Source organism: Pseudomonas sp. URIL14HWK12:I6, from assembly GCF_000514195.1.
GTDB lineage: Bacteria > Pseudomonadota > Gammaproteobacteria > Pseudomonadales > Pseudomonadaceae > Aquipseudomonas > Aquipseudomonas putida_A.
The window spans coordinates 1-57,671 of sequence record NZ_AZVL01000004.1 but is presented as its reverse complement, the minus strand read 5'-3'; the positions used below and the strand labels follow the sequence as shown (position 1 = coordinate 57,671).

Here is a 57,671-nt window from a genome sequence, read left to right as displayed (position 1 = left end):
TTGGCTGCTGGTGCCGGTTGGCCGAAATCATAGCTGTGCGCGGGTGCGGCCCAGACAGGTGAACTCAGCGCCAGCACACAGGCGGCGACGGCCAGAGGGTTGCGCAAAAACATAGTCATACTCCAACAAGATAAGGTTCAGCCTGTGGGAAACTCTAGCCCGCCTGCGCTGGCAGCTACCTGACAGGCAGATTACAACTTTGTCAGGTTGGCGTGCGTCGCCTGCTCCCACGGTATAACGCTTTTGTTCCTACAACCCGAGTCGCCCATGAAACTGCTGATCGTCGAAGACCAACCGAAAACCGGCCACTACCTGCGCCAGGGCCTGACCGAGGCCGGTTTCAACACAGAACTGGTGGCCGACGGCGTCAGCGGTCAGCAACTGGCGTTGAGCGGAGATTATGCGCTGTTGATTCTCGACGTGATGCTGCCCGGGCGCAGTGGCTGGCAGATTCTGCAGGCGGTGCGTAGTGCCGGCCTCGACACGCCAGTGCTGTTTCTGACCGCCAAAGATGCAGTCGAAGATCGGGTTCACGGCCTCGAACTCGGCGCCGACGATTATCTGGTCAAACCGTTCGCCTTTTCCGAATTGCTGGCCCGGGTGCGCAGCCTGCTGCGCCGGGGCAGCGCCCTGCCCCAGGAAACCAGTCTGCAACTGGCCGACCTGCGTCTGGACCTGATTCGCCGTCGGGTCGAACGCAGTGGCCAGCGCATCGACCTCACCGCCAAGGAATTCGCCCTGCTGGAAATGCTCCTGCGCCGCCAGGGTGAAGTGTTGCCGAAATCGCTGATTGCCTCGCAGGTCTGGGACATGAACTTCGACAGCGACACCAACGTGATCGAAGTGGCGATCCGGCGCCTGCGCCTGAAGATCGACGATGACTTTCCCAACAAACTGATCCACACCGTGCGCGGCATGGGTTACGTGCTTGAAGAGCGTCCGGCCTGATGCGTCGCCTGTCCCTGAGTTCTCGTCTGGCGCTGCTCTTTGCCGCCTGCACCGCCGTGGTCTCGCTGTTCGCCGGGGTGCTGTTCAGCCGCGCCAGCGAGGCGCACTTCATTGAGCTCGACCAGCAATTGCTCGACGGCAAGCTGATCGGTTTGCGCCGCGCCTTGCAGGATGTGCAACCCGTTCAGCGTGAGGCGCGGCTGGCGGATGAGCTGAGCCGTCAGGCCGATCTGGCGCTGCGTATTACCGGCAGTGACGGCCAGCGCTGGTACGACAGCTCGATCAATTTACCGCAGGACTTGCCGCAACAGCCGGGCCTGTCGACCATCAGCCATGACGGCGCCGACTACCGCGTGCTCAACGCCCCGCTCTACCCTGACAAAACCGACTCGCCACAGCTCACTCTGCTGCTGGACATCACCCATCACCAGCACTTCCTGCAACGCATGCAGCATCTGATCTGGCTGACCGTCGGCTTGTCGGCCCTGGCCACCGCGCTGCTCGGCGCGTGGGCGGCGCGCAGCGGTTTGCGTCCGTTGCGCCGTATGAGTGCAGTAGCGCGTGGGATTTCCGCACAATCGCTGAATGCCCGACTGCCGGAAGCGCAAATGCCGCCAGAGCTTGCGGAAATGGCCCACAGCTTCAACGCCATGCTCGGACGCCTCGATGACTCGTTTCAACGGCTGTCGGCGTTCTCGGCCGACATCGCCCATGAACTGCGCACTCCGCTGTCGAACCTGCTGACCCACACCCAGGTCACCCTCACCCGCCCGCGACCGATCGAGGATTACCGCGAAGCCCTGCACAGCAACCTCGAAGAACTGCAATGGATGGCCCAACTGGTCAACGACATGCTTTATCTGGCCAAGGCTGACCACGGTTTGCTGATGCCCAAGCGTGAGGCACTGGAACTGGCGGATGAGAGCGATGTGCTGCTGGAGTTTTTTGCGCCACTGGCCGAGGACGCCAGGGTGACGCTGAGCCGTGAGGGCCATGCGTGCATTAAGGGCGACCGGAGCATGCTGCGCCGGGCCTTGTCGAATCTGCTGGATAACGCGCTGCGCTTTACCCCGGCGGCGGGCAGCGTGCGCCTGTCCATCGTCGATCAACCGCACATAGCGCAGCTGTCGGTGGAGAACAGTGGCGAAGGCATTTCGGCAGAGTTGTTGCCACGGCTGTTTGACCGGTTTTATCGAGCAGATCCGGCGCGGCAGGAAGGCAGCAGTGAACATGCGGGGCTGGGGCTGGCGATTACCCAATCGATCGTCCGCGCGCATGGCGGGCAGATTCATTGCGAATCGGCTGCGGGGTGGACGCGGTTTGTGATCGAGTTGCCCAAAGGAGAATGAGGTCGATAGGACCGGCCCCTTCGCGAGCAGGCTCGCTCCCACAATTGGAATGCATTTCCCTGTGGGAGCGGGCTTGCTCGCGAAGGCGGTATTGAAGCTCAGGAATATCTCAGCGCATGCGCCGGCTCAATCTTCGCCGCCCGCAACGCCGGGTACACCGTCGCCAGGAAGCTCAGAACAAACCCCGCCGAGCAGATCAACAGCACATCCCCGCCCTGCAATTCCGAAGGCAGGTTGCTGACGAAGTACACGTCGGAACTGAAGATATGCTGCCCGGTAACGCGCTCGACCCAGCCGACCATCTCGCTGACATTCAGTGCCGCGATCACGCCGAGCACGCCACCAATCAGTGTGCCGACAATGCCGATCACCGTGCCCTGCACCATGAAGATCGCCATGATCTGCCGGGGCGTGGCGCCGATGGTGCGCAGGATCGCGATGTCCGCGCCCTTGTCGTTAACCACCATGATCAGCGTGGCGATGATGTTGAACGCCGCCACCGCAACGATCATCAGCAACAGCAGGCCAATCATGGTTTTTTCCATTTTCATCGCGCTGAACAGGCTGCCCTGGGTGTGAGTCCAGTCGTCAGCCTTGAACTCGGCACCGAGGCCTGCGGCGATGTCCGAGGAGACTTTCGGCGCGGCGTACAGATCCTTCACCGCAAGGCGCACACTCTGCACCTGATTCGGCTGCCAGTGCTGCATGGTCGCGGCATCGGCCACGTGGATCAGCCCCATCGAGCCGTCCAGTTCAGCGCCGACCTTGAACACACCGACCACGTTCAGGCGCTGCATGCGCGGGGTAATGCCACCCGGTGCGGTGCTGACTTCCGGCACGATCAGAGTGATCTTGTCGCCGACGTTGAGGCGGAAGCGGCGCGCGGTGATTTCACCGATCACTATACCGAACTCGCCCGGTTTCAGGTCATCGAGACGCCCCTGCACAATGTGCTGGGCCACGATCGACACCTTGCCTTCCTGGGCCGGGTCGACGCCGCTGATCTGGATCGGCTGCATCAAACCCTTGTAGGACAGCATGCCTTCCATCTCGGTGAACGGCACGGCGGCGGTCACTTCCGGATTTTTCAGCGCGGCGGCGGCGACCGGCTGCCAGTCATCGATCGGCTTGACGCCAACGATGGTCGCGTGCGGCACCATGCCGAGGATGCGCGAGCTCATTTCACGCTGGAAGCCGTTCATCACCGACAGCACCACGATCATCGCCAGCACGCCGAGGGCGAGCCCGATCATCGAAGTCATCGAGATGAACGAAACAAAGCGATTGCGGCGCTTGGCGCGGGTATAGCGCGTGCCGATAAAGATCGATAACGGTCTGAACATTCGCTGGGGCACCGTATAAAAATAAAAGACCCGATGCCTTTACAGGCACCGGGTTTCGGTCGGTCAAATGGCGGTCAGGCAACCTTCTTGCAACTGCAGGACGCGGTCCATCTGGCGGGCCAGGTTCATGTCGTGAGTCACCACCAGGAACGCCGTGCGCATTGAAGTGCTGAGTTCCAGCATCAAGTCCTGGATGCCTTCGGCGGTGTGCGAATCAAGGTTGCCGGTTGGCTCGTCGAGCATCACCAGGCCTGGATTGTTCACCAGCGCACGGGCGATGGCCACACGCTGGCGCTCGCCACCGGACAGCTCGGCCGGTTTGTGCTCCAGACGATGGCCCAGCCCCACCCGCTCCAGCAACGCGGTAGCGCGCTGACGTGCTTGCGGGATCGCGGTCTTGCCGATCAGCAGCGGCATGCAGACGTTTTCCAGCGCGGTGAATTCCGGCAGCAAGTGGTGGAACTGGTACACGAACCCCAAGGCACGGTTACGCAGCAGGCCACGCTTCTTCTCGCTCAGCGCCGACAGTTCTTCGCCGTCGAGCCAGACGCTGCCTTCAGTCGGCGTGTCGAGACCGCCGAGCAGGTTGAGCAAGGTACTTTTGCCGGAACCGGACTTGCCGACGATCGCCACACGCTCGCCCGGGTGCAACTCCAGTTGCAGACCGGCCAACACTTGCACCGACTCCGGGCCTTCCTCGTAGGATTTGCCCAGGTTGCGGCAGCTCAAAATTGCTTTATCACTCATGCCCGACTCACTCATAACGTAGCGCCTCCGCCGGCTGGGTGCGCGCAGCACGCCAGGCGGGATACAGGGTGGCGAGGAAACTCAGGACCAACGCAGCAGCGCAGACCATGACCACGTCCTGGCTCTGCACCTGCGACGGCAGGTAATCAATGAAATACACATCGGCGTTGAGGAACTTGTGGCCGATTAGCCCTTCGAGGGCGGAAATCGCCGCACTGACGTTGAGCGCAGCGAGAATACCGAGCACCGCACCAATCGCCGTACCGACCACGCCGATCACGGTGCCCTGCACCATGAACGTGCGCATGATCGTCCCCGGCTTGGCGCCGAGGGTACGCAGAATGGCGATGTCGCTCTTCTTGTCATTTACCACCATTACCAGCGTGGAAATGATGTTGAACGCAGCCACCGCGACGATCAGCAGCAACAGCAGACCGATCATGGCTTTTTCCATGCGGATCGCCTGATACAGGTTGCCGTGGGTGCGGGTCCAGTCGCGGGCGAAGTAATGGTCTTCGCCCAACTGCTGGGCGATGGTCCAGGCCACGCGCGGCGCCTGGAACAGATCATCGAACTTCAACCGGATACCCTGCACCTGATCAGGCTTCCAGCGGTGCATTTTCGCCAGATCCTGCAGGTTGGTGACACCCAGATAGCCGTCCAGCTCACCGGCGCCGACATGGAAGATGCCGACCACGGTAAAGCGCTTCATGCGCGGGAACATCCCGGCGGGGGTCACGCTGACCTCCGGCGCGACGAAGGTGACTTTGTCACCGAGGCCCACGCCGAGCTTGGTCGCGGCCTTGTCGCCGATGACGATGCCGAAGCTGCCCGGCGTCAAATCGTCGAGATTGCCCTGCTTCATGAAGTTGTCGATGATCGACACATTGCGCTCGAGCGCGGGGTCGATGGCGTTGAGCAACACCTTGGACACCTGGCCGTTGTTGGTCAGCAAACCCTGCATCTGGGTGAATGGCGCAACCGCCGTCACCTCAGGATTGCGCTTGACCTTGGCGGCGAGGCTCTGCCAATCGTTGATCGGCTCGCCGGTTTCAAGAGTCGCGTGGGGCACCATGCCCAACACGCGGGTGCGCATCTCATGATCGAAGCCGTTCATCACCGATAGCACCACGATCATCACGACCACGCCAAGGGCGAGCCCGATCATCGAAGTCAGGGAAATGAATGACACAAAATGATTGCGACGCTTTGCACGGGTATAACGCGTGCCGATAAATACGAAGAGAGGTCTGAACATGTCGGGGCTTGTTCGGAGGGAAAAGGAACGTCCTTGTGGCGGGGGTCGATAACCAGCTTTACACTCAGACCACCGCCGCTACCATGGGTTCGCCATGTCGACATTAGATGAAGAAGATCGCCGCGAATACTACCGTATCGAGGACATGATCGCACTGGAAATTCGGCCCCTGTCCGCTCCCGAAGCCGCAGGCCAGGAAGTGTTGCAGGATGCTTCCCCGCTGTTCAACCTGCTCAGCGAACTGCACCTGAGCGAATTCGAGTCGCAGCACCTGTTACGCCAGATCAGCGAGCGCGACCGGGCGATCGCCGCGTTTCTCAAATCCCAGAACAAACGCATCGACCTGCTCAGCCAGGTGGTCGCCCTGACCGTGCTCGGCCATATCGGCGAGCCACAACCGGTGATTATTTCCGAAGGCGGGATCGATTTTCAGCACCCGACCCCGATTGCCACTGGCGCGCACCTGTCGGTGAAACTGGTGCTGATGCCGCAGGCGCTGGGCCTGCTGCTGCGTGCCCGCGTCACTCATTGCGATCGCAAGGGCGACGGCTACGACGTCGGCACCGAGTTCGAACACTTGACCGACGCCCAGCGCCAGTTGCTCGCCCGCTATATCTTGCAGAAACAGGCCCAGGAACGACGCCTGGCCCGTGAACAGAACGAATCAGGCATTTAAATTAAGGAAGCACCGTGACCCTCATCTACGGCCACCGCGGCGCCAAGGGCGAAGCACCGGAAAATACCCTGAGCAGTTTTCAGGAATGTCTCAAGCACGGCGTGCGCCGTTGCGAACTGGATCTGCACCTGTCCAAGGACGGCGAGCTGATGGTGATCCACGACCCGACCCTCAAGCGCACCACCGATCGGCGCGGCAAGGTGGTCGAACACACCGCCGCCGAACTGGTGACCTACGACGCGCGTAAGGGCGGCCCGGGCTGGATCAAACCGTGCCCGATTCCGACCCTGGAAGAACTGTTCGAGCAGTGCGATTTCGAGCACTGGCAACTGGAAGTCAAAAGTGCTTCACGCACCCGCGCCGCGACTACCGTACTGGCGATTCGCGAAATGGCTCAGCGTCATGGCTTGCTGGACAAGGTCACCATCACTTCGAGCTCACGGGAAGTGCTGAAAGCGGCGCTGGACCTGGTGCCGGACGTGTCGCGTGGACTGGTGGCCGAATACGCCTGGCTCGACCCGCTAAAGGTCGCCGCCAGCTATGGCTGTGAGATTCTGGCTCTGAACTGGACGCTGTGTACGCCGGAACGCCTGCAGAAGGCGCAGCGTCAGGGGCTGCATGTCTCGGTGTGGACCGTCAACGAGCCTGCGCTGATGCGCAGACTCGCCGACTTCGGCGTTGACAGCCTGATTACAGACTTTCCCGGTTTGGCCACTGCCACCCTTGAGAATTGCTGAAATCGGTCTCCCCGGCCGGCTCAGGCCACCGGCCGGAGCCCGTCAAAAAAGCCGGTTGAGGCCGTCGTACGCTGCTACCCGATAGGCTTCGGCCATGGTCGGGTAGTTGAACGTGGTGTTGACGAAATACTTCAGCGTATTCAACTCGCCCGGCTGGCTCATGATCGCCTGACCGATGTGCACGATCTCCGACGCCTGATAACCGAAGCAGTGGACGCCCAGCACTTCCAGGGTTTCACGGTGGAACAGGATCTTCAGCATGCCTTGCGGCTCGCCGGCGATCTGCGCACGCGCCATGCTCTTGAAGAACGCCTTGCCGACTTCGTACGGCACCTTGGCCTGGGTCAGCTCCTGCTCGTTCTTGCCGATCGAACTGATCTCCGGAATGGTGTAGATACCGGTCGGCACGTCATTCACAAAGCGCCAGCTGCCGTTATCGACGATGCTGCCGGCAGCCGAACGACCCTGGTCATGGGCGGCACTGGCCAGGCTCGGCCAGCCGATCACGTCGCCAGCGCCATAGATGTTCGGCACGCAGGTGCGGTAGGCCTCGTCGACTTCGATCTGGCCACGGCTGTTGACCTTGACCCCGATGTTTTCCAGACCGAGCTGGTCGGTGTTGCCGGTACGGCCGTTGCACCAGAGCAAGGCATCGGCCTTGATCTTCTTGCCGGACTTCAGGTGCAGGATAACCCCGTTATCGACGCCCTCAACGCGATCGTAATCTTCGTTGTGGCGCACGGTGATGTTGTTGTTGCTGAAGTGATAGCTCAACGCCTGGGAGATTTCCGAGTCGAGGAAGCTCAGCAACTGACCGCGGTTGTCCACCAGTTCAACCAATACACCCAGACCGCTGAAGATCGAGGCGTATTCACAGCCGATCACGCCGGCGCCGTAAACGATCAGTTTGCGCGGGGTGTGGCCGAGGCTGAGGATGGTGTCGCTATCGTAGATGCGCGGGTGATTGAAATCGATGTCCGCCGGGCGATACGGGCGCGAACCGGTGGCGATGATGATGTGCTTGGCCACCAGCTTCTCGACCACGCCGTTGGCGCAGACCACTTCGATGGTTTGCTCGTCGGCGAAGCTGCCGGTGCCGAAGAACACGTCGACGCGGTTACGAGCGTAGTAGCCAGTGCGCGAAGCGACTTGTTTGGAAATGACTTTCTCGGCGCTTTTCAACACGTCCGGGAAGGAGAACCAGCGCGGTTCGCCGATCGCCCGGAACATCGGGTTGGTGTTGAACTGCATGATCTGCCGCACCGAGTGACGCAGGGCCTTGGACGGGATGGTACCGAGGTGGGTGCAGTTGCCGCCGACCTGGCGACGGCTGTCGACCATTGCCACCTTGCGCCCCGCTTTGGCGGCGTTCATTGCCGCGCCTTCTCCCGCCGGGCCGGAACCCAACACCACCACGTCGTAGTTGTAGACAGCCATGCGTACTCCTCAGAACAGGCCGCGGTGCCAGCAGCACCGGCGGCTAAATCACGCCGAATCGTGGCGCGAAGGAACAATTGGGGGTCAGTAAAGAACCCGGACACAGTCTATAGAAGCGTCAACGCCGCGCACATTAACCCTTGGTCGCGTCGTAGGCTACTTTTGCCTGCACTACAACGCCAGCTTTCGTACTGTTTTCAGTCAACTTTTGCGCCACTGAGGCGTTCGAAAGCCGCACTGGTGCGAATAACAAAACCTGTATCGGCACGAATCACGAAGAATGCACCAATGTCGTGTTTTTCGGCATAGTCCCAAGCCCTTTCAGGCCCGAGAATCAGCAACAGCGTCGATAGTCCATCGGCCATCAACGCTGAAGGATGAATTACCGTGACTGACGCCAGGTTGTGTAGGACCGGCGCCCCGCTCCGCGCATCGAAGGTGTGGGAAAAACGCCGGCCACCTTGCAGGAAATAGTTACGGTAATCACCGGAGGTGGAAACCCCGTAGCCGTCGACCTGAATGATCCGTTCGGCCACCTGTTGATCGTCTCGCGGCTCTTCCAGCGCAATACGCCAGGATGAGCCATCAAGCTTCTTGCCCTTGGCCTTTAGTTCACCGGTGGCTTCGGCGAGATAGTCATGGATGCCCATCGACTCGAGCCTGGCGGCGATGGTGTCGACCGCGTAACCGGCGGCGATGCTGTTGAAGTCGACTTCGACAGCGGCGTCCTTGCACAAGCGGTCGCCGTCGATATGCAAATGGCGGTAGCCGACTCGCTGCAGGGTTTCGGCCAGCGCGGCGGAGTCGGGGACTTTCTCTTCACGCCCTTGCGGGCCGAACCCCCACAGGTTCATCAGCGGTTCGACAGTCAGGTCGTAGGAACCTTCGCTTTGCTCCGACAGCTGCTCGCCGACACGGACCAATTCGAGCACGGAAGCCGGCATGGTCTGACAGCTGTTCGCTGGCAAGACATTGAAGCGTTCAATATCGGAGTCGTTGCGGTAGGTCGACATCTGCCGATCCACTTCCGCGAGGATAGCCTCCACTTCTCGGCGAACTTGCGCCGGTTCGGCAACACCGGTGTGTCGCACGTACTTGATCGAATACGTGCTGCCCATGGTCGGCCCCCCAAAGCTTTCCATGGACTCACCGTTGCCACAGGCAGCGAGGACAACCGCCACACTCACAAGCCAAACCCACCGTCCAGTGAACAATTCTTCATCTCCCCATAAAAGCGCGCCAGCCATTATGGATCAAAGGCCCGCACGCTCCCCAACGGATGCAACGCGTCATAAGAAACCAATAATGAGTAACTGAAAATGTCCTCGACCACGGGCAAAGGCAAAGCGATTTTTCGCGTTGTCAGCGGCAATTTTCTCGAGATGTTCGACTTTATGGTCTATGGCTTCTACGCCACGGCCATCGCCAAAACCTTCTTCCCGGCCGACAGCGCCTTCGCTTCCCTGATGCTGTCCCTGGCCACCTTCGGTGCCGGGTTCCTGATGCGTCCACTGGGCGCGATCTTCCTTGGTGCCTACATTGACCGTCACGGTCGTCGCCAGGGCCTGATCATTACCCTTGCGTTGATGGCCGCCGGTACGATCCTGATCGCCTGCGTGCCGGGCTATGCCACTCTGGGTGTCGCAGCGCCGTTGATCGTGCTGTTCGGTCGCTTGCTGCAAGGCTTCTCGGCCGGCGTCGAGCTGGGCGGTGTTTCGGTGTATCTGGCGGAAATCGCCACGCCGGGCCGCAAAGGCTTTTTCGTCAGTTGGCAGTCCGCCAGCCAGCAGGCGGCGGTGGTGTTTGCCGGCCTGCTCGGAGTGGGTCTCAACCACTGGCTGAGCCCGGAACAGATGGGTGACTGGGGCTGGCGCGTGCCGTTCCTGATCGGCTGCATGATCGTTCCGGTGATCTTCGTCATTCGTCGTTCGCTGGAGGAAACCCCGGAATTCCAGGCGCGCAAACATCGCCCTACCCTGCGGGAAATCGTCCGCTCAATCGGTCAGAACTTTGGCATCGTCATCGCCGGCATGGCGCTGGTGGTGATGACCACGGTTTCGTTCTACCTGATCACCGCCTACACCCCGACCTTCGGCAAGGCTGAACTGCATCTGTCGGATTTCGACGCGCTGCTGGTGACCGTGTGCATCGGTCTGTCGAACTTCTTCTGGCTGCCGGTGATGGGCGCGGTGTCCGACAAGATCGGGCGCAAACCCCTACTGCTGGCGGCGACGATTCTGGCGATCCTGACCGCCTACCCGGCGCTGTCGTGGCTGGTGGCGAACCCGAGCTTCAGTCATCTGCTGATCGTCGAACTGTGGCTGTCGTTCCTGTACGGTTCGTACAACGGCGCGATGGTGGTGGCGCTGACCGAAATCATGCCGGTGGAAGTGCGCACCACCGGATTCTCGCTGGCCTATAGCCTGGCGACGGCGACCTTTGGTGGCTTCACGCCAGCAGCCTGTACTTATCTGATCCATGTGCTGGACAACAAGGCTGCGCCGGGGATCTGGCTCAGCGGTGCGGCGGTACTGGGGTTGGTTGCGACGCTGGTGCTGTTCCGTGGCAACAAACATGAACTGCGGACTGCACAAGCGGCTGTGGCTGGTGGCGCCCGATAAGAAGCCTTCGGGAGCAAGCCCCCTCCCACAGTGTCCGGTGGTGCCAACATGATTGTGTGAACACCGCCAAACCTGTGGGAGGGGGCTTGCTCCCGAAGAGGCCGGTACAGGCAATAAAGATTCAGCAGGCATAAAAAAACGCCCCGACCTAAGTCGGGGCGTTTTCATTTGCAGCGAAGGCTTAGCGCGGGAACGCTGGCGGGTTTACACCGGCCATGTCTTCCATCACGCGAACCACCTGGCAGCTGTAGCCGAACTCGTTGTCGTACCAGACATACAGAACAACGCGGTTGTCCTGAACGATGGTCGCTTCAGCGTCGACCACACCGGCGTGACGCGAACCCACGAAGTCGGTGGACACCACTTCCTGCGAGTTGACGAAGTCGATTTGCTTGTGCAGATCGGAGTGCAGCGCCATGTAGCGCAGGTACTCGTTCATCTCTTCACGGCTGGCGGCTTTCTCAAGGTTCAGGTTGAGAATGGCCATCGACACGTTTGGCGTCGGAACGCGGATCGCGTTACCGGTCAGCTTGCCGGCCAGCTCAGGCAGAGCCTTGGCAGCAGCGGTGGCAGCACCGGTTTCGGTGATCACCATGTTCAGCGCGGCGGAACGGCCACGGCGATCGCCCTTGTGGAAGTTGTCGATCAGGTTCTGGTCGTTGGTGTACGAGTGAACGGTTTCGACGTGACCGTTGATGATGCCGAACTTGTCATTCACAGCCTTCAGCACCGGCACGATGGCGTTGGTGGTGCAGGAAGCGGCGGACACGATCTTGTCGTCAGCGGTGATTTCGTTGTGGTTGATACCGTGAACGATGTTCTTCAGCTTGCCTTTGCCAGGCGCGGTCAGAACAACACGAGCGACACCCGGGCATTGCAGGTGCTGACCCAGGCCATCGGCGTCACGCCATACACCGGTGTTGTCCACCAGCAGCGCGTCTTTGATGCCGTACTGGGTGTAATCCACCTCGGTCGGGTTCTTCGCGTAGATCACCTGGATCAGGTTACCGTTGGCGGTGATGGTGTTGTTTTCTTCGTCGATGACGATGGTGCCGTTGAACGGACCGTGTACCGAATCGCGACGCAGCAGGCTGGCGCGCTTGGTCAGGTCGTTTTCGGCGCCTTTGCGCACGACGATGGCACGCAGACGCAGACCGTCGCCACCACCGGTTTTCTCGATCAGGATGCGCGCCAGCAGACGGCCGATACGACCGAAGCCGTACAGCACAACGTCAGTGCCTTTGCGGGCCGAAGCGTTTTGCTGACCAACCACGTCAGCCAGTTCTTCACGCACGAACTGCTCGGCGCTGCGGCCATTGCCTTCGCTGCGGAATTTGAACGCCAACTTGCCCAGGTCTACCGAAGCCGCGCCGAGCTTGAGCTCGCTCATGGCTTTCAGCAGAGGGAATGTTTCGTGGACGGAGAGTTCGCTATCGTCGGAGGAACGGTGGCGAGCAAAGCGGTGAGCTTTGAGAATCGCGATGACAGACTGGTTGATCAGGCTGCGGCCATAGATCGAGCTCACCACGTTGTTATTGCGGTAGAGCTGACCGATAAGCGGAATCATCGCTTCTGCGAGTGCTTCACGGTCGATCCATTCACCAAGACACTGGTCGGGCTTCTGAGTCACGGGAACCTTCCACATGTAGGGGCAGAAAAAAGGGGCTACATTATGCCGCCGAGAACCTCTTGTAGCAATGCGCGCTTGTCGCGCAATCGGTAACAAAATTCCGTTCAAAAAAATTACGCCCCGCGCCAGCCCAGTAAAACCGGGGCTTCCAGCGCAGTCAATTTTTCGACGACTGTTAGACGATGTCTGTAACCCTCCGTAACACCAGTCGATTTCGGCACTACATAACCACTAAAAAAGTGCTCGTTTTTATGGTTACCACTACATTTTGCGCAAAGCGCGAAGATAGACGCAGTCTGCAACTGACAGCCGGCACCTGACGCCGCTACAATTACCGACTTTGTCGCAAAGCCTGGAGCTCAACCTTCCGTGCCCGTTCTGCGTCTACCGCTTCTCCCTGCCGCGGCAGGTAAACAGCATTGGGGCAACCTGCCCGGTGCTGCCCTCAGCCTCGCGATTGCCGAGGCTGCCAGCGCTGCCAAGCGCTTCACCCTGCTACTGACCGCCGACAGCCAGAGTGCCGAACGGCTTGAACAGGAGCTGAGTTTCTTCGCCCCGGATTTGCCCGTGCTGCATTTCCCCGACTGGGAAACCCTGCCGTACGATCTGTTCTCGCCGCACCAGGACATCATCTCCCAGCGTATCGCCAGCCTTTATAGACTGCCGGAACTGGCGCACGGCGTGCTGGTGGTGCCGATCACCACCGCCCTGCACCGCCTAGCGCCGACCAAGTTCCTGCTCGGCAGCAGCCTGGTGCTGGATGTCGGGCAGAAGCTCGATGTCGAACAGATGCGCTCGCGGCTTGAGGCCAGCGGCTATCGCTACGTCGATACGGTCTACGAGCACGGCGAGTTCACCGTGCGCGGCGCGCTGATCGACCTGTTCCCGATGGGCAGCAAACTGCCCTATCGCATCGACCTGTTCGACGACGAAATCGAAACCCTGCGCACCTTCGATCCGGAAAACCAGCGCTCCATCGACAAAGTCGATTCGGTCAAGCTGCTGCCGGCCCGAGAGTTCCCGCTGCAGAAAGATGCGGTCACCCGCTTCAAGGCGCGCTTTCGCGAGCGTTTTGATGTCGACTTCCGACGCTGCCCGATCTTCCAGGACTTGAGCAGCGGCATCACCCCGGCCGGTATCGAGTACTACCTGCCGCTGTTCTTCGATGAAACCTCGACACTGTTCGATTACCTGCCGCAGGACACTCAAGTGTTCTCGCTGCCGGGTATCGAACAAGCGGCAGAAAATTTCTGGAACGACGTGCGCAATCGCTACGAAGAGCGCCGCGTCGATCCATCGCGTCCTTTATTGCCGCCAGCGGAATTGTTCCTGCCGGTGGAAGACTGCTTCGCCCGCCTCAAGAGCTGGCCACGCGTAGTCGCCAGCCAGCAGGACGTCGAGTCCGGCGCCGGTCGCGAGCGCTTCCCGGCGCAGGCACTGCCAAACCTGGCGATCGAAGCCAAGGCCACACAACCACTGGCGGCGCTCTCGACATTCCTCGACGAATTCCCCGGACGCGTGCTGTTCACCGCCGAATCCGCGGGCCGGCGTGAAGTCCTGCTGGAGCTGCTGGAACGTCTGAAGCTGCGGCCGAAAACCGTCGACAGCTGGCCGGACTTCGTTTCGAGCAAGGATCGCCTGGCGATCACCATCGCGCCGCTCGACGAAGGCTTGATGCTCGATAACCCGGCGCTGGCGCTGGTGGCGGAGAGCCCGTTGTTCGGTCAGCGCGTCATGCAGCGTCGTCGCCGGGAAAAACGCGCCGACGCCAACAACGATGCAGTGATCAAAAACCTTACCGAACTGCGCGAAGGCGCGCCGGTGGTGCACATTGACCACGGTGTCGGGCGTTATCTGGGCCTGACGATTCTGGAAATCGACAACCAGGCGGCCGAATTCCTCACTCTGGAATATGCGGAGAACGCCAAGCTCTACGTGCCGGTGGCCAACCTGCATCTGATCGCGCGTTACACCGGCAGCGATGACTCACTGGCGCCGCTGCACCGCCTCGGCTCCGAGACCTGGCAGAAAGCCAAGCGCAAAGCCGCCGAACAGGTGCGCGATGTCGCCGCTGAGCTGCTCGACATCTATGCCCGTCGTGCCGCCCGCGAAGGCTACGCGTTTGCCGACCCGAAAGCCGATTACGCGACCTTCAGCGCCGGTTTCCCGTTCGAAGAAACGCCGGACCAGCAAGCGACCATCGAAGCGGTGCGCGAAGACATGCTCGCGCCAAAGCCGATGGATCGTCTGGTCTGCGGCGACGTCGGTTTCGGCAAGACCGAAGTGGCGATGCGCGCCGCGTTCATTGCCGTGCACGGCGGGCGTCAGGTGGCGATTCTGGTGCCGACCACCCTGCTCGCCCAGCAGCACTACAACAGTTTCCGCGACCGTTTCGCCGACTGGCCGGTGACCGTGGAAGTGATGAGCCGCTTCAAATCGGCCAAGGAAGTCAACGCGGCGATCGCCGACCTGGCGGAAGGCAAGATCGATATCGTCATCGGCACGCACAAGCTGCTGTCCGACGATGTGAAGATCAAAAACCTGGGTCTGGTGATCATCGACGAAGAGCACCGCTTCGGTGTGCGGCAGAAAGAACAGCTCAAGGCCCTGCGCAGCGAAGTCGACATTCTCACGCTGACCGCCACGCCGATTCCGCGCACGCTGAACATGGCGGTGTCGGGCATGCGTGATCTGTCGATCATCGCCACCCCGCCGGCGCGCCGCCTGTCGGTACGCACCTTCGTCATGGAGCAGAACAAGAGCACGGTCAAAGAGGCTCTGCTGCGTGAACTGCTGCGCGGTGGGCAGGTTTACTACCTGCACAACGACGTCAAAACAATCGAGAAGTGCGCGGCGGATCTCGCCGAACTGGTGCCGGAAGCACGGATCGGCATCGGTCACGGACAGATGCGCGAACGCGAACTCGAACAGGTGATGAGCGACTTCTATCACAAGCGCTTCAACGTGCTGATTGCCTCGACCATCATCGAGACCGGCATCGACGTGCCGAGCGCCAACACCATCATCATCGAGCGCGCCGACAAGTTCGGCCTGGCGCAATTGCACCAGTTGCGCGGACGTGTCGGTCGCAGCCACCACCAGGCTTACGCCTACCTGCTGACCCCGCCACGCCAACAAATCACGTCCGATGCGGAAAAGCGTCTGGAAGCGATTGCCAACACTCAGGATCTGGGCGCCGGTTTCGTGCTGGCGACCAACGACCTGGAAATCCGTGGCGCCGGCGAACTGCTGGGCGATGGCCAGAGCGGGCAAATTCAGGCCGTGGGTTTTACGTTGTACATGGAGATGCTCGAGCGCGCGGTGAAGTCGATCCGCAAGGGCGAGCAACCGAATCTCGATCAACCGCTCGGCGGTGGCCCAGAGGTCAACCTGCGCGTGCCTGCGCTGATTCCGGAAGACTATCTGCCGGACGTTCACGCCCGCCTGATTCTGTACAAGCGCATCGCTTCGGCCACCGACGAGGAAGGCCTGAAGGATCTGCAAGTGGAGATGATCGATCGTTTCGGCCTGCTGCCGGAGCCGACCAAGAATCTGGTGCGCATCACTGCGCTGAAGTTGCAGGCCGAACAGCTGGGCATCAAGAAAGTCGACGGTGGCCCGCAGGGTGGACGCATCGAGTTCGCCGCGCAGACGCCGGTCGACCCGATGACCTTGATCAAACTGATCCAGACTCAGCCAAAACGCTACAAATTCGAAGGCGCCACGATGTTCAAGTTCCAGGTGCCGATGGAACGCCCGGAAGAGCGCTTTAATACTGTAGAGGCGCTGTTCGAGCGCCTCCTCCCGAAAACTGTTTGAAGGACGCCGCATGCGCCTGTTTCGCTCACTGACTTTGCTACTTGCCTTGGTAGCCCCTTCGGTTTTCGCCGATGACCTGTATCAGGTCGAAATGATTCTGGTGCGCCAGAACGCCGTGCCGGCTATCGTCAGCCGCGCCGCCCCGGAAGACTGGGCCGCCGGCGCTCAACGCCTGGGTGATGACAGCCTGCGCACACCTGCGCTCGGCGACGTTGCCAGCAAACTCAGCGCCAGCGGTGATTACAGTGTGCTGATGCACAAGGCCTGGCAGCAGACCCTCGGCGAAGCGCCGACCAAGGTGGCCGTCAGCGACGGCAAGGAACAGTTCGGCCAGTTCCCGATCGAGGGCACGCTGGAAATGAAACTCGGACGCTTCACCGACGTGAACGCCGACTTCTGGGTCAACCAGATCGACGCCAACGGCATGGTCACTGCCAGCGAACACCTGAAACAGGACAGTCACACCAAAAACGGCCAGCTCAACTATCTCGACAACGGCCACCTGGCGCTGCTGATCAAGATCACGTCCCTGACGGCGCCCGCCCCACGGCAAGCCCCTGAAGCGATTCCGGACTGATCGAAGTCCTTATGTCCCCGCCCCTGAGTAAACCGTTGGCACCCTCCTGGGTCAGCCGATTCAAGGAACAGAGCCTGGAGCGTGGCCGCCGCTACGCCCTGGAGAACCGGGTACGCATCGCCCAGGTCGGCGATGCGACCATCACCGCCAGTTGCGAAGGCTCTGGCGGTAATGTCTACCGTCAGACCATTCACCTGCGCGAGTCAGCCAAAGACACCCTGCTGCTGGTTGACGCCACCTGCACCTGCCCGGTGCGCAATAACTGCAAACACTGCGCCGCAGTACTCCTGCAAGTGCAGGAAACCCTCGAATACCCTGCCGCAGCGAAAGACGCCGAACTGCTGGAAAAACTCCAGGCCGTATTGGAGAACCGTAACCCCAAAGCGCCGCCGCAAGTGCTGGTGGACAACGTGCAACCGCTGCCGCGCCTGTGGCTGGCCAGCGTCGAGTTCAGCGCGTTCGAGCCGCGCAACGGCAAGATGCAGCGCTATATTCAGCATCGGGCGGCGCTGTCGTTCAGCTATCTGGATGAGTACGTCAGCGGGCAGAAAAACAGCGACATTCTGATTCGCCAGGAAACCCAGACCCTGCGGATAAAACGCCATCCGGAAGTGGAACAGTCCTACCGCGAACAGTTAAGAATCCTCGGCTTCCGTATCGCCACGCGCCAGAGCAAAGCGCTGCCGGAAAGCGCCGGCGAGCTGTACGAGATGGTCAACGACAGCGCCTGGCTGACGTTTACCCTCAACGAACTGCCGAAGCTGCGCACCCAAGGTTGGGAATTGCAGATCGACGAGGAATTCGGTTTCGACCTGACCGCCGTCGACGACTGGTACGCCACCGTCGAACAGGCGCCGGAGCGCGACTGGTTCGATCTGGAACTGGGGATCATCGTCAATGGTGAACGCCTGAGCCTGCTGCCGATCCTGCTCAATCTGATGCGCTCGCACACGGAAATCCTCAACCCGGAACGCCTGGCGCGGCGCCGCGATGACGAGCTGATTCTGGTCAATATTCCGCAACGCAACAGTGAGCACGGGCCGCTGCAAGTGGCGCTGCCCCTTGGCCGACTGAAACCGGTATTGGCGACGCTGGGCGAGTTCTACTTGCAGGAGCCGGGCGAAACCACCCTGCGCCTGAGCAAGGCCGACGCCACGCGGCTCAACTCCCTGGAAGGCATTCCCCTGCTGTGGGAGGGTGGCGAACAGATTCGCAGTTTCGCCCAACGCCTGCGCGACATTCGCGACTACAGCGCGAAAGCGCCGGAAGGCTTGAACGCGACGTTGCGTCCCTATCAGCTCGAAGGCTTGAGCTGGATGCAGTCCCTGCGTCAGCTTGAGGTCGGCGGGATTCTGGCGGACGACATGGGTCTGGGTAAAACCCTACAGACCCTGGCGCATATTCTCAGCGAGAAAAACGCCGGACGTCTGGATCGACCGTGCATGGTGGTGATGCCCACCAGCCTGATCCCGAACTGGCTCGACGAAGCCGCGCACTTCACGCCGCAACTGAAAGTGGTCGCGCTGTACGGTGCCGGCCGCAAAAAGCATTTCGAGCATCTGGCCGACTTCGACCTGATCCTGACCACCTATGCACTGCTGCCCAAGGACGTCGAACGGCTGGCACAACAGCCGCTGCACGTTCTGGTGCTCGACGAAGCGCAGTACATCAAGAACCCGAACAGCAAGGCCGCGCAGGCCGCTCGCGAACTCAACGCGCGCCAGCGCCTGTGCCTGAGTGGCACACCGCTGGAAAACCACCTCGGCGAGTTGTGGTCGTTGTTCCACTTTTTGCTGCCGGGCTGGTTGGGCGATGTCAAAAGCTTCAATGCCGACTACCGCGTGCCGATCGAAAAACGCGCCAGCGAAGTCCGGCTGCAGCACCTCAATGGACGGATAAAGCCGTTTCTGCTGCGCCGCACCAAGGAACAGGTGGCCACCGAACTGCCGCCCAAAACCGAGATCATCCACTGGGTCGATCTCAATGAGGCGCAGCGCGACGTGTACGAAACCATGCGCCTGGCGATGGACAAGAAAGTCCGCGATGAGATCACTCGCAAAGGCGTGGCGCGCAGCCAGATCATCATTCTTGAAGCCCTGCTCAAGCTGCGTCAGGTCTGCTGCGATCTGCGCCTGGTCAACGACGCCACCCTGCCCGCCCGCGGCAGCAGCTCGGGCAAGCTCGACAGCCTGATGGAAATGCTCGAAGAGCTGTTTGAAGAAGGTCGGCGGATTCTATTGTTCTCGCAGTTCACCTCGATGCTGTCACTGATCGAGGACGAACTGAAGAAACGCAACGTGGCCTACGCCTTGTTGACTGGCCAGACCCGCGATCGGCGCACGCCGGTGAAGGAATTCCAGAGCGGCAAACGTCAGATTTTTCTGATCAGCCTGAAGGCCGGCGGCGTCGGCCTGAACCTGACCGAAGCGGATACGGTGATTCATTACGATCCGTGGTGGAACCCGGCGACCGAGAACCAGGCAACCGACCGCGCCTATCGAATCGGCCAGGAGAAGCCGGTGTTCGTCTACAAGATGATTGCCCGGGGCACGGTGGAAGAGAAGATTCAGCACCTGCAGAAGGAAAAGTCTGACTTGGCAGCAGGCGTACTGGATGGGCGCAAGGCCGGGGACTGGAAACTGCAGAGCGATGACATCGAAGCGCTGTTTGCGCCATTACCGGACAAGTTCGACAAGCGTTGAGATGTGCAGTGTTTGCTAGATAGCTTTCGCGAGCAAGCCCGCTCCCACAGTTGGATCGCATTTCCCCTTTTGGGAGCGAGCCTGCTCGCGAACGGATCCCCTCAGTTGAAGGTTCAAACTGAAGCTTACTGCCTGGAAACCGGCAGCGGCGCAAACAGCGCCTCGATGTCACTCTGTTCCAGCTTGAACCCACCTGTCGTACCCCCTTCCAGCACCGCCCCGGCCAACGCTGCTTTCTCCTGCTGCAACGCTTGTATCTTTTCCTCTACCGTGCCGCGAGCGATCAGCTTGTAAACAAACACCGGATTGTTCTGCCCGATACGATAAGCGCGATCAGTTGCCTGATTCTCCACTGCCGGGTTCCACCACGGGTCGAAGTGGATCACCGTGTCCGCAGCCGTCAGGTTCAGACCGGTACCGCCAGCCTTGAGGCTGATGAGGAACAACGGCACCTTGCCGCCCTGGAAATTCTTGACTGGCGTGCGCCGGTCGGTGGTGTCGCCAGTCAGCAACGAATAACCGATAGCGCGCTGCTGCAACTCCTGCTCGATCAGCGCCAGCATCGAGGTGAACTGGGAGAACAGCAGGATGCGCCGACCTTCGCCGAGCAACTCTTCGAGCATCTCCATCAGGCTGATCAGCTTGCCGCTGCCTGAGCGCAATGCCTTCGCCGTGAGAGGCATGTTGATCAACCGCAGATCGCAGCAGACCTGACGCAGCTTGAGCAAGGCATCAAGAATGATGATTTGACTGCGCGCCACACCACTGCGGGCAATTTCATCGCGCACTTTTTTGTCCATCGCCACGCGCACCGTTTCATAGACGTCGCGCTGGCCGTCGCTGAGTTCAACCCAATGGATGATTTCGGTTTTCGGCGGCAGCTCAGTGGCGACCTGATCTTTCTTGCGACGCAGCAAAAACGGCTTGATGCGCGCCGTCAGGTGCTGCATGCGCTGGACATTGCCATGCTTCTCGATCGGTGTGCGGTAATCGCGGTTGAAGGACTTGCTGTCGCCCAGCCAGCCAGGCATGAGGAAATGAAACTGCGACCACAGCTCGCCGAGATGGTTTTCCAGTGGCGTGCCGCTCAGACACAAGCGCTGACGGGCCTGCAAGTCACGTGCGGCCTGCGCCGCTTTGCTCAGCGGGTTCTTGATGTTCTGCGCTTCGTCGAGAATCAGCACGCTCCACGACTGCGGCCGCAACGTTTCAAGATCCCTGGGCAGCAAGGCGTAAGTGGTCAGCACCAAGTCGTATTCGGCGAGATTGGCGAAGTCTTTTTGCCGCCCGGCCCCATGCAGCGCCAGAACCTTCAACTGAGGCGTGAAGCGCTGGGCCTCGTCGAGCCAGTTGGGAATCAGGCTGGTCGGCATCACCGCCAGTGCCGGGCAATCGAGGCGACCGGCGTGCTTTTCCGTGAGCAGATGCGCCAGGGTCTGCAGGGTTTTGCCCAAGCCCATGTCATCGCCAAGAATGCCGCCGACCTCCAGCTCCCGCAGAGTCTGCATCCAGCCAAGGCCTTCGAGCTGATATGGGCGCAGTTGCGCATTAAGGCCGGCCGGCGCAGCAATATGGGTGTGACTGGAATTGTGCAGCCGCTTGGCAAAAGTGCGCAGGCGTTCGCCGCCCTGCCATTCCAGTGGCATGCCATCGAGCATACTCAGGCGCGCGGCGTCTGGAACAGTCAAGCGCAGCGCATCGCCCTGATGTCCGCCCAGGTACAGCTCGCCCAGCGTCGCCATCAGCGGTTTGACCCGACTCAGCGGCAACGCCACCTTGGCGCCTGCCGGGTCGCCAAAACCGCTGGGCTTGAGTTCGATCAGGAGTTTTTCGTCGTCGCTGCGTTGCGCCAGATTCACCGGGTCGAGCAAACGTGGCTGGGTGCGCAACAGATGCAGAAGGATCGGCAACAAGCTGTAGCGCTCGCCATTGACGACGATGCCCAGTTGCAGATCAAACCATTGATGCCCGGCCTCTTCTTCGACCTCCGCGTACCAGTGTTCGACCGGCTGCACATCGAAATGGAAGCCGGGACTGATTTCGATTTCCCAGTCCGCGGCGCGCAGTGTGGCAAGCCCTTCATGCATGAATCCGAGCCAGGCGGAATCATCCGGCAAGGTGAACATCTCGCCGAGACGATCCATAGCGCTCTTGCGCGTGGCTTTTTTGAAGCCGTGCTTTTGCAGGCTCTGGCGCAGCTTCTTTTCCATCGCAGGCTGGCGTCGAATGCGCTGGGTTTCAGTGCCATTGAGGATCATCACTTCCGGATTACGATCCACCGCCGGATGACCGTTGTAGGTAAACACCAGAGCGGCGCGGTGCTCCAGAACGTATTCCCAGCGCGAACGCTCCCGGCCGCTGACCAAGGTCAGTTGCGGCTGCGGAAGCACGTCATCGATGATTCGTTCGGTGAGCTTGTGCGGCGGCGGGATTTTGGTCATCGCGCTCATGCGATGGCTGAACTGCATCGCCTGACGCGCCGGGATGTCTGGGGCGAGGGTCAAATGGCAGGCCAGTTTTTCTTCCAGCTCACTGAACAGAGGGCCAACCTGTCGCTGCTCACGATCGATGTAATAAAGCGGCTCCAGCGCCAGCACGGTTTCCTGCGCAGCCTCGGCACTGCTCCACTGGGCGCGGAACCCACCGTCGGCCTGCTCGGCCCAAGAGAACAGACCCATGCGTTTCGCGCCCGGCGTCAGTGCCTGCAAGTTTTCGAAGTCGAGGAACAGGCGGGAGGTGCGCAGGAGCATTTCCAGCAGTTCCGCGCCACTGCTGCCTTCCAGCGGATAGCCGCTGTAATAGGCGTGATGGGAATGCATGGCGACCAACAGCCTGGCAACGCGCAGATCCAGTTCGGACAGATAACCGGGCTGACGCATGAGCATGTCCGACAGCGAATACATCGGTTTTACTTCGCGTAACTCGCCGCTCTTGAGCTGATAGACCTTGAAAATATCGAGCAGCCACTTGCCGTTCGCAGACGTGGGTTTGAGTTTGTAAAACAGGCGCGTGCCCGCGGCTTGCGCCCCTTCGTCGACGGGCCTGGCCGGGACGGGGACTGTCGAAAGCCAATGCTCCAGCGCCCGACCCAAGGGGATCTGTGCGTCACTTTCGGACGTATCGTCGTCAATGCCCTGCAGGTGATAGAGCACCGCCGCGCAGTGCTTGCAATCAATCGCCACGGGGCAGGTGCATAAGCAACGCAAATTAACCGATCCCAGGCGATCACCGGACAGGTAGATGCTTTGTTCATACGCCTGTGTTTCCGAACCGACGCAGAACGCCTCGATTTTCCTGTCATCGATCTCGATGATCTCTACCCGATCATCGGCAGCATAAGCGCGGGCCTTGGCCAACGCCTTGCTACTGAATGCGTGAGTCCATGCCAACCCTTTAAGCCGCTCGATGAAACTGCTCATGGACAGTCCTTAGCTGGCCAACACCCGCGCCAACGTCGATTTCACCTTGCCCATCCCGTCATGCAGCGCCTGCTCGATCTCGGCCATGGTGATCACCGCCGTGGTCTTGCCCGCCGCCGGATTCACCACCAGCGACAGGCAGGCGTAATCCAGATCCAGCTCACGGGCCAGTGCCGCTTCCGGCATGCCGGTCATGCCGACGATGTCGCAGCCATCGCGCTCCAGACGCACGATCTCGGCCACGGTTTCCAGACGCGGGCCCTGGGTGCAGGCGTATACACCCTGATCGCTGTATTCGCAGCCTTCGGCAGCCAGCGCGACGATCAATTGCTGACGCAGCGGCTCACTGTAAGGGAAGCTGAAATCGATATGGGTGACGTGCTCCAGATCATCGGCGAAAAACGTGTGTTCGCGACCGCTGGTGTAATCGACGATCTGGTGTGGCACACAGAAATGCCCGGTGCCCATGGCCGGATGGATCCCGCCCACCGCGTTGACCGCGATGATCGCCTCGGCGCCGGCCTGCTTCAGCGCCCACAGGTTGGCGCGGTAGTTGACCTTGTGCGGCGGGAAACGATGGGGATGGCCGTGGCGGGCGAGGAACAGAACTTCCTTGCCGGCATATTCCCCGATCTGCACTTCAGCCGACGGCGAACCGTAAGGCGTATCCACCGCCAACGACTGACGAATGCTCAGGCCTTCGAGCTGGGTCAGGCCGGTGCCACCGATGATTGCGTAAACCGTCATAGCAAAAATCCTTAATCGATCAGTTGAGCGTCTTTGAGCGCGCCGATGGCGGTTAGCCAGCGCGGATCCTGACGGTAGTCGGTGCTGGCGAACGCCTGACCGCGCATCCGCGCAATGCGTGCGGACGGCTTGACCTTCATCCGTTGCGCAGCACTCAGGGCCAGTTCGGCCGCAGCGCGGTCATTGCACACCAGGCCCATGTCGCAACCGGCAGTCAACGCGGCTTCGATCCGGCTGGCAGCGTCGCCGACCACGTGGGCGCCGGCCATCGAAAGGTCGTCGCTGAAGATCACGCCGTCAAACTGCAACTCGCCGCGCAGGATGTCCTGCAACCAGCGACGGGAGAACCCGGCCGGCTGCGAATCGACTTGCGGATAGATGACGTGCGCCGGCATGACCGCAGCGAGTTGCTTGCTGAGTCTGGCGAACGGTACGAGGTCGTTGGCGCGGATCTCGTCGAGACTGCGCTCGTCATTCGGGATCGCGACGTGGGAGTCGGCTTCGGCCCAACCGTGACCGGGGAAATGCTTGCCGGTAGCGGCCATGCCCGCGCTGTTCATGCCGCGGATGAAGGCGCCGGCGAGCAACGCTGCGCGCTCGGGATCCCCTTCGAACGAACGAGTGCCGACCACGGCGCTGCGCTGGTAATCCAGATCCAGCACCGGGGCGAAACTCAGGTCGAGGCCGACCGCCAACACTTCGGTGGCCATGACCCAGCCGCATTGTTCGGCGAGGTATTCGGCGTTCGGGTTGTCGGCGATGGCACGCATCGCGGGCAGGCGCACGAAGCCCTGACGCAGACGCTGCACCCGGCCGCCCTCCTGGTCGACCGCCAGCAGCATATCCGGGCGAATGGCGCGGATCGCAGCACTCAGCTCGCGCACTTGGCGCGGGTGCTCGATGTTGCGCGCGAAAATGATCAGGCCGCCCACTTCGGGCTGGCGCAACAATTGGCGATCTTCGGCCGTCAGCCAGGTACCGGCGACGTCCACCATCAACGAGCCTTGCAGGCCAGCAGTCATAGAGATTCCTTGAAAACGAAAAACCCGATCCGCCAGAAATCGCTACCGTGAGCAGGGCTCGGCAGGTCAGTAATTTCTATGGAGATCGGGTTCAGAACGAAAGTCGGCATGGGCGGCTAGCTTAGCGGATACAAGCAGCCGCGCCCACCCGTGTGCGGTTAAACCTTGGCGGCCACCGGAGTCGATTTGCTGCGCGGGCGAAGCTGCGCAGTCGCCATCGCCGGGTCGGTGACACCGGTTTCGGCACGCATGCCGGCGGCAAGGAACGGCACCATCAGACGCATCACCTGTTCGATCGAGGTGTTGACGCCGAAATCGGTCTCGGCAATCGCGCGCAAGGCCTTGATCCCGGACATGCTGAACGCCGCAGCGCCGAGCATGAAGTGCACGCGCCAGAACAGCTCGATTGGCGGGATGCGCGGAGCCGCTTCGTTGACCAACAGCATGTAGCGGCGGAACACCTTACCGTACATGTCTTCCAGATAACGACGCAGGTGACCCTGGCTCTGGCTGAACGCCAAACCGAGCAAACGCATGAAGATCGACAGGTCGTTACCGCTGCGTGGCTGCACCACGAGCGCTTGCTCGACGAGGATTTCCAGCAACTCTTCAAGGGTCGGCTTGTTTTCAGGCTTGGCCTGGCGACGCTCCAGCTCTTTATCGAGGCTGATGCAGAACGGCCCGAGGAAGCGCGAGAAAACCGCCTGGATCAGCGCTTTCTTGGAGCCGAAATGATAGTTCACCGCCGCCAGGTTTACCCCGGCCTTGCTGGTGATCAAACGCAATGAGGTTTCAGCGAAACCTTTCTCCGCGAACAACTGCTCGGCAGCATCAAGAATGCGTTCAACGGTTTCCGACTGGGCCATGGCTACTCCGCCTGACAAACACTTGTTTGAAACATACGTTTCAGCCCAAGCCTTGTCAAGCCTGCCAGTTCGTTTTGGGAATGGTCGGTCAGCTATTTAACCACACTCGACCGGCGCATTAATAAGCACGGCAACCGACCGTCCGGCGGGCTGCAAAAAAACGGGCATTGCCAAGACCGCTTCACTGTATATAATCCCAGTCACTGTATAAAAAGACAGAGCGATCAATATGCTAAAGCTGACGCCACGCCAAGCCGAGATTCTGGCCTTTATCAAACGCTGCCTCGAAGACAACGGCTACCCGCCAACCCGCGCGGAAATCGCTCAGGAACTGGGTTTCAAGTCGCCCAACGCGGCGGAAGAACACCTCAAGGCCCTCGCCCGCAAAGGTGCAATCGAAATGACCCCGGGCGCCTCCCGCGGCATTCGCATCCCCGGTTTCGAAGCCAAGGCTGACGACTCTACCCTGCCGATCATTGGCCGGGTCGCTGCCGGCGCACCGATCCTCGCCCAGCAGCACATCGAAGAGTCCTGCAACATCAATCCTGCGTTCTTTCACCCACGGGCCGATTACCTGTTGCGCGTACACGGCATGAGCATGAAGGACATCGGCATTTTCGACGGTGACCTGCTGGCGGTTCACACTACCCGCGAAGCACGCAATGGCCAGGTGGTGGTTGCACGGATCGGCGATGAAGTGACGGTCAAGCGCTTCAAGCGCGAAGGCAGCAAAGTCTGGCTGATTGCCGAAAACCCTGAGTTCGCCCCTATCGAAGTCGACCTGAAAGATCAGGAACTGGTGATCGAGGGCTTGAGTGTCGGCGTAATCCGCCGCTAAAGGAGGCTTTATGCAGTTCCCACACACACCCCAGCAAACACAACTGCCTCTATTCGAAGCGTTTCTGGCACAACCGATGGCACCGATCCTGAAAGATGTGGTCGAGCGCCCATGGATTGCCGAACCGGAAGTATTCAGTGAGCTGTCACTGCGCGGTGCGGCCGGGAACTGCCTGAACCTGCTGGCCCCGATCCTTCGCGAACTGAGCGAGGATCAGGATGCTCGCTGGCTGACGCTGATCACCCCTCCAGCCAGCCTGACCCAGATCTGGCTGCGAGAGGCCGGCCTGAACCGTGAACGCATTCTGCTGTTGCAACCTCGTGGTGCGCAAAGCGCTCAGCAACTGGCCTGCGAAGCACTGCGCCTGGGTCGTAGCCATACGGTGGTAACCTGGCTCAATCCGCTGAACACAAGTTCACGGCAACAACTGATCAGCGCAGCCCGCACGGGCGACGCTCAGAGCCTGAACATTCGATTGGGTTGATTCACTTGTAACGCGCGCTGTGTGAAGCGCAGGGCTTCTCCAGGGACAGAGAAGCCGATCTGATGTTGCAGCGGCAAGCGCCGACAGGCGGATCTCAGTGAAGAACCCGCGGCCCTTCTTCCTTATCAAATTCGCCTTCGACCATACGGCCGGCCATCTGTACGCCGACGCTCAACATCGCTTTCGCGATTTCCACATGCTGGCCTTGCAGGAATGCTTTGGCATCCTCGGAGAAATCCAGCGTCACCAGAGAACCCTCGTCCTCAGCCCTGCGCAGTTCGATTCGGCCGTCTGGTAACTCGACAATTTCTAGAAAGGACGTTGGCATATAGGTCTGTTCTCCACGAAAGGCAGGGATTATATAGACATCATTCGGGCTTCGCTCGGGATCTTGACCAGCAGCATGTTTCAGATTGCCACCGTGTCAATTGTCCTCAGCATTCGTTCAAGCCTTCGCGAAAACGGATTGCCAGGCCCTTGAGATTCTGCCGCCAGCTCTCCAGCTCTTCCCGACTCAACTCCTGCGGCGCCTCTTCTTCATCGAGATTAATGGCCTGAATCAATGGCTGTGTCACATCACCCTTGGGCTTGTGGGGCACCCGTGGCGGCTGAAACAACGCCGAGTGCGCCGCCAGCAATTTCGCCAGCCAGGTTTCAGGGTTACCAGCCAGCTCAACCATCTCGGCCAGTTCCGGGATCGCAATCGATTCCAGGACTTCGCGAGTCAGCAACGCTTCGGCTCGCGATGCATTGGCCTGAGGCAGACGATAGAAACCGGCGATCTCGTGACACAGTCCCAGAAGCGCGCCATAGAGGTGAAACAATGCTGATTCACGGCCAGCCTGAATCAGCGCCAACGCATTCATCGCCCGCCCCTCTTCGGCGCGAGCCAGAGCCTCCAGCGACAGGCCGGCGAAATAGATCTTCTGATTGGTGCGGGTATAGAGTTCGTGCGCCATGCCGGCAGTCTCCACAGCGAAATAATTGCGTCACACAGACCCGACAGTGTCGTGGATCAGCGGATCCGACCGCAAGCACAAAACAAAAAGGCCGCATGAAAACCCGAGAGTCATCATGCGGCCTTTTGTGGATCAGGCTAACGCTTACTCAGCCTTGGCTTTCGTACGCTTGTCTTCAACAGTCCACTTGCCACCGTCGTAGAACGCTTTCCAGCCGGTAGGCTTGCCGTCGACCTCGGTCTGCACGTATTGCTCCTTGGTCTTGCGGCTGTAGCGGATGACCGCTGGCAGACCATCAGGATCCTTCTGCGGTGCTTCGCAGAGGAAGTGGTACTTCGGATCGATCTCATCCTTGTGCGGCAGAATCTCGATCACCAGCGGAGCACGGGTCTCGCGGTTTTTCGGGAACTGGCTGGCCGCCAGGAACAGACCGGAAGCACCGTCGCGCAGAATGTAGGTGTCGTTGACCTTTTCACATTTCAGCTCAGGCATCTTCACCGGGTCCATCTTCGGCGGCGCCGCGTCACCACTCTTCAGCAGTTTGCGAGTGTTCTTGCAGGTCGGGTTGGTGCAACCGAAGAACTTGCCGAAACGGCCGGTCTTGAGCTGCATCTCGCTGCCGCACTTGTCGCATTCCAGGCTCGGACCTTCGTAGCCCTTGATGCGGTAGTTGCCCTCTTCGATTTCATAGCCGGCACAATCCGGGTTGTTACCGCAGATGTGCAGTTTGCGCTTCTCGTCGAGCAGGTAGGCGTCCATCGCGGTGCTGCAGATCGGGCAGCGATGCTTGCCGCGCAGCACCAGCGACTCCGACTCGCCCTCGTCGTCCGCAGCGATCTCGTCGCCCGGCACCAGGTTGACGGTGGCCTTGCAGCGCTCTTTTGGCGGCAGGCTGTAGCCCGAGCAACCGAGGAACACGCCGGTCGATGCCGTACGGATCTGCATCGGACGACCGCACGTGGTGCACGGAATATCAGTCATGACCGGCTGGTTGGCACGCATGCCGCTTTCCGGGTTCTCGGCCACTTCGAGCTTCTTCTTGAAGTCGCCGTAGAACTCGTCCAGCACGTTTTTCCAGTCGCGCTCGCCCTGAGCCACATCATCGAGGTTCTCTTCCATGCCGGCGGTGAAGCCGTAGTCCATGAGGTTCGAGAAGCTCTCCGACAGACGCTCGGTGACGATATCGCCCATCTTTTCCGAGTAGAAACGACGGTTGTGCAGGGTCACGTAGCCGCGATCCTGAATGGTCGAAATGATCGCTGCGTAAGTCGAAGGACGACCGATGCCGCGTTTTTCCATTTCCTTGACCAGGCTGGCTTCCGAGTAACGGGCCGGCGGCTTGGTGAAATGCTGCGACGGATCGAGCTTGATCAGCTTCATCGCATCGCCCTGCGCCATGTCCGGCAGAACATCGTCATCGCCAGGCTTGGTGATTTGCGGCAGAACGCGGGTGTAACCGTCGAACTTGAGGATGCGGCCTTTGGCACGCAGCTCGAAGTCGCCAGCGGCAACGCTGACGGTGGTCGACAGATATTGCGCCGGCAGCATCTGGCAAGCGAGGAACTGGCGCCAGATCAACTCGTAGAGGCGCTCAGCATCACGCTCCATGCCTGCAAGCTTGCTTGGCGTGGTGTTGGCATCGGAAGGACGAATCGCTTCGTGAGCCTCTTGTGCGCCTTCCTTGCTGCTGTAGACGTTCGGCGTTTCCGGCAGGTACTTCTTGCCGAACTCGTCCTCGATATAGGTACGCGCCATCGCCACGGCATCGGCCGAGAGGTTGGTCGAGTCGGTACGCATATAAGTGATGTAGCCGGCTTCGTACAGACGCTGGGCCATCATCATGGTTTTCTTCACGCCGAAGCCCAGGCGGTTGCTCGCGGCCTGCTGCAGGGTGGACGTGATGAACGGCGCCGACGGCTTGCTGCTGGTCGGCTTGTCTTCGCGCTTGACGATGCTGTAGCTGGAGGACTTGAGCTTCTCCAGCGCGGCTGTGGCCTGAGCTTCGTTCAGCGGTTTGAAGGCTTCACCCTTCTCGCGCGCCACTTCGAAACGTACGGTCGAACCCTTGGCGGTGCCAAGATCAGCGTGCACTTCCCAGTACTCTTCCGGGTTGAATGCACGAATCTCGCGCTCACGCTCCACCACCAGTTTCACGGCAACCGATTGCACGCGACCGGCCGACAGGCCACGGGCGATTTTGGCCCACAGCAGCGGCGAGACCATGTAACCCACAACGCGGTCGAGGAAACGACGCGCCTGTTGGGCATTTACACGATCGATGTCCAGCTCGCCCGGCTCGGAGAAGGCTTCCTGAATCGCCTTCTTGGTGATTTCGTTGAACACCACGCGCTTGTAGCGGCTGTCGTCACCACCAATGGCTTCGCGCAGGTGCCAGGCAATGGCTTCCCCCTCGCGATCCAAGTCGGTTGCGAGATAGATGGTGTCAGCATCCTTGGCGAGCCGGCGCAGCTCTTCGATGACCTTCTCTTTACCCGGGAGGATCTCGTACTGGGCTTTCCAGCCATGATCGGGATCGACACCCATGCGCGAGACCAGTTGCTTGCGCGCTTTCTCTTTCGGCGTGAGCACCGGCCCTTCGCCCGCGGCAGCCTTGCCGCGCTTGGCGGCTGGCTCTTTGCTGGCGCTAGCCGAACCGCTGGTGGGCAGGTCTCGGATATGGCCGATACTCGACTTCACCACGTATTGGTTGCCCAGATACTTGTTGATGGTCTTGGCCTTAGCCGGGGATTCCACAATGACCAGCGATTTGCCCATGGATCAGAAAATTCCTGAATTCTAGAAGTGAAAGGCGGTTGGCGCCTGACGCGGCACCGCTATATATAGTGGCTACAAGGTGAGGTCAAGCACAGGGTTCTGTGCGCACTCGCCTTATGCCTTGGAAAAAAGGCTCGGTTCGGCGTGCACCAAAGCAAAGCGTGGCACCTGCTCGCCGTCAACCTCGACCGACTCGACGAACATGCTCAAAGGGCGCACCCAAAAGCCGTAATCGCCATACAGGGCTTGGTAAAACACCACTTCCTCTTCGGTCTCGGAATGCCGCGCCACACTGAATACGCGGTACTGCGGACCTTTGTAATGTTGGTAGAGCCCAGGTTGTATCGGCATGTTTTGGCCCTCACTCAAATTTTTTCAAAATAAATACAAAAATAAATCCGCAAAAAACAAAAACCGGGGCACTTGGCCCCGGCTTCCATCGACGAGACGCTTAAACGCGTTCGAAGACGGTGGAGATGCCTTGGCCGAGACCAATGCACATGGTGGCCACCCCGAAGGTGCCGCCATTCTGCTTCATCACGTTCAGCAAGGTGCCGGAAATACGCGCACCGGAGCAACCGAACGGGTGACCCAGGGCGATCGCGCCGCCGTGCAGGTTAACCTTCTCGTTCATCTTGTCGAGCACTTTCAGATCTTTCAGCACTGGCAGGGCCTGTGCAGCGAAAGCTTCGTTGAGCTCGAAGAAGTCGATATCGTTGATGCCAAGGCCCGCACGCTTCAGGGCTTTTTGTGTCGCCGGCACTGGACCATAGCCCATGATCGCCGGATCCACACCCGCCACTGCCATCGAACGGATCACGGCCATCGGCTGGATCCCCAGATCCTGTGCACGCTGCGCCGACATCACGATCATGCACGAAGCACCATCGGTGATCTGCGACGAAGTACCGGCTGTCACGGTGCCGCCTTTTGGATTGAAGGCAGGCTTGAGGGCCGCCAGACTTTCCAGGGTGGTTTCCGGACGAATGGTTTCGTCGTAGTCGTACAGCTTCAGGAAGCCGTTTTCGTCGTAGCCCTGCATCGGGATGATTTCGTCTTTGAACTTGCCTTCCACTGTCGCTTTATGGGCGAGCTGGTGGGAGCGCACGCCAAAGGCATCCTGCTGCTCACGAGTGATGCCGTGCATCTTGCCGAGCATTTCTGCGGTCAGACCCATCATGCCCGAGGCTTTCGCCGCGTACAGCGACATGTGCGGGTTCGGATCGACACCGTGCATCATGCTCACGTGGCCCATATGCTCGACGCCGCCAACCACGAATACGTCACCGTTGCCGGTCATGATCGCTTGCGCTGCAGTATGCAGGGCGCTCATCGACGAGCCGCACAGACGGCTGACAGTCTGGCCGGCCGAGGTGTGCGGAATCTGGGTCATCAGCGACGCCATGCGCGCGATGTTCCAGCCCTGCTCCAGGGTCTGGTTCACACAGCCCCAAATCACGTCCTCGACTTCAGCAGGATCGACCTTGGCGTTGCGTTCCAGCAGTTTGCTGATCAGGTGCGCCGACATGTCTTCGGCGCGGGTGTTGCGGTGCATGCCGCCCTTGGAGCGGCCCATCGGAGTACGACCGAAGTCGACAATCACGACGTCTCTAGGATTCAAGCTCATAAGTTCACTCTCACTCTAGTTGGGGGCGCTTAACCGAAGAAGCTCTGGCCGTTTTTGGCCATTTCGCGCAGCTTCGCGGTCGGGTGGTACAGCGCGCCCAAATCAGCGTACTGGTCAGCCAGGGCAACGAACTCGGCCACACCGATCGAATCGATGTAGCGCAGCGCACCGCCACGGAATGGAGGGAAACCGATACCGTAGACCAGACCCATGTCGGCTTCGGCGGCGGTTTCAACGATGCCGTCTTCCAGGCAGCGCACGGTTTCCAGGCACAGCGGGATCATCATCCAGTTGATGATGTCTTCGTCAGTGACTTCGCGCTGCTCGTAAACGATCGGCTTGAGCACTTCCAGCACCGACGGATCGGCAACCTTCTTCTGCTTGCCTTTCTTGTCGGCTTCGTAGGCGTAGAAGCCCTTGCCGTTCTTCTGGCCCAGACGCTTGGCTTCGTAAAGCACGTCGATGGCCGAACGACGGTCATCCTTCATGCGATCCGGGAAACCTTCAGCCATCACGTCACGACCGTGGTGACCGGTGTCGATGCCGACCACGTCCATCAGGTACGCCGGGCCCATCGGCCAGCCGAATTTTTCCATGACTTTATCGATGCGGACGAAATCCACACCAGCGCTGACCAGCTTGGCGAAACCGCCGAAGTACGGGAACAGAACGCGGTTGACCAGGAAGCCCGGGCAGTCGTTGACGACGATCGGGTTCTTGCCCATTTTCTTGGCGTAGGCAACGGTTGTGGCAATCGCCAGCTCGCTGGACTTCTCGCCACGGATCACTTCCACCAGCGGCATCATGTGCACCGGGTTGAAGAAGTGCATGCCGACGAAGTTTTCCGGGCGCTTGAGGGCCTTGGCCAGCAGGCTGATGGAAATCGTCGAGGTGTTGGACGCGAGGATGGTGTCCTCTTTGACCTTGTCTTCGACTTCAGCCAGCACCGCTTGCTTGACCTTCGGGTTCTCGACCACGGCTTCAACAACCAGATCGACGTGACCGAAGTCACCGTAGGACAGGGTTGGACGAATACCGTTGAGCACTTCTGCCATTTTCGCGGCGGTCATGCGACCTTTGTCAACGCGACCAACCAGCAGTTTGGCGGCTTCGGCCAGCCCCTGCTCGATACCGTTCTCGTTGATGTCCTTCATCAGGATCGGCGTACCTTTGGAGGCCGACTGATAAGCGATGCCGCCACCCATGATGCCGGCGCCCAGTACGGCAGCCTGCTTCACGTCCTTGGCGATTTCGTCGTAGGCCTTGGCCTTTTTCTTCAGCTCCTGATCGTTCAGGAACAGACCGATCAGGCTCTGCGCGGCAGAGGTCTTGGCCAGTTTGACGAAACCGGCGGCTTCGACTTCCAGCGCCTTGTCACGACCGAAGTTCGCGGCTTTCTGGATGGTCTTGATCGCTTCGACCGGCGCCGGGTAATTCGGACCAGCCTGCCCTGCCACGAAACCTTTGGCGGTTTCGAAAGCCATCATCTGTTCAATGGCGTTCAACTTGAGTTTTTCAAGTTTTGGCTGACGCTTGGCCTTGTAATCGAACTCGCCGGAGATGGCGCGCTTGATCAGTTCAAGGGCAGCTTCCTGCAACTTCTCTGGAGCAACCACGGCGTCGACGGCGCTGACTTTCAGCGCATCTTCAGGACGGTTTTCCTTGCCGGCGGCAATCCATTCGATGGCGTTATCGACGCCAATCAGGCGCGGCAGACGCACGGTGCCGCCGAAGCCTGGGTAGATGCCCAGTTTGACTTCCGGCAGACCGATCTTGGCCTTGGTCGACATGACGCGGTAGTCCGCCGCCAGGCACATTTCCAGACCGCCACCCAGGGCGATGCCGTTGATCGCGGCCACGGTCGGAACGTTGAGGTCTTCGAAATCGCTGAAGATCTTGTTGGCTTCGAGATTGCCAGCAACCAGCTCGGCATCCGGCAGCTTGAAGTTGTCGACAAATTCGGTGATGTCGGCGCCGACGATGAACACGTCCTTGCCACTGCTGACGATCACGCCCTTGATCGAAGCATCTGCCTTGATGGTGTCCACGGCCTGACGCAGTTCGTTCAGGGTAAGACGGTTGAACTTGTTGACGGACTCACCCTTGAGGTCGAATTTCAATTCGACGATGCCACTTTCAAGAGCTTTAACCGTGATGGCTTTACCTTCGTAAATCATCAACTGATCTCCACGATATGGAAGCTGAACAGTACACGTCGGACGCAGGTAAATGGCTCGGCAGGACGCTTTTTCGTCGATGCTGACGCCAATCCACCCGGCACACCCGCCAACGCGATAGTCGGGATTCTGTAGGAGCAGTCTGTAAGACAAACGCTCAATTCATACGCCCGTTTGATTTGGGTACGTCACCTTCACGGAATTTCCAACAATTGTCAATCGCCCAAAATACGGGTTGAAATGCGACTTTGTGGTCATTTCCGTTGCACACAGATCCGCAACACGCAGCTGCATGCAAAGCCATTCATAGAATCAATAGTTAGAAAAGTCGCCCTAATTCCCGGCGAGCCTTGTTTAACAGGCTACGCTGGCTGGACTACAGGGAGAATCGCTGACCGCGAAAAGCCAAGGCAGCGATAAAAACAGTTACCGGCCTGCCTGGCCACCCCGCCCGATGAATCATGTCGGGCTTTTTATTGCTCGTCTGCCGGACGCTCCCCACCCTTGCAGTGGGAAAAGTCCGCGAGTCAGGCCAGCGCTTTCAGAGTCGCGTCGATATCCTGCAAAACCGTGGCTTCGCCCTTCTCGCCCCAGTACAGCGCGATCATCTGCTTGTCGGCCTCGACCTTGAACACGTTGCCCGGCAACTTTTCGAAATGATCGAGCAGCAACCGGTCCTCGCAGACTTCCTGCCACTGATTGACCCATACCCCCGGCGATTTCTGCCAGTAGGTCCAGCACGCCGGCTGAGTGCCACGCCGTGGCCGATGATATTGCGCGCACGGGCTGGGCGGCTCCTGAGACAGCCAGTGCGGCCACTCCTGAGGCGCCAGCTGCATGGCCAGCCCGATGCGTCGCGCCTCCATGCGCAGGGCCATCCGGCCGCTCTGCACGCGCGACGGGCGCAACCACGCCAGTGGACTCAAAACCACCAGCAGGATTGACACCACCAACCAGACCGTCATATCTCTACTCCCGACTTAAGGTGAGCGCATTGTGTCACTTTGGAACCAATGCGCTTGAAACCAGCCATACTTAACAATATTGAACCGTCACGAGGAGCACCTCATGCCCTACAACCATATCCTGGTCGCCGTAGACCTGACCGAAGAGTGCGACCCTGTGATTCACCGCGCCCGAGAGCTGTCGGCGAGCAATGGCGCCAAGCTGTCGCTGGTGCATATCGTCGAACCGATGGCCATGGCGTTCGGCGGCGATGTGCCGATGGATCTGTCACAACTGCAACAGCAGCAGTTCGATCAGGCCAAGGAGCGTCTTGAGCGCCTGAAAGCCAAATATGCCGAGCTCGAAGGCGCCAATTGCCACCTGACCTATGGCCAGCCACGTCAGGAGATCCATCATTTCGCCAAGGAAAACTCGTGCGATCTTATCGTGGTCGGCAGCCATGGCCGTCACGGTCTGGCACTGTTGCTGGGCTCCACGGCCAATGACGTGCTGCATGGCGCGCCTTGCGATGTTTTGGCGGTACACCTGGTCAAACGTTGAAACACTGATCATTGTGGGAGCGAGCCTGCTCGCGAAGGCGTCGGCACATCAGCATTAATGCCGCATGACATACCGCATTCGCGAGCAGGCTCGCTCCCACATTAGGTCTCCACCCGGATATGAAAAGCCCGGCGCTCATCACTGAACGCCGGGCTTTTTCATGGCCGGATCAATCAGGCATCCAGCTCGGCCCAACGCTCCACCAGTGCATCCAGCTCAGCCTGCAACTGCTCCAGCGAAGCAATCACCTTGGCCGTTTCTGCTGGCGGACGCTGATAGAAGCCGGCTTCAGCCATTTCGGCTTCGACGGCCGCGATCTGCTGCTCCTTGGCATCGATGTCGCCCGGCAATGCTTCCAGCTCGCGCTGCAGCTTGTAGCTCAGCTTCTTCTTGGCTGCCGGTGCGGCAGCGGCAGGTGCGGCAACCACGGCTGGTTCAGCAGTGACCACCGCCGAATTCAGGTCAGCCTTGCCCGACTTGCTCTCGGTCACGCCCAGCAGGCGCGGCGAGCCGCCCTGACGAATCCAGTCCTGATAGCCGCCGACGTATTCCCGCACCTTGCCTTCACCTTCGAAGACCAGGGTGCTGGTGACCACGTTGTCGAGGAATGCCCGGTCGTGGCTGACCATCAGCACAGTGCCGTTGAAGGTCAGCAGTACTTCTTCGAGCAGCTCGAGGGTTTCCACGTCGAGGTCGTTGGTCGGTTCGTCGAGTACCAGCAGGTTCGCCGGTTTGCTGAACAGTTTGGCCAGCAGCAAGCGCGCACGCTCACCACCGGACAGCGCCTTGACCGGCGTGCGCGCACGCTGCGGGCTGAACAGGAAGTCACCGAGGTAGCTCAGGACGTGGCGGCTCTGGCCGTCGATATCGATGAAGTCGCGACCTTCGGCGACGTTGTCGATCACGGTCTTTTCCAGATCCAGCTGATGGCGCAACTGGTCGAAGTAGGCCACGTCAATCCGGGTGCCCTCTTCCACTTTGCCGCTGGTCGGTTGCAGACCATTGAGCATCAGCTTCAGCAGGGTGGTCTTGCCGGTACCGTTGGCGCCGAGCAGGCCGATACGGTCGCCGCGCTGCAGGACCATCGAGAAGTCCTTGATCAGGTACGGACCGTCCGGGTGATGGAAGCTGACATTTTCCAACACCATCACTTGCTTGCCGGACTTGTCGGCAGTTTCCAGCTGGATATTCGCCTTGCCGGTCCGCTCGCGACGCTCGCTGCGCTCAACACGCAGGGCTTTCAAAGCGCGCACACGGCCTTCGTTACGGGTCCGACGAGCTTTGATGCCCTGACGGATCCACACTTCTTCCTGAGCCAGACGCTTGTCGAACAGCGCGTTGGCGGTTTCTTCAGCGGCCAGTGCGGCTTCTTTGTGCACGAGGAAGCTGGCGTAATCGCCGTTCCAGTCGATCAGGCCACCGCGATCCAGTTCGAGGATGCGCGTGGCGAGGTTCTGCAGGAAGGAACGGTCGTGCGTGATGAACAGCACGGCGCCCTGGAAATCCTTCAGGGCTTCTTCGAGCCAGGCAATCGCACCGATGTCCAGGTGGTTGGTCGGCTCGTCGAGCAGCAACAGATCCGGTTCGGACACCAATGCCTGCGCCAGCAGCACGCGACGACGCCAGCCGCCGGACAACTCGGCGAGGGTTTTGTCGGCCGGCAGTTGCAGGCGGCTCAGAGTGCTGTCGACCAGGGTCTGCAAGCGCCAGCCGTCACGGGCTTCGAGGTCGTGCTGAACATGCATCAGCTTGTCCAGATCGGCGTCGGTGACGATGTTCTGGCTCAGGTGATGGTATTCGGCGAGCAAGGCGCCAACGCCGTCGAGGCCTTCGGCAACCACGTCGAATACGGTCCGCCCGTCGGCCACCGGCAATTCTTGCGGCAATTCACCGATTTTCAGACCGGGGGCACGCCACACCGAGCCGTCATCGGGCTTCTGGTCGCCCTTGACCAGTTTCATCATGCTGGATTTGCCAGTGCCGTTGCGGCCGATGATGCACACCCGCTCACCACGGGCGATCTGCCAGGACACCTTGTCCAACAACGGCATCGCGCCGAATGCAAGGGACACATCGCTGAATTTGAGCAGGGTCATGAGCTTCTCCAAAAACCGGGCGCGCATTCTACCTGATTCAGGCTCTCAGCAGGCCGGCAATTTGTCTGCCGAAGCACTCTGCACAACATTTGTTGCGAACTTGTGCTGCAAGACCGGCAAAGCTTTCGCCCGTTGCTGGCAAAAGGCTAAGCTACAGACAATTCAGTGCTGGCCGCGGCCGGTGCTTGTCATGATTTCTCTGCCCGGATGTCTCATGCGCAGTCGCCTTTTCAGTGTCTTGTCCTGTTTGCTACTTACCGCCGCTGCCGCTCAATCCGCCCAGGCGGTGGATCTGTCCACCCAACGCCAGTATTACGATGAAGCCAAGCGTGCCTTGGCCAAGGGCGATACCGGCCCGTACTTCCGTTATAGCCAGGCCCTCGCCGATTACCCGCTGGAACCGTATCTGGCCTACGACGAACTGACCGCGCGTCTGAAAACCGCGAGCAACGCCGAAATCGAGAAGTTCCTCGCCGAGCACGGCGACCTGCCCCAGGCCAACTGGATGAAGCTGCGCTGGTTGCGCTGGCTCGCCGACCGTGGCGATTGGGCGACCTTCACCAAATATTACGACCCTAAACTCAACTTCACCGAACTGGACTGCCTCAATGCGCAGTTCCAGATCAGCAGCGGCCACAAGGCCGAGGGCTATGCCAACGCCGACAAACTGTGGCTGACCGGTAAATCGCAACCGGCTGCCTGTGACGGGCTGTTCGGGATCTGGGCCGCCGACGGCCAGTTGACCGAACAGAAACGCTGGGAACGCACCAAACTCGCCGCTCAGGCGCGCAACTATCCACTGGCCAACAGTCTGGTCAACGGCCTGACCACCCTCGCCCCGCGCGGTCGGCTGCTGGTAGATGTGGCGCAGAAACCCGAGCTGCTCAATCAGCCGTCGCGCTTCACCCCGGCCGACGAGCCGATGTCCGACGTGGTCAGCCTCGGCCTGCGCCGCCTCGCCCGTCAGGATCCGGACAAGGCCATGGCCCTGCTCGACGGATACGCCAGCAGCATGCATTTCTCCCGTGACGAGAAAGTCGCGATTGCCCGGGAAATCGGCCTGACCCTGGCCCGGCGTTTCGACAGCCGCGCGCTGGACGTGATGACCAAATACGATCCTGAACTGCGTGACAACACCGTGTCCGAATGGCGCCTGCGTTTGCTGCTGCGCCTGGCACGCTGGGACGATGCGTATCAGTTGACTCGTCGTCTGCCACAGGATCTGGCGACCACCAACCGCTGGCGTTACTGGCAGGCCCGCAGCCTGGAACTGGCGCAACCGCAGAACCCGGAAGCGCAGACCCTGTACAAAAATCTGGCGAAGGAACGCGACTTCTACGGTTTCCTCGCTGCCGACCGCTCGCAACTGCCTTACTCGCTGATGAACAAGCCGCTGGTACTCAGTCAGGCCACCATCAACAAGGTGCGCAACACTCCCGGCGTGCGGCGCGCGCTGGAATTCCATGCGCGTGGGCAGATCGTTGACGGTCGCCGCGAGTGGTATCACGTCAGCCGTCATTTCAATCGTGACGAAATGGTCGCTCAGGCCAAACTGGCCTACGACCTGAAATGGTACTTCCCGGCCATCCGCACCATCAGTCAGGCGCAATACTGGGACGACCTGGATATCCGCTTCCCGATGGCCCACCGCGACACCCTAGTGCGTGAAGCCAAGACGCGCGGCCTGCACTCAAGCTGGGTGTTCGCCATCACCCGCCAGGAAAGTGCCTTCATGGACGACGCCCGCTCCGGCGTTGGTGCCAGCGGTCTGATGCAGTTGATGCCCGGCACTGCCAAGGAAACCGCACGCAAGTTCAGCATCCCGCTGGCCTCGCCGCAGCAAGTGCTCGATCCGGACAAGAACATTCAGCTCGGCGCCGCTTACCTGAGCCAGGTGCACAGCCAGTTCAACGGCAACCGCGTCCTGGCCTCCGCCGCCTACAACGCCGGCCCCGGCCGCGTGCGCCAGTGGCTGCGCGGTGCCGATCACCTGAGCTTCGACGTGTGGGTGGAAAGCATCCCGTTCGACGAAACCCGCCAGTACGTGCAAAACGTGCTGTCATACTCGGTGATCTACGGGCAGAAGCTCAATTCGCCGCAGCCGCTGGTGGACTGGCATGAGCGGTATTTCGACGATCAATGACAGGTGCTGAATACCTGAAATGAAAAATGCCCGCATCAATCGATGCGGGCATTTTTTTGCCGTCAGCAAAGATCTGCGGCAGTTCCTACACCGCCACCGCATGCCCGTCGTTGAACTGCAGCGCTGCCAACCGGGCATACAGCGGATTGCTTACGATCAGTTCCTGATGGGTACCGATGGCCACCAGGCTACCCTGATCCATCACCGCGATCCGGTCGGCGTTTTTCACTGTGGCCAGGCGATGCGCGATTACCAATGTGGTGCGATTTTGCATCAGGCTTGGCAACGCTTCCTGAATCAAGTGTTCGCTCTGCGCATCGAGGGCGCTGGTGGCTTCGTCCAGCAGCAGAATCGGCGCATCCACCAGCAACGCGCGGGCAATCGCCAGGCGTTGACGCTGGCCGCCGGAAAGTCCGAGGCCGGCGTCCCCCAAGTGGGTCTGATAGCCATTGGGCATCTTCTCGATGAAGTCATGGGCGTGGGCAATTCTTGCCGCTTCCTTGACCTGTTCCAGCGTCGCATCTGCATTGCCGTAACGAATATTCTCTTCGACGCTGCCGAAAAACAGCGCAGGCGATTGCGAGACCAGGGCGAAATTGCGCCGCAGATCCAGCGGGTCGAGGCTGGTCAGCGGCACACCATCTATCAGGATCCGGCCTTCAAGCGGGTCGTAGAAGCGCAACAGCAAGTCATACACCGTGGACTTGCCGGCCCCGGATGGCCCGACAAGGGCCAGGGTCTCGCCGGCCCTGATGGTCAGGCTCAAGCCGTTGACGGCGTAGCTGTCCGGACGTGACGGGTAGGAGAAACGCACATTCTGCAATTGCAGCTCGCCCTTGATCCGTTCTGGCAATGTCACCAGTCCGATGCTCGGTGGCTGGATGATGTTCTGCGAACTGAGCAGTTCCGCAATGCGCTCAGCGGCACCCGCCGCACGCTGCAACTCGCCGATGACTTCACTCAACGTGCCGATTGCACTGCCGACGATCAGGCTGTAGAAAACGAACGCTGCCAGCTCACCACCGGTAATGCGCCCGGCAATCACGTCCATGCCGCCGACCCACAACATCACCGCCACCGCGCCGAGCACCAGCACGATCACCACAGTGATCATCCAGGAGCGCTGAAAGATGCGCTTGCGCGCGGTATCGAACGCGTCCTCGACGGTCGTGGCAAAACGCCGCTCGTCCTGCACCTGATGGTTGTAGGCTTGCACGGTCTTGATCTGGCCCAGGGTTTCGGAGACATAGCTGCCAATGTCGGCGACCCGGTCCTGACTCAGCCGCGACAGATTACGCACGCGCCGACCGAAAATGAGAATCGGCGCGACCACGAACGGCAAGGCAATCACCACGATGCTGGTGAGTTTCGGGTTGGTGATAAACAGCAGGACCACCCCGCCGATCACCATCAACAGGTTGCGCAAAAACATCGACAGTGACGAGCCGATCACCGATTGCAGCAACGTGGTGTCGGCAGTCAGCCGGGACTGAATCTCCGAACTGCGGTTGTTTTCGTAAAATCCAGGGTGCAGATACACCAGATGGTTGAACACCTCGCGCCGGATATCCGCCACACAGCGCTCACCGATCCACGACACCCAGTAAAAACGCGCGAACGTGCCGACTGCCAGGCCCAGCACCATCAGCATGAAGATACCGATGCTCTGGTTCAGTTGGTGCGGCGACTGCGTCATGAAGCCCCGATCGACCAGCAATTTGATCCCCTGCCCCATCGACAAAGTGACGGCCGCGGTGACGATCAACGCCAGCAGCGCAGCGCCGACTTGCCAACGATAAGGCGCCAGAAACCGGCTGGTCAGGCTCAGCGCTCGACGGTGCCGGGAAGAAAGCTTCGAGATCATTCAGGTACACATCCGTGTTGGTGAAAGGGCTAGCCTAAACCTTCTATGGGGCGGAACTCTGTAAATCACAATGAGTCAGGTTAAATATGCCCCCAAAGACTAGGCCATAGTTGCTATTGGTCTAATGTCCCGGTTGAGACGAGCGGTCATTTCTGTTGGACTGGAGGTGCCGCTTTTGACAGACCCAAGGGTGTTGTCACAGCCTGGTCACGTGGCGGTTTTAATCTACGTGCACAACCTGATGAGGAGACAGGCCATGTCCTTGCAACACAGCAGCGATGACAAGATTCAAGTGATCCGCACCAAGCCCGGCCAACCTCTGGGTTGCTCGATTATCGACAAGGATGGGCGTGAAGTACCGATCACTGAAGACATGATCCAGGACGCGTGCCGCGAACTGGAGAAGCGATTGGTCAAGCCTGCCGAACAAAAGTGATATAGCCACCGTCTTCCTGACCCGGCCCCTGTTTGGCCGGGTTTTTTCTGCCCACAAATTGACGATTGTGGTGCAACCATCGCGGGCAAGCCCGCTCTCACAGGTCCAGTGGTCAGTTCAGATCTTGCGTAACACAGAGAACTTGTGGGAGCTGGCTTGCCAGCGATAAAGCCAATTTTATTTCTAGACCGCCACCGCCCCCAGCGCCGCCACAATCTGTTGCAACTGCGGCGAATCACCGTCGATCCGCACCTTCAGCCCCTCGATCTCGCGCCGCACCGGATACTGCTTGCGCAACACATCGAAGGCCGCACGCTGTTCAGTGACATTGCCTACAAGACTGCGGCGAAAATCCGCATCATCGCGGCGCGGGTCGTACACCCCGCGGCACAACATCGCCAGCGCCCAGGCCGGATCGCTGTCGGCGTGCAGGGTCACTTCTGACAGCCACGGTGCCGGCAACAGGTCACTGAGCTGGATGCTCGGCAGTTGACCGATAAATGCGCAATAGGCCTGATAGATCTGCGCCGTCCCGCGCTGTTTGCCATCGAGGCTGTAACCGGCAATGTGCGGCGTGGCGAGCACGCAGAGTTCGGCGAGGGCGACATCGACTTCAGGCTCGGCTTCCCAGACGTCGAGCACCGCTTGCAGGTCTTCACGCGCAAGCAGCACTTTGCGCAACGCAGCGTTATCCACCACCGGCCCACGCGCGGCATTGATCAGCCAGGTGCCGGGTTGGAGCTGTTGCAAACGCTGTTCGTCAAACAGATGCCAGGTCGCGCCCTCGCCGGTGCGCGTCAGCGGCGTGTGCAGGCTGATCACGTCGCACTGCTCGATGATCTGCTCGAGACTGACGTAATCGCCGCCCTCGGCTGCCTGACGCGGCGGATCGCAAACTTTGACATTCCAGCCTAGGCCCTTGAGGACCTTGATCAACCGGCCGCCGACTTCACCGGCACCGATGACGCCGTAAGTACGTTGTGGCAGATCTACGCCTTCAATTTCCGCCAAAGTCATCAGGCTGCCCAGCACGTAATCGACCACGCCCCGCGCATTGCAACCAGGCGCGCTGGACCAGCTGATGCCGGCCTCGTTGAAATAATCGAGATCGAGGTGATCGGTACCAATGGTGCAGGTGCCGACGAAACGCACTTTGCTGCCTTCGAGCAACGCGCGGTTGACGTTGGTCACCGAGCGCACCAGCAACACATCGGCCTGCTCGACCGTTGCACGATCGATGGAACGGCCCGGCACCCGGCGGATCTCGCCGAAACCGGCAAAAAAGGCATCGAGCAGCGGAATATTTTCGTCGGCAACAATCAGCATGGCGGGCTCCTTGAGGGGATCGGCAGTTTAGGTGCAGATCCACCGTTGGGCCAGCGCCACAGTGGATGGCATCGATGATTACAAATCCGCAACAGAGGATTTTTCCTGACTGTCACGTCAGCGGCGTAGAATGCGGCGCCTTGCGCATCAACACCTGTGGACGCTTTGCCTGTGAATTCTGTTACTGATCAACCTCTCGCTGCCTCACTCACCCGCCCCGCGCGAATTCGCCTGGAGTTCAGGAACCTGCTCGCCCTGGCCTTGCCGATCATCATCGCGCAACTGGCGACTACCGCGATGGGCTTCGTCGATGCGGTGATGGCCGGCCGCGTCGGGCCGAAAGATCTGGCGGCGGTAGCGCTGGGCAACTCGATCTGGGTCCCGGTGTTTCTGCTGATGACCGGCACCCTGCTGGCCACCACGCCGAAAGTCGCCCAGCGTTTTGGCGCTGGCACCCACAGTGAAATCGGCCCGATCGTGCGTCAGGCGCTGTGGCTGGCGCTGGTGGTGGGCCTGATCGCGACAGCGATGCTGGTCGCCGCCGAACCGGTGCTGCATCTGATGAAGGTCGATCCCGAGCTGATCGGCCCGTGCATGCAATACCTGCACGGCATTGCCAGCGGTCTGCCGGCGGTGGCGTTCTATCATGTGCTGCGCTGCACCAGTGACGGCATCGGCCGTACCCGCCCGGCGATGGTGCTGGGGCTGTGCGGTCTGGCGCTGAACATTCCGCTGAACTACATCTTCATCTATGGTCACTTCGGCGTGCCGGCCATGGGCGGCGTGGGTTGCGGCTGGGCCACGGCCATCGTGATGTGGGTCATGGCGCTGGGGCTGGCCGGTTACGAGCGCTGGGCGCCGGCCTATCGTTCGAGCGAGATCTTCAGCCGTTTCGACTGGCCACAATGGGCGGTGATCAAGCGTCTGCTGGCGATCGGTCTGCCGATTGGCATCGCGGTGTTTGCCGAGTCGAGCATCTTCGCGGTGATCGCCCTGCTGATCGGCAGCCTCGGCGCCACCGTGGTGGCCGGGCATCAGATCGCGCTGAACGTCAGCTCGCTGGTGTTCATGATTCCGTATTCGCTGGGCATGGCGGTGACCGTACGCGTCGGCCAGGCCTTGGGCCGTGAAGAGCCGCGTGAAGCACGCTTTGCCGCCGGTGTCGGCATGGGCACTGCACTGGCTTACGCCTGTATTTCGGCGAGCATGATGCTGTTGCTGCGCGAGCCGATTGCGTCGATCTATACGGCTGATCCGACGGTGATCCACATCGCGGCGATGCTGATTGTGTACTCGGCGCTGTTTCAGTTTTCCGATGCGATCCAAGTGACGGCTGCCGGCGCTCTGCGCGGTTATCAGGACACCCGGGTGACGATGATCCTGACCCTGTTCGCCTACTGGGGCATCGGCCTGCCGGTGGGTTACGCCCTCGGCCTGACCGACTGGCTCGGCGAACCGCGTGGCCCGAGCGGCTTGTGGCAGGGTTTGATCGTCGGTTTGAGCTGCGCGGCACTCATGCTGTCGATCCGCCTGACCCGCAGCGCGCGCAAACGTATTCGGATCAGTCGCAGCGCCGGCTAAAACCCTTACGCAGGATAAAAAAAATGTGGGAGCGGGCTTGCTCGCGAAAGTGGTGTTTCAGTCGACATTTACAGTGACTGACACACCGCTTTCGCGAGCAAGCCCGCTCCCACATTGGATTTTGCGTTTGCCTGAGGGTCAGGCTTGTTTCTTGCGGATCCAGTACAGATAAGTACCAGCCTCTTCGTGCTGGCCCACCAGTTCGTGGTCGAGAAACACGCAGAACTTGGGAATGTCGCGACGGGTCGAGGGATCGGTGGCAATCACCTTGAGCAGGCCGCCAGGTACCAGGTCTCGGATGTGCTGGTGCAGCATCATCACCGGTTCCGGGCAATTGAGACCGGTGGCGTCGAGGGTGCCGTCGACCGGCGTGTCGATCATTTCACTCATGATTCACTCCTGAAACTGGCCGGCATTGTCGCGCATTGCCGGGTGCTCAGTCATCTGTAGCGAGGGGATTTATCCCCGATGGCTTGCGGGGCGGCCGCAAAGACTGGGGATGCGCTACATCCCATCGGGGATAAATCCCCTCACCACAGAGATCATTCCCACAGGGTTTAGTGGTGACTTAGCGGGATTTGGCTTTCTTGATGTCATGCCGACGCAAATGGCAGGTCACTTCCTCGCGGTCGTGATACAGCTGCTTGCAGCCAATATCCACCTTGATCCCGCGCGCCTTGAAGCCATCGGCGATGCGTTCGAGCAAGCGCTTCACTTCGGCATAGCGCTGTTTCATCGGCAGTTTGAGGTTGACCACCGCTTCGCGGCAGTGGCCCTCGCCGATCCACTCTTCAAGCATCGCCGCGTTACGCGCCGGCTTCTCGACGATGTCGCAGACCATCCAGTCCACCGGCTGCTTGGGCTTGAAGGTGAAGCCGTCGGCCATCAAGTGCTGCACCAGCCCGGTGTCCATCAGACTTTCAGCCATCGGGCCGTTGTCGATGGCGGTCACCAGCATGCCGCGGTTAACCAATTGCCAGGTCCAGCCGCCCGGTGCTGCGCCGAGATCGACGCCGGTCATGTCGCTGTGCAGGCGCTCGTCCCACTGATCACGCGGGATGAAGTGGTGCCAGGCCTCCTCCAGCTTCAAGGTCGAACGGCTTGGCGCCTCGCGCGGAAACTTCAGGCGCGGAATGCCCATCGGCCACATCGCCGAGTTGCCGGCGTCGGCCATGCCGAGAAACACTTCGCGACCACTCTTGAAGGTCAGCAGCAGGCGCGGTTTGTTCGCGTCGTCCACCAGTTTGCCGGCGCCGGTCAGCGCCTTGCGCAGCGGGCCTTCGAATTTCTTGCAGAAGTTCGACAGCTCTTTGCCGTCGTTGGTGTCGACCACTTCCAGCCACAGGCTGCCGCAGACCGGGAAGTCCGCCATGTGCTCGAGGATCACGCTGATACGGTCGGTTTCCGGCAGATTGATGAAGACGCCACGCGCCCATTGCCGCGGGAAAATCAGTTCGGCGAAACGCTGACCGCGCATCAGGCGCTCGGCACCGTCTGCTTCGGTGCAGACAAACTCGGCGTACGCGGTGGCCGGTTTGGCCTTGGCGTAGCCAGCTACGTTGAGTTTGGCGGCGAGGTCGGAAATCTCCGAACAGACTTCGCCTTCGAAGCCTGGTCGGCAATGCATGAATAGGGTGTTCATTCTTACTCCTGGGCAGAGGGCGGACATTCGGCCCCTGCTGCTCAAGCCTTGCGGTGAAGCAAAGCCTGTCACGAAAACCGGCGCATGATAGCCGATGTCGGAACCTTGGACTTGCCCATAGAGTCCAGTTATTAGCCAGCTACTGAAAACAGGGCTACGTTGATAGCTCTGCCCGTCCCCTCAATCCGTAGCCGTGCGGATTCAAAGGAGTGATCGTAATGCCGTCCCTCGATAGTCTGAAGACCCTTAAAACTCTACAAATCGACGATAAGACCTACCACTATTTCAGCCTGCCCGATGCCGCCAAGAGCCTTGGCAATATCGACCAGCTACCCATGTCGCTGAAAGTCCTGCTGGAAAACCTGCTGCGCTGGGAAGATGAAAAAACTGTCACTGGCGCCGACCTCAAGGCCATCGCTGCCTGGCTCAAGGAGCGCCGCTCCGACCGGGAAATCCAGTACCGCCCGGCCCGTGTATTGATGCAAGATTTTACCGGTGTACCTGCGGTAGTGGATCTCGCCGCGATGCGCGCCGCCATGGCCAAGGCCGGCGGTGATCCGCAGCGAATCAACCCGCTGTCGCCGGTGGATCTGGTGATCGACCACTCGGTGATGGTCGACAAATTCGCCACCCCGAGCGCCTTCGAACAGAACGTCGACATCGAGATGCAGCGCAACGGCGAGCGTTATGCGTTCCTGCGCTGGGGCCAGAGCGCCTTCGATAACTTCAGCGTGGTGCCACCAGGCACCGGGATCTGCCACCAGGTCAACCTCGAATACCTCGGGCGCACGGTGTGGACCAAGGATGAGGACGGCCGCACCTACGCCTTCCCCGACACGTTGGTCGGCACCGACTCCCACACCACCATGATCAACGGCCTCGGCGTACTCGGCTGGGGCGTCGGCGGGATCGAGGCGGAAGCGGCGATGCTCGGCCAACCGGTGTCGATGCTGATTCCGGAAGTGATCGGTTTCAAACTCACCGGCAAACTCAAGGAAGGCATCACCGCCACCGACCTGGTGCTGACCGTCACGCAGATGCTGCGCAAAAAAGGGGTGGTCGGCAAATTCGTCGAATTCTACGGCGACGGTCTCGCCGACCTGCCACTGGCCGACCGCGCGACCATCGCCAACATGGCCCCGGAATATGGCGCGACCTGCGGCTTCTTTCCGGTCGATGACGTAACCCTCGAATACCTGCGCCTGTCCGGTCGCCCGGCCGAAGTGGTGAAACTGGTCGAGGCCTACACCAAGGCCCAGGGCCTATGGCGCCTTCCCGGTCAGGAACCGGTGTTCACCGACAGCCTGGCGCTGGACATGGGCAGCGTCGAAGCCAGTCTGGCCGGACCAAAGCGCCCGCAGGATCGGGTTTCGCTGCCGAACGTGGCGCAGGCCTTCAGTGACTTCATGGACCTGCAATTCAAGCCCACCAGCAAAGAAGAAGGCCGTCTGGAAAGCGAGGGCGGCGGTGGCGTGGCCGTGGGTAACGCCGATCTGGTCGGCGAAACCGAGTACGAATACGAAGGCCACACCTATCGCCTGAAAAACGGCGCGGTGGTAATCGCCGCGATCACCTCCTGCACCAACACCTCCAACCCGAGCGTGATGATGGCGGCCGGTCTGCTGGCGAAAAAAGCCGTGGAAAAAGGCCTGACCCGCAAGCCGTGGGTCAAGAGTTCGCTGGCACCCGGGTCGAAAGTGGTCACCGACTACTACAAGGCGGCGGGGCTGACGCAATACCTCGATCAACTGGGCTTTTCGCTGGTCGGTTATGGCTGCACCACGTGCATCGGCAACTCCGGGCCACTGCCGGAACCGATCGAGAAAGCCATTCAGAAAGCCGACCTCACCGTGGCGTCGGTGCTCTCCGGCAACCGCAACTTCGAAGGCCGGGTGCATCCGCTGGTCAAGACCAACTGGCTGGCCTCGCCACCGCTGGTGGTCGCCTACGCCTTGGCCGGCAGCGTGCGCACCGACATCAGCACTGAACCGCTGGGTAATGACCAGCAAGGCAATCCGGTTTACCTGCGCGACATCTGGCCGAGCAGCAAGGAAATCGCCGAGGCGGTGAATCAGGTGAACACCGCGATGTTCCACAAGGAATACGCCGAGGTGTTTGCCGGCGACGAGCAATGGCAAGCGATCCAGGTGCCGCAGGCCGCCACCTATGTGTGGCAGGACGATTCGACCTACATCCAGCATCCACCGTTCTTCGACGACATTTCCGGACCTTTGCCGGTGATCACCGACGTCAAGGGCGCGCGGGTTCTGGCGCTGTTGGGCGATTCAGTAACCACTGACCACATCTCCCCTGCCGGTAACATCAAAGCTGACAGTCCGGCCGGGCGCTATCTGCGCGAAAAAGGCGTGGAGCCGCGGGACTTCAACTCCTATGGCTCACGGCGTGGCAACCACGAAGTGATGATGCGCGGCACATTCGCCAACATCCGCATTCGTAACGAGATGCTCGGCGGCGAAGAAGGTGGCAACACGATCTACATCCCGAGCGGCGAGAAAATGCCGATTTATGATGCCGCCATGCTGTATCAGGCCTCGGGCACGCCGCTGGTGGTGATCGCCGGTCAGGAATACGGTACCGGCTCCAGCCGTGACTGGGCGGCCAAAGGCACCAACCTGCTGGGCGTCAAAGCGGTGATCGCTGAAAGCTTCGAGCGTATCCACCGTTCCAACCTGGTGGGCATGGGCGTGTTGCCGCTGCAGTTCAAGCTCGATCAGAACCGCAAGAGCCTGAACCTCACCGGCAAGGAAACCCTGGATATTCAGGGCCTGACCGGTGTCGAGCTGACCCCGCGCATGAACCTGACGCTGGTGATCACCCGTGAAGACGGGCGCCAGGAGAAAATCGAGGTGCTGTGCCGCATCGATACGTTAAATGAGGTGGAGTACTTCAAGTCCGGCGGGATTCTGCACTACGTGTTGCGGCAGCTGATCGCCTCTTGATTGCTTGATTCCTGTGGTGAGGGGATTTTTCCCCGATGGACTGCGCAGCGGGCCCTTTTTTGGGTCGCTTCGCTACCCATCGGGGATAAATCCCCTCGCTACAGATGCTCGACACAAGCACTTTTCTGCAGGCGAAAAAAAACCCGCCGAAGCGGGTTTTTCCCAAGACCATTATCGACTCCCTGTCGGCAGCGATCCTTGCTATGGTCGATCATCCGTGATCCTGAAACACTCCCTGTGTCTCAGTTGATGGGTGTAGATTACGCCGTGGATCCAATCGGCAATAGTCGCAAAAGCTACCACCGCGTGTAAGACATTCGCTATACCAGCCCTTCCGAAAACCCTTAGCCCTCTCAGTCATCCAGCAGGCAAGCGGCGATTTGCGCGACCTGCAGCTGTTGGGCAGCCTGTTGCTGCGCATCGTCCTCCAAGAACCAGGCGGCCGACAATCCGGCAAACGCCAGCACCCATTGCAGCAAGCGTCGGCGATCAAGCCCGGACGCCTCGACGATCACCTCAACCTGCCGGCGCAATCGCTGTGAATCGCCAGCCGTCGGCAAGTCCGGGTTGCAGATCAGGTTGGCGTAGTCATAACCGCGCTCGCCGCGTATTCGTTTGGGATCAATAGCGAGCCAGCCGTGTGCAGCGAAATCGAGAACATTGTCGTGGTGCATGTCACCGTGCAGCACCACCACGTCCTGCGGATCTGCGAGCAAGGCTTCAGCCGCTCGCAGGCTCAGGGCATAGGTCCCGCCATGTTCGGCCGCGGCCACGCGCAGCGAGGCGAACCACGGTGCCAGCTCCACCAGCGGCGGTGGCGGCGTCGGGCGCGGCGCATGCAAGCGCGCTAGTGTCGTGCACATGATCTGCGTGGCTTCGTCGTCTTCACCGTTGAGCGCCATGTGCATCAACGAACGCCGGCCCATAGCCCGTTCCAGTAACAAACCTTCCTCGTGATGGGCCAGCACCCGCGCTGCGCCCTCACCGTCCCACCAAGTCATCAGTCGATTGCCGAATTGCTCGTCGGTATCCAGCGCAACCTTGAGCATGGCCGGCGTGTCGCCAAAACGCACCGGCAACAGACGGCTGCCGGGGGTGATGACCGGCTCACCGTCCGGTACCAGCGCCCAGCGTTGCAACCAGGGTTCGAAGATTGCGCAGTCAGTCACCATCACGCTCGCGGGTCTTGGCGCTTTCGGCGAGAAACTGTTCAAGTCGACTCAGCTGTTCCTCCCAGCCACGGCTGTCCATGTAATACGCCTCCTTCTGCCGCACGTCGGGAATGTGCGCGAAGCCGGACTCGGACACTTTGAGCAAAGTGCCGCCCTCGTAATCCTGCAGCTCGAACTTGACCAGCGTCGTCGGCTCCTGTGAATAGTCGATCTGTGGATTGACCGCGTACGGGTGCCAGCGAAACGAAAACAACTGCTGTGGCTCGACCCGCTCGACGAGCACGTTCCACAACACGTGTTCATAACCAGGATACGTGACCTGCCCTTGCGTCCATTCCCCGGCAATGAACCGCCTGCCCTCCAGCGCCACACCAAACCACTGGCCAAACGCCTCGGCATCGACCAATGCGCGCCAGACATAAGAACGCGGCGCCTTGAGCGTGATTTTGCGTTCGAAACTATTGGGTACCGGTTTCATAAGTCACCTCCTGTTTTGAACAGTAGGCTTGTATGACCACATGTCCAACCTGAAGTTGTATCAAAGGGCTGCACCTGTTCAGTCCAAAGGAAACATTCGGCGGCATTTCCGATCGTTGAATGAGTGAATGACTGACGCAACCCTCTCGCTGAACCTGTTACCTTTTCCAGCGAAATGGAAACAAACAAGGACGAAGCATGCAGCCATCTCTATCCGAACGTTATCGCGGCGCTCTGCTCGGTCTCGCTTGCGGCGACGCCGTCGGCACCACGGTGGAGTTCAAGCCACGAGGCTCATTCCAGCCGCTGACGGACATGGTCGGCGGTGGCCCCTTTCACTTGAAGCCCGGACAATGGACGGATGACACCTCGATGGCGCTGTGCCTGGCGGAGAGTCTTCTGAGCAAAAACACATTCGATGCGGCGGACCAGATGGGACGCTATCTGAACTGGTGGCGGTGGGGATATCTCAGCTCGACGGGGGATTGTTTCGATATTGGAATGACCGTCAGTCAGGCACTGTCGCAGTATCAGCAAACCGGTCAGCCCTTTGCAGGGTCAACCGACCCGTTTACCGCCGGCAACGGCTCACTCATGCGTTTGGCGCCGGTGGTGCTGTTTTTCTTCCCTGACGTCCAGCAGATCCGCCAGTTCGCCAGCGACAGTTCGCGGACAACCCACGCGGCCCCTGAAGCCATCGAATGCTGTCAATTGTTTGCCGAACTGATCGCCAACGCGCTGTTCGGTACCTGCAAAAGCGAACTGTGCAGGCTGCCGCGCTCAGCTTTCACTGAGCCTAAAGTTGCCGCGATTGCTCGAGGAGATTATCTGGCCAAATCAGTCAATGATATCCGTGGCAGCGGCTACAGCGTTGAGTCGTTGGAAGCCGCGCTGTGGTGTTTTCATCACACCGACAGTTTTACAGCGGCGATTCTGCAAGCCGCCAACCTCGGCGATGATGCTGACACCACTGCCGCGATCGTCGGTCAATTGGCCGGGGCCTATTATGGCGTTCGGGCGATTCCTGCCCACTGGCTGGAAATGCTTCATGACGGCGAGGAGATCGCAGCCACTGCGGATCGCCTGCTCGGAGCCTCTCGACTGCGCGTTCCTGAATAGAAGCACCATAGCCGCTAAACTGCTCTGCACCTTCATCCGACACAGTGAGATTAACCATGCTCCCACGCTTGCTCCTGGCCCTGACACCCGTCCTGTTCACGCCTCTCGCCCACGCCGCCGTCGACTGCGCCAACGCCAGCGATCAGGCCACCATGAACCAGTGCGCCGGGCAGGAATTCAAGGCAGCGGACAAGGAGCTGAACGCGGTGTATCAGCAGATCACTAACCGTTTGAAGGACAACGCCGACAGCAAAAAGCTGCTGGTGAGCGCGCAGCGGGCGTGGATCGGCTTTCGTGATGCCGAATGCAAGTTTTCCGCGTCCGGTGTGGACGGCGGGAGTGTTTATCCATTGATTTACAGCAATTGCCTGACCGAGGTGACCAAGGTGCGGGTCGAGGCGCTGAAGCAGTATTTTAAGTGTCAGGAAGGTGACATGAGTTGCCCGGTGCCAGGGGCCTGATGTAGCAGGGGTTTCAGTTTCGCCGACAGGTTTGTTGATTCCCCACTCGGAGCACCTGTCGGCGCGCTGGCCAGCCTACCGACTCCCCGCACCATTGCGAGCGACCATGCGGAGCCGGATCAGAAGAGGATACCAAAACAACAAAATCAAAATTAATTATTGTTATTAGATAATTTATCATCGAGAATTCGCTACCAAATTGTAGCAACCAGGAATTTTCATGAGTACTCGCATCAACGGATTGGCGCTGCAGCGCATGCATTGGATCGGGCTGCTGGCAGCAATTCTCGTCTGGGTTCTGGGGGTAACGGAGGTCGGCGGCAACGCAACGATCTGGTTCTTCAAAAAGGATGAAATGCTGGCGGGCCTGCTCTATGCCTTTGCTGAGGGCTCGCCGCAATTGCTTGACCCGTTTGTCGAAGGTGCACTGCTTGATCCCGACACCTGGCTGTCATCAACGGTCACGGCGCTGATCGTCTTTCTGGATTTCCTGCCCGTGGTCCTGTCGGCTTACGCGTTATGGCTGACCGGTTTGTTCTTTCTGCGCTTGTCGCGCGGCGAAACCTGGACCGACCGCAACATCAGGGTCCTCTGGCGAGTAGGCGTGCTCTGCATCGTTTCTCCGGCGACCTATCCGTTAATAGAGACCTTGCAAGGTCTGGCGTTGTCGATAGATCTGCCGCCGGGGGATCGGATTTTCCAGTTCTCGATCGGCATGTCTTCCGCATCTGCCTACGAAATAATCAAAGGCGTATTACTCTGTATTTTTTCAATTATCATGCGTGACGCAAAAGTACTCAGCGATGAGCAAAGCCAATACATATAGAACAATATAATGACCATTATTGTCCGCCTTGACGTAGTCATGGCCACGCAAAAAATTCGTTCAAAAGAGTTAGCCGCCCTGCTCGGGATCACCGAGGCGAATCTGTCATTGCTAAAAAACGGCAAAGTCAAAGGCGTGAAGATGGCAACTCTGGACAAGCTCTGCGCCGCGCTCGATTGCCAGCCGGGCGATCTGCTGGAATACCAGAAAGACTAAGCCCGCTGGTGGCGGTTTATTTATCGCCCCCTCATCCGTTTAACTTTTATTCAATCCTTAGTTGCAAGGCGTCTTTGTCATGTCCCGTTATTTGTTCTGCGTCCTATTAATGCTGACCGCGTTGCTTGGCGGCTGCGCCACGCAAATAGACGTAGCACTCAACGCAATACCTGATCCGGACTATCCGTTCGATCGAAAGGCAACCGTGCTGGTGACCTCGGCCAACGGCGCCGATGAGAACGCACTGAATGCCCGCTACTATCTTCGCGACATGGTCAACGCACTGAAAGACAGAGGCTTTCAGGAGGTTTATACCGACGCCAGCCTGCCCAGGAATCACGCGCCGATCAAAATGACCGTCACTCTCGATATCGGCAGCCGGCAAGTGTCTTATCGCTATACCGCCACCGACTATGGGCAAGTTCCAACCAGCACTACGACCGTGTGCAAGAACGCCAAGAAGAAAGATGACCGACTGACCTGTACCAGTAAGCCCAATACGACCTATGGCCCGGTGGGAACGTCAGAGCGTATCGGCTACACCACCCTCAGTACCTTCACTGTCACCGCCCGGGATGAGGCGAGTAAGCGCACGGTGTATCTGCTGCGGGCGTCGTCTTATAACGAGGACTGTCAGGCCGCCAAGGTCGAAGCGTTTCTGGTCGAGCAGGGCCTGCAGAATTTGAACTTCCAGGATCGCATGCAACGCAACTACAGCGTCACGATGCCGGAGGGTTACAGTTGCAAGTAGTCAGTTGCCCAAACGTAAGAGCTTCACAGCTCAGCCGGCGAGAGGCGGTGCTGTGAAGCTGACTCGGGTTAGACGTGGGGATCACCCGGCGGCTTGGCCGGTGCCGCGTATTGCGGCTTGAGGTGGCCGTCCTGGTCCAGTAACCAGGCGTCCATGATCTGCCGCACCACAGGGCCGGCCACTCGGCCACCGGCCTCACCGTTTTCGATCATCACCGAGATGGCGATCTTCGGGTGCTCCGCCGGAGCGAAACCAACGAACAAGGCGTTGTCGCGATGACGTTCGAGGGTTTTCTCCCGGTTGTAGCGCTCGCCTTGCTTGATCGCTACCACTTGCGCGGTACCACTCTTACCGGCAATCCGATACTGCGCACCTGCCGCTGCGGCGCGCGCGATACCCCGGGCATCGTGCATCACCATCTGCATCCCGTGGTTGACCTGATCCCAGTCACGCGGGTTTTTAAGCAGGATATTCGGCATCGGATGCTCGTCGACCGGCGCCACACCATCGACCGTCTTCGCCAAGTGCGGACGATTCCATACGCCCTTGTTGGCAATCAGTGCGGTAGCCTGAGCCAGTTGTAGCGGCGTAACCTGCATGTAACCCTGGCCGATACCCAGGATCACCGTTTCCCCCGGGAACCAGGCCTGACGGCGCGTGGCACGCTTCCAGGCCTGAGACGGCATCAAACCGGGCGACTCTTCGAACATGTCCAGCGAGACCTTTTCGCCAAGGCCGAACATCGCCATGTAGTCGTGCAGGCGATCGATGCCGAGCTTGTGTGCCAGATCGTAGAAGTAGGTGTCGTTGGAGCGCATGATTGCCGCGTCCATGTCCACCCAGCCATCGCCACTGTGGTTCCAGTTGCGGTACTTGTGATCGAAATCCGGGAGTTGGTAGTAGCCTGGGTCAAAGACGCGGGTCTGCGGCGTCACGACACCGGCATCGAGGCCGGCGATTGCCACTTCCGGCTTGATGGTCGAGCCCGGCGCATAGAGGCCGCGCAACACACGGTTGAACAGCGGGCGGTCGATGGAATCGCGTAGCGCCGAGTATTCCTTGGAGCTGATGCCAGTGACGAACAGGTTCGGGTCGAAACTCGGATTGCTGACCATGGCCAGCACTTCACCGGTGGACGGGTCGAGAGCCACCACCGAGCCACGACGGTCGCCCAGTGCGGCTTCCGCAGCCTCCTGCAGTTTGACGTCGAGACTTAGAACGATGTTTTTGCCAGGGACCGGATCGGTGTGCTTGAGCACCCGCAATACTCGGCCCTGGGCGTTGGTCTCAACTTCTTCATAGCCAACGTGACCGTGCAGTTGCGCTTCGTAGAAGCGTTCGATACCGGTTTTTCCGATGGACTGCGTGCCGCGGTACTCTACCGAATCGAGGGTCTTGGATTCTTTTTCGTTGATCCGGCCAACGTAGCCGATCGAATGCGCGAAGTGCGCCCCCAACGGGTAATGCCGAACGAACTGCGGCTCGACATCGAGGCCAGGCAAACGGAACTCGTTAACCGCCAACACGGCGATTTGTTCCTCCGTCAGCTCGTAGAACAGTGTCACCGGGGTGAATGGGTGACGGGACTGCTTCATGGCCTTATCGAAAATCGTACGATCTTCGGCGGGTAAATGCAGCAGATTAATTACCTCGTCCAGCTCCTGATTAACATCAGTGGCGCGTTCGCGGGTAATGATCAGGTTGTAACTGGGACGGTTATCAGCGAGCAGCACACCATTGCGATCGTAGATCAGGCCTCTTGTCGGCGGAATCGGCAAGACGTGCACGCGGTTGTTTTCAGAGATGGTCGAGTGGTAGTCGTATTCAACCACTTGCAGGATGTACAGGCGTACCACCAGCGCGCAACTGATGGCAAAGACGAACAGAGCGCAGGCGATCAACCGCTTGTTGACCAGACGCGTCTCTTTTTCGTGATCCTTGATCGGGATGGGTTCAGGCATTTCTACAGCAACTCTTTGACATAAATTGAGTGCCGATCCGTGGGCATGACATCAGTCCGTTAAAAAACGAGCTGCACCATACCAAAAACCGAGTGGTCACTTCAGAAGGATTTTCCCTAATGGCAGTCCCGGCGACGGTTGGAACTCTCGTGCCGTCTGACTCTGACGAGAGAAGCACTTTCCTGCGGGCAAAACAAAACCCCAACTGCTTTCGCAATTGGGGTTTCGGAATTTAATCTTGACGATGACCTACTCTCACATGGGGAAACCCCACACTACCATCGGCGATGCATCGTTTCACTTCTGAGTTCGGGATGGGATCAGGTGGTTCCAACGCTCTATGGTCGTCAAGAAATTCGGGTACTGACTCGTGACC

46 protein-coding genes and 1 rRNA gene (1 of these 47 running past the window's edge) are annotated in these 57,671 nt (G+C 59.9%); 20 read left to right on the top strand and 27 right to left on the bottom strand.

Annotated elements, in window-relative coordinates:
• Window positions 1–113 carry the beginning of a plastocyanin/azurin family copper-binding protein gene (locus tag H043_RS0108355; protein WP_027611463.1) on the bottom strand. It extends 421 nt beyond the left edge of the window, so only the first 113 of its 534 coding nucleotides appear in the window; its start codon is at window positions 111–113; the stop codon falls past the left edge of the window.
• Window positions 114–267: 154 nt separating this feature from the next.
• Between H043_RS0108355 and H043_RS0108350 the strand changes: the two genes are divergently transcribed.
• The gene (locus tag H043_RS0108350) at window positions 268–948 is read left to right on the top strand and encodes a heavy metal response regulator transcription factor (protein WP_027611462.1); all 681 of its coding nucleotides are present in this window, start codon (window positions 268–270) and stop codon (window positions 946–948) included.
• Window positions 948–2,297: a heavy metal sensor histidine kinase gene (locus tag H043_RS0108345; RefSeq protein ID WP_027611461.1), complete on the top strand. Its 1,350-nt coding sequence runs from the start codon at window positions 948–950 to the stop codon at window positions 2,295–2,297. Before H043_RS0108350 ends, H043_RS0108345 begins: the two co-directional genes overlap by 1 nt.
• 98 nt (window positions 2,298–2,395) lie before the next feature.
• On the opposite strand, the gene H043_RS0108340 is transcribed toward H043_RS0108345, so the two are convergent.
• From H043_RS0108340 to H043_RS0108330, 3 genes are all read right to left on the bottom strand, one after another.
• Window positions 2,396–3,640 carry a lipoprotein-releasing ABC transporter permease subunit gene (locus H043_RS0108340; protein ID WP_027611460.1) on the bottom strand — a complete coding sequence of 415 codons (1,245 nt, stop codon included), beginning with the start codon at window positions 3,638–3,640 and terminating at the stop codon, window positions 2,396–2,398.
• 63 nt (window positions 3,641–3,703) lie between these two features.
• Window positions 3,704–4,387, bottom strand: a complete 684-nt coding sequence (lolD, locus tag H043_RS0108335; protein ID WP_177325613.1) for a lipoprotein-releasing ABC transporter ATP-binding protein LolD — start codon at window positions 4,385–4,387, stop codon at window positions 3,704–3,706.
• A 7-nt stretch (window positions 4,388–4,394) separates the two neighbouring features.
• Window positions 4,395–5,645: a lipoprotein-releasing ABC transporter permease subunit gene (locus H043_RS0108330; protein WP_027611458.1), complete on the bottom strand. Its 1,251-nt coding sequence runs from the start codon at window positions 5,643–5,645 to the stop codon at window positions 4,395–4,397.
• A gap of 94 nt (window positions 5,646–5,739) precedes the next feature.
• On the opposite strand from H043_RS0108330, the gene H043_RS0108325 reads away from it, so the two are divergent.
• Window positions 5,740–6,321: a PilZ domain-containing protein gene (locus H043_RS0108325; protein ID WP_007968195.1), complete on the top strand. Its 582-nt coding sequence runs from the start codon at window positions 5,740–5,742 to the stop codon at window positions 6,319–6,321.
• 14 nt (window positions 6,322–6,335) lie between these two features.
• Window positions 6,336–7,058 carry a glycerophosphodiester phosphodiesterase family protein gene (locus H043_RS0108320; RefSeq protein WP_008087738.1) on the top strand — a complete coding sequence of 241 codons (723 nt, stop codon included), beginning with the start codon at window positions 6,336–6,338 and terminating at the stop codon, window positions 7,056–7,058.
• Window positions 7,059–7,100: 42 nt separating this feature from the next.
• Here the strand turns inward: H043_RS0108320 and sthA are convergent, their stop codons facing one another.
• Window positions 7,101–8,495, bottom strand: coding sequence for a Si-specific NAD(P)(+) transhydrogenase (sthA, locus tag H043_RS0108315; protein ID WP_003226580.1), 1,395 nt, complete (start codon window positions 8,493–8,495; stop codon window positions 7,101–7,103).
• 197 nt (window positions 8,496–8,692) lie between these two features.
• Entirely contained in the window at window positions 8,693–9,742 is a 1,050-nt protein-coding gene (locus tag H043_RS0108310; protein ID WP_177325612.1) for an FAD:protein FMN transferase, read from the bottom strand.
• A gap of 72 nt (window positions 9,743–9,814) precedes the next feature.
• Here H043_RS0108310 and H043_RS0108305 point away from each other — a divergent pair, with 72 nt between their 5' ends.
• The gene (locus H043_RS0108305; protein ID WP_027611456.1) at window positions 9,815–11,116 is read left to right on the top strand and encodes an MFS transporter; all 1,302 of its coding nucleotides are present in this window, start codon (window positions 9,815–9,817) and stop codon (window positions 11,114–11,116) included.
• Between the two features lie 181 nt (window positions 11,117–11,297).
• On the opposite strand, the gene H043_RS0108300 is transcribed toward H043_RS0108305, so the two are convergent.
• Window positions 11,298–12,761 carry a glyceraldehyde-3-phosphate dehydrogenase gene (locus tag H043_RS0108300; protein ID WP_003226583.1) on the bottom strand — a complete coding sequence of 488 codons (1,464 nt, stop codon included), beginning with the start codon at window positions 12,759–12,761 and terminating at the stop codon, window positions 11,298–11,300.
• Between the two features lie 354 nt (window positions 12,762–13,115).
• Between H043_RS0108300 and mfd the strand changes: the two genes are divergently transcribed.
• From mfd to H043_RS0108285, 3 genes are read left to right on the top strand one after another with little or no spacing between them, the layout of a single operon-like run.
• Window positions 13,116–16,565, top strand: a complete 3,450-nt coding sequence (mfd, locus tag H043_RS0108295) for a transcription-repair coupling factor (protein WP_027611455.1) — start codon at window positions 13,116–13,118, stop codon at window positions 16,563–16,565.
• 10 nt (window positions 16,566–16,575) lie between these two features.
• A complete protein-coding gene (locus tag H043_RS0108290; RefSeq protein WP_027611454.1) occupies window positions 16,576–17,142 on the top strand; it encodes a CsiV family protein in 567 nt (188 codons plus the stop codon).
• An 11-nt stretch (window positions 17,143–17,153) separates the two neighbouring features.
• The gene (locus H043_RS0108285; RefSeq protein ID WP_027611453.1) at window positions 17,154–19,844 is read left to right on the top strand and encodes a DEAD/DEAH box helicase; all 2,691 of its coding nucleotides are present in this window, start codon (window positions 17,154–17,156) and stop codon (window positions 19,842–19,844) included.
• Window positions 19,845–19,969: 125 nt separating this feature from the next.
• On the opposite strand, the gene H043_RS0108280 is transcribed toward H043_RS0108285, so the two are convergent.
• The 4 genes from H043_RS0108280 to H043_RS0108265 all read right to left on the bottom strand — a co-directional run bounded on the left by H043_RS0108280 (window position 19,970) and on the right by H043_RS0108265 (window position 25,898).
• Window positions 19,970–23,263, bottom strand: a complete 3,294-nt coding sequence (locus H043_RS0108280; RefSeq protein ID WP_027611452.1) for a DEAD/DEAH box helicase — start codon at window positions 23,261–23,263, stop codon at window positions 19,970–19,972.
• Between the two features lie 9 nt (window positions 23,264–23,272).
• Complete coding sequence (locus H043_RS0108275) at window positions 23,273–24,010, bottom strand: S-methyl-5'-thioinosine phosphorylase (RefSeq protein WP_027611451.1); 738 nt, start codon at window positions 24,008–24,010, stop codon at window positions 23,273–23,275.
• A gap of 11 nt (window positions 24,011–24,021) precedes the next feature.
• Complete coding sequence (nagZ, locus tag H043_RS0108270) at window positions 24,022–25,032, bottom strand: beta-N-acetylhexosaminidase (protein WP_027611450.1); 1,011 nt, start codon at window positions 25,030–25,032, stop codon at window positions 24,022–24,024.
• A gap of 158 nt (window positions 25,033–25,190) precedes the next feature.
• Window positions 25,191–25,898, bottom strand: coding sequence for a TetR/AcrR family transcriptional regulator (locus tag H043_RS0108265; protein ID WP_007961819.1), 708 nt, complete (start codon window positions 25,896–25,898; stop codon window positions 25,191–25,193).
• A gap of 229 nt (window positions 25,899–26,127) precedes the next feature.
• Here H043_RS0108265 and lexA point away from each other — a divergent pair, with 229 nt between their 5' ends.
• Window positions 26,128–26,736: a transcriptional repressor LexA gene (lexA, locus tag H043_RS0108260; protein WP_003226590.1), complete on the top strand. Its 609-nt coding sequence runs from the start codon at window positions 26,128–26,130 to the stop codon at window positions 26,734–26,736.
• 10 nt (window positions 26,737–26,746) lie between these two features.
• On the top strand, window positions 26,747–27,220 hold the full coding sequence (sulA, locus tag H043_RS0108255) for an SOS-induced cell division inhibitor SulA (RefSeq protein ID WP_027611449.1): 474 nt from the start codon (window positions 26,747–26,749) through the stop codon (window positions 27,218–27,220).
• Window positions 27,221–27,314: 94 nt separating this feature from the next.
• Here sulA and H043_RS0108250 read toward each other — a convergent pair whose 3' ends face one another.
• From H043_RS0108250 to H043_RS0108220, 7 genes are all read right to left on the bottom strand, one after another.
• Window positions 27,315–27,548, bottom strand: coding sequence for a hypothetical protein (locus tag H043_RS0108250; RefSeq protein WP_003226592.1), 234 nt, complete (start codon window positions 27,546–27,548; stop codon window positions 27,315–27,317).
• Between the two features lie 106 nt (window positions 27,549–27,654).
• A complete protein-coding gene (locus H043_RS0108245) occupies window positions 27,655–28,179 on the bottom strand; it encodes a DUF6586 family protein (RefSeq protein ID WP_027611448.1) in 525 nt (174 codons plus the stop codon).
• A gap of 144 nt (window positions 28,180–28,323) precedes the next feature.
• On the bottom strand, window positions 28,324–30,954 hold the full coding sequence (gene topA / locus H043_RS0108240; RefSeq protein WP_027611447.1) for a type I DNA topoisomerase: 2,631 nt from the start codon (window positions 30,952–30,954) through the stop codon (window positions 28,324–28,326).
• Between the two features lie 114 nt (window positions 30,955–31,068).
• Window positions 31,069–31,305 (bottom strand): DUF1653 domain-containing protein, encoded by a 237-nt coding sequence (locus H043_RS0108235; RefSeq protein WP_027611446.1) that lies wholly within the window; start codon window positions 31,303–31,305, stop codon window positions 31,069–31,071.
• Window positions 31,306–31,405: 100 nt separating this feature from the next.
• Window positions 31,406–32,581, bottom strand: coding sequence for an acetyl-CoA C-acyltransferase FadA (gene fadA, locus H043_RS0108230; protein ID WP_003226599.1), 1,176 nt, complete (start codon window positions 32,579–32,581; stop codon window positions 31,406–31,408).
• Between the two features lie 29 nt (window positions 32,582–32,610).
• Window positions 32,611–34,758, bottom strand: a complete 2,148-nt coding sequence (gene fadB, locus H043_RS0108225; protein WP_027611445.1) for a fatty acid oxidation complex subunit alpha FadB — start codon at window positions 34,756–34,758, stop codon at window positions 32,611–32,613.
• A 527-nt stretch (window positions 34,759–35,285) separates the two neighbouring features.
• Complete coding sequence (locus H043_RS0108220) at window positions 35,286–35,723, bottom strand: hypothetical protein (RefSeq protein ID WP_027611444.1); 438 nt, start codon at window positions 35,721–35,723, stop codon at window positions 35,286–35,288.
• A gap of 103 nt (window positions 35,724–35,826) precedes the next feature.
• Here H043_RS0108220 and H043_RS0108215 point away from each other — a divergent pair, with 103 nt between their 5' ends.
• Window positions 35,827–36,264, top strand: a complete 438-nt coding sequence (locus H043_RS0108215; protein WP_027611443.1) for a universal stress protein — start codon at window positions 35,827–35,829, stop codon at window positions 36,262–36,264.
• 173 nt (window positions 36,265–36,437) lie between these two features.
• Here the strand turns inward: H043_RS0108215 and H043_RS0108210 are convergent, their stop codons facing one another.
• A complete protein-coding gene (locus H043_RS0108210) occupies window positions 36,438–38,360 on the bottom strand; it encodes an ATP-binding cassette domain-containing protein (protein WP_027611442.1) in 1,923 nt (640 codons plus the stop codon).
• Between the two features lie 214 nt (window positions 38,361–38,574).
• Here H043_RS0108210 and H043_RS0108205 point away from each other — a divergent pair, with 214 nt between their 5' ends.
• Window positions 38,575–40,503, top strand: coding sequence for a transglycosylase SLT domain-containing protein (locus tag H043_RS0108205; RefSeq protein ID WP_027611441.1), 1,929 nt, complete (start codon window positions 38,575–38,577; stop codon window positions 40,501–40,503).
• An 85-nt stretch (window positions 40,504–40,588) separates the two neighbouring features.
• On the opposite strand, the gene H043_RS0108200 is transcribed toward H043_RS0108205, so the two are convergent.
• Window positions 40,589–42,367, bottom strand: coding sequence for an ABC transporter transmembrane domain-containing protein (locus tag H043_RS0108200; protein ID WP_027611440.1), 1,779 nt, complete (start codon window positions 42,365–42,367; stop codon window positions 40,589–40,591).
• 256 nt (window positions 42,368–42,623) lie between these two features.
• Between H043_RS0108200 and H043_RS0108195 the strand changes: the two genes are divergently transcribed.
• A complete protein-coding gene (locus H043_RS0108195) occupies window positions 42,624–42,803 on the top strand; it encodes a PA1571 family protein (RefSeq protein ID WP_027611439.1) in 180 nt (59 codons plus the stop codon).
• A gap of 183 nt (window positions 42,804–42,986) precedes the next feature.
• On the opposite strand, the gene pdxB is transcribed toward H043_RS0108195, so the two are convergent.
• Window positions 42,987–44,129, bottom strand: coding sequence for a 4-phosphoerythronate dehydrogenase PdxB (gene pdxB / locus H043_RS0108190; RefSeq protein ID WP_027611438.1), 1,143 nt, complete (start codon window positions 44,127–44,129; stop codon window positions 42,987–42,989).
• Window positions 44,130–44,300: 171 nt separating this feature from the next.
• Between pdxB and H043_RS0108185 the strand changes: the two genes are divergently transcribed.
• Complete coding sequence (locus H043_RS0108185) at window positions 44,301–45,710, top strand: MATE family efflux transporter (protein ID WP_027611437.1); 1,410 nt, start codon at window positions 44,301–44,303, stop codon at window positions 45,708–45,710.
• A 138-nt stretch (window positions 45,711–45,848) separates the two neighbouring features.
• Here H043_RS0108185 and tusA read toward each other — a convergent pair whose 3' ends face one another.
• Both tusA and rlmM read right to left on the bottom strand, forming a co-directional pair.
• Window positions 45,849–46,100: a sulfurtransferase TusA gene (tusA, locus tag H043_RS0108180; RefSeq protein WP_003226616.1), complete on the bottom strand. Its 252-nt coding sequence runs from the start codon at window positions 46,098–46,100 to the stop codon at window positions 45,849–45,851.
• A 178-nt stretch (window positions 46,101–46,278) separates the two neighbouring features.
• The gene (gene rlmM, locus H043_RS0108175) at window positions 46,279–47,352 is read right to left on the bottom strand and encodes a 23S rRNA (cytidine(2498)-2'-O)-methyltransferase RlmM (protein ID WP_027611436.1); all 1,074 of its coding nucleotides are present in this window, start codon (window positions 47,350–47,352) and stop codon (window positions 46,279–46,281) included.
• A 218-nt stretch (window positions 47,353–47,570) separates the two neighbouring features.
• On the opposite strand from rlmM, the gene acnA reads away from it, so the two are divergent.
• Window positions 47,571–50,312, top strand: a complete 2,742-nt coding sequence (gene acnA, locus H043_RS0108170; RefSeq protein ID WP_027611435.1) for an aconitate hydratase AcnA — start codon at window positions 47,571–47,573, stop codon at window positions 50,310–50,312.
• A 353-nt stretch (window positions 50,313–50,665) separates the two neighbouring features.
• On the opposite strand, the gene H043_RS0108165 is transcribed toward acnA, so the two are convergent.
• Both H043_RS0108165 and H043_RS0108160 read right to left on the bottom strand, forming a co-directional pair.
• Window positions 50,666–51,481, bottom strand: coding sequence for an aminoglycoside phosphotransferase family protein (locus H043_RS0108165; RefSeq protein WP_081730199.1), 816 nt, complete (start codon window positions 51,479–51,481; stop codon window positions 50,666–50,668).
• Window positions 51,474–51,962 (bottom strand): SRPBCC family protein, encoded by a 489-nt coding sequence (locus H043_RS0108160; RefSeq protein ID WP_027611433.1) that lies wholly within the window; start codon window positions 51,960–51,962, stop codon window positions 51,474–51,476. The genes H043_RS0108165 and H043_RS0108160 overlap by 8 nt, the downstream gene beginning before the upstream one ends.
• 197 nt (window positions 51,963–52,159) lie before the next feature.
• Between H043_RS0108160 and H043_RS0108155 the strand changes: the two genes are divergently transcribed.
• The 5 genes from H043_RS0108155 (at window position 52,160) to H043_RS0108135 (ending at window position 55,334) form a co-directional block, all read left to right on the top strand.
• The gene (locus H043_RS0108155; protein WP_027611432.1) at window positions 52,160–53,080 is read left to right on the top strand and encodes an ADP-ribosylglycohydrolase family protein; all 921 of its coding nucleotides are present in this window, start codon (window positions 52,160–52,162) and stop codon (window positions 53,078–53,080) included.
• Window positions 53,081–53,136: 56 nt separating this feature from the next.
• Entirely contained in the window at window positions 53,137–53,541 is a 405-nt protein-coding gene (locus H043_RS0108150) for a lysozyme inhibitor LprI family protein (RefSeq protein WP_027611431.1), read from the top strand.
• Between the two features lie 220 nt (window positions 53,542–53,761).
• A complete protein-coding gene (locus tag H043_RS0108145) occupies window positions 53,762–54,367 on the top strand; it encodes a DUF2975 domain-containing protein (RefSeq protein WP_027611430.1) in 606 nt (201 codons plus the stop codon).
• 9 nt (window positions 54,368–54,376) lie between these two features.
• On the top strand, window positions 54,377–54,583 hold the full coding sequence (locus H043_RS0108140) for a helix-turn-helix transcriptional regulator (RefSeq protein WP_003226632.1): 207 nt from the start codon (window positions 54,377–54,379) through the stop codon (window positions 54,581–54,583).
• A 79-nt stretch (window positions 54,584–54,662) separates the two neighbouring features.
• A complete protein-coding gene (locus H043_RS0108135; protein WP_027611429.1) occupies window positions 54,663–55,334 on the top strand; it encodes a hypothetical protein in 672 nt (223 codons plus the stop codon).
• Window positions 55,335–55,402: 68 nt separating this feature from the next.
• Here the strand turns inward: H043_RS0108135 and mrdA are convergent, their stop codons facing one another.
• Together mrdA and rrf are read right to left on the bottom strand one after the other, a co-directional pair.
• Entirely contained in the window at window positions 55,403–57,295 is a 1,893-nt protein-coding gene (mrdA, locus tag H043_RS0108130; protein WP_027611428.1) for a penicillin-binding protein 2, read from the bottom strand.
• A 236-nt stretch (window positions 57,296–57,531) separates the two neighbouring features.
• Window positions 57,532–57,647: ribosomal RNA gene (gene rrf / locus H043_RS0108125) — 5S ribosomal RNA — on the bottom strand.
• Window positions 57,648–57,671: the final 24 nt, after the last annotated feature.

Excerpts from the sequence above, each read along its gene's own strand:
- H043_RS0108350 (WP_027611462.1), top strand. The coding sequence starts at position 268 with ATGAAACTGCTGATCGTCGAAGACCAACCGAAAACCGGCCACTACCTG.
- H043_RS0108345 (WP_027611461.1), top strand. The coding sequence starts at position 948 with ATGCGTCGCCTGTCCCTGAGTTCTCGTCTGGCGCTGCTCTTTGCCGCC.
- H043_RS0108340 (WP_027611460.1), bottom strand. The coding sequence starts at position 3,640 with ATGTTCAGACCGTTATCGATCTTTATCGGCACGCGCTATACCCGCGCC.
- lolD (WP_177325613.1), bottom strand. The coding sequence starts at position 4,387 with ATGAGTGATAAAGCAATTTTGAGCTGCCGCAACCTGGGCAAATCCTAC.
- H043_RS0108330 (WP_027611458.1), bottom strand. The coding sequence starts at position 5,645 with ATGTTCAGACCTCTCTTCGTATTTATCGGCACGCGTTATACCCGTGCA.
- H043_RS0108325 (WP_007968195.1), top strand. The coding sequence starts at position 5,740 with ATGTCGACATTAGATGAAGAAGATCGCCGCGAATACTACCGTATCGAG.
- sthA (WP_003226580.1), bottom strand. The coding sequence starts at position 8,495 with ATGGCTGTCTACAACTACGACGTGGTGGTGTTGGGTTCCGGCCCGGCG.
- H043_RS0108310 (WP_177325612.1), bottom strand. The coding sequence starts at position 9,742 with ATGGCTGGCGCGCTTTTATGGGGAGATGAAGAATTGTTCACTGGACGG.
- H043_RS0108305 (WP_027611456.1), top strand. The coding sequence starts at position 9,815 with ATGTCCTCGACCACGGGCAAAGGCAAAGCGATTTTTCGCGTTGTCAGC.
- H043_RS0108300 (WP_003226583.1), bottom strand. The coding sequence starts at position 12,761 with ATGTGGAAGGTTCCCGTGACTCAGAAGCCCGACCAGTGTCTTGGTGAA.
- H043_RS0108290 (WP_027611454.1), top strand. The coding sequence starts at position 16,576 with ATGCGCCTGTTTCGCTCACTGACTTTGCTACTTGCCTTGGTAGCCCCT.
- H043_RS0108285 (WP_027611453.1), top strand. The coding sequence starts at position 17,154 with ATGTCCCCGCCCCTGAGTAAACCGTTGGCACCCTCCTGGGTCAGCCGA.
- H043_RS0108280 (WP_027611452.1), bottom strand. The coding sequence starts at position 23,263 with ATGAGCAGTTTCATCGAGCGGCTTAAAGGGTTGGCATGGACTCACGCA.
- H043_RS0108275 (WP_027611451.1), bottom strand. The coding sequence starts at position 24,010 with ATGACGGTTTACGCAATCATCGGTGGCACCGGCCTGACCCAGCTCGAA.
- nagZ (WP_027611450.1), bottom strand. The coding sequence starts at position 25,032 with ATGACTGCTGGCCTGCAAGGCTCGTTGATGGTGGACGTCGCCGGTACC.
- H043_RS0108265 (WP_007961819.1), bottom strand. The coding sequence starts at position 25,898 with ATGGCCCAGTCGGAAACCGTTGAACGCATTCTTGATGCTGCCGAGCAG.
- lexA (WP_003226590.1), top strand. The coding sequence starts at position 26,128 with ATGCTAAAGCTGACGCCACGCCAAGCCGAGATTCTGGCCTTTATCAAA.
- sulA (WP_027611449.1), top strand. The coding sequence starts at position 26,747 with ATGCAGTTCCCACACACACCCCAGCAAACACAACTGCCTCTATTCGAA.
- H043_RS0108250 (WP_003226592.1), bottom strand. The coding sequence starts at position 27,548 with ATGCCAACGTCCTTTCTAGAAATTGTCGAGTTACCAGACGGCCGAATC.
- H043_RS0108245 (WP_027611448.1), bottom strand. The coding sequence starts at position 28,179 with ATGGCGCACGAACTCTATACCCGCACCAATCAGAAGATCTATTTCGCC.
- topA (WP_027611447.1), bottom strand. The coding sequence starts at position 30,954 with ATGGGCAAATCGCTGGTCATTGTGGAATCCCCGGCTAAGGCCAAGACC.
- H043_RS0108235 (WP_027611446.1), bottom strand. The coding sequence starts at position 31,305 with ATGCCGATACAACCTGGGCTCTACCAACATTACAAAGGTCCGCAGTAC.
- fadA (WP_003226599.1), bottom strand. The coding sequence starts at position 32,581 with ATGAGCTTGAATCCTAGAGACGTCGTGATTGTCGACTTCGGTCGTACT.
- fadB (WP_027611445.1), bottom strand. The coding sequence starts at position 34,758 with ATGATTTACGAAGGTAAAGCCATCACGGTTAAAGCTCTTGAAAGTGGC.
- H043_RS0108220 (WP_027611444.1), bottom strand. The coding sequence starts at position 35,723 with ATGACGGTCTGGTTGGTGGTGTCAATCCTGCTGGTGGTTTTGAGTCCA.
- H043_RS0108215 (WP_027611443.1), top strand. The coding sequence starts at position 35,827 with ATGCCCTACAACCATATCCTGGTCGCCGTAGACCTGACCGAAGAGTGC.
- H043_RS0108210 (WP_027611442.1), bottom strand. The coding sequence starts at position 38,360 with ATGACCCTGCTCAAATTCAGCGATGTGTCCCTTGCATTCGGCGCGATG.
- H043_RS0108205 (WP_027611441.1), top strand. The coding sequence starts at position 38,575 with ATGCGCAGTCGCCTTTTCAGTGTCTTGTCCTGTTTGCTACTTACCGCC.
- H043_RS0108200 (WP_027611440.1), bottom strand. The coding sequence starts at position 42,367 with ATGATCTCGAAGCTTTCTTCCCGGCACCGTCGAGCGCTGAGCCTGACC.
- H043_RS0108195 (WP_027611439.1), top strand. The coding sequence starts at position 42,624 with ATGTCCTTGCAACACAGCAGCGATGACAAGATTCAAGTGATCCGCACC.
- pdxB (WP_027611438.1), bottom strand. The coding sequence starts at position 44,129 with ATGCTGATTGTTGCCGACGAAAATATTCCGCTGCTCGATGCCTTTTTT.
- tusA (WP_003226616.1), bottom strand. The coding sequence starts at position 46,100 with ATGAGTGAAATGATCGACACGCCGGTCGACGGCACCCTCGACGCCACC.
- rlmM (WP_027611436.1), bottom strand. The coding sequence starts at position 47,352 with ATGAACACCCTATTCATGCATTGCCGACCAGGCTTCGAAGGCGAAGTC.
- acnA (WP_027611435.1), top strand. The coding sequence starts at position 47,571 with ATGCCGTCCCTCGATAGTCTGAAGACCCTTAAAACTCTACAAATCGAC.
- H043_RS0108160 (WP_027611433.1), bottom strand. The coding sequence starts at position 51,962 with ATGAAACCGGTACCCAATAGTTTCGAACGCAAAATCACGCTCAAGGCG.
- H043_RS0108155 (WP_027611432.1), top strand. The coding sequence starts at position 52,160 with ATGCAGCCATCTCTATCCGAACGTTATCGCGGCGCTCTGCTCGGTCTC.
- H043_RS0108150 (WP_027611431.1), top strand. The coding sequence starts at position 53,137 with ATGCTCCCACGCTTGCTCCTGGCCCTGACACCCGTCCTGTTCACGCCT.
- H043_RS0108145 (WP_027611430.1), top strand. The coding sequence starts at position 53,762 with ATGAGTACTCGCATCAACGGATTGGCGCTGCAGCGCATGCATTGGATC.
- H043_RS0108140 (WP_003226632.1), top strand. The coding sequence starts at position 54,377 with ATGACCATTATTGTCCGCCTTGACGTAGTCATGGCCACGCAAAAAATT.
- H043_RS0108135 (WP_027611429.1), top strand. The coding sequence starts at position 54,663 with ATGTCCCGTTATTTGTTCTGCGTCCTATTAATGCTGACCGCGTTGCTT.
- mrdA (WP_027611428.1), bottom strand. The coding sequence starts at position 57,295 with ATGCCTGAACCCATCCCGATCAAGGATCACGAAAAAGAGACGCGTCTG.